This window comes from Shewanella sp. SM20 (genome assembly GCF_025654545.1).
GTDB lineage: Bacteria > Pseudomonadota > Gammaproteobacteria > Enterobacterales > Shewanellaceae > Shewanella > Shewanella oncorhynchi.
The window spans coordinates 1-55,585 of sequence record NZ_JAKKRK010000036.1 but is presented as its reverse complement, the minus strand read 5'-3'; the positions used below and the strand labels follow the sequence as shown (position 1 = coordinate 55,585).

Sequence of the window (55,585 nt, the reverse complement as noted above, 5' to 3'; positions counted from 1 at the left end):
TTTCGACCTAACTCAGTCAAGGTCAGTGTCTTACATTCAATCAGTGCCTTAGAGGCCAGCATCAAGCTGTTTAATCGTTTTAGGTGAAGTTCTGGGCAGTATTGGTGTAAAGAATGTTGTAGGATATTGGCTTCGCGCATCTTGTTGTCCAAGTGTAGTTTTTGGCGAAACCATTTGATCATGCAACAAGATGCGCTTCCACCCTAATTTGATGATTTATTTGTAAATCATCAGGGGATTCTTCAGCGCCGCACTGCCAAAGTCTGGGACCGAAATGGGGACGGCCCGTTTTTTAGATTGTTGGGCGAGCAAAATATCAAAAAAAGGCGTACTGAGATCCGTATCGGTAATGCCAATATGGCGGTAACTTAGGTAATCATCAAAGCTGATGTTTCGCTGCTTTGCCAAGGGATGGGACGAATTCATCAGGCAGATCATTTCATCGCTAAACAAGGTTTCCCACACCAGATCGTCTTGAAGAGGATTAGGTTGACTCAGATCATGGGGTAACAGCACAAAGTCTAATGTACCTTTAAGCAATCCATCAAAACCAATATTGTCTTTGCTGTAAATATCGAGGCGGATATTAGGAGCCAAGCTCAGAATATGGGCGCTGAGCTTGGCGGCCAGCAGTTCAAAGGTGCTTTCGCGCATCGCAAGCGAAAAACGCCCCTCAAAATGTGCAGGGTTAAACGCATCCTGACTCATGATCTGATTCATATCATTGATCATCTGCTGCACGCTTGGCCCTAATCGTCTTGCCAATGGGGTTGCTACCAGTGAGTTGCCGTTACGATAGAACAGTTCATCGTTTAAACTGTCCCTGAGCTGGCTTAAGGTTTTACTGACGGATGAGGGACTTAAACATAAACGTTCGGCACTGGCGGTTACGCTCAAGGTATCGAGCATCACATGCAAAGTGATCAAATGCTTCATACTAATCCGCGAAAGCTTGGCCAAATCCATCGGTGACATCCTATTGATTTATCGTGTATACGCATCTAAAGATACGTTCTTTTAATTATGATAAACAATAACATACAACTAACCCAGCATCTTACTCAGTAATGCGCGTCAGCTCACAGGCTTTCTCACAGCGAGTGTTCTTGAAGGCATCTGGTCTCAACGTCATCTTGCTTAACGCCATTGTCGATAAATTAAAGCTAACAAAAAAGCGAATGCATTTGAGCATTCGCTTTTGGGATGGCTAACTGATGATCAACATTCAATAAGCATAACGTTGATATTCAGGCAGAAAAGCCTAGACGCTAAGCGTCGCAAGCTAATGAGTAACTCAATACAGCTAAGCCTAGCTATGTTTGTTTGCAAACTCATTCATAAACTTGACCAAAGCAACTACACCATCGAGTGGCATTGCATTATAGAGGCTAGCACGCATACCCCCTACGATACGATGACCCTTTAAGGCAACGAGCCCAGCTATTTGGGCTTGCTTTAGGAACTCACTATCGAGCGCTTCGTTGACTAATTGGAAAGTCACGTTCATTTGTGAGCGGTTCGCTGCAACAACCCCATTACGGTAGAAAGCATTACCATCAATGCATTGATATAACATCTGCGCTTTTTGTTGATTAATTTTTGCAATACTCGCAATGCCGCCAATGGACTTAAGCCAAGCAAAGACTTCAGCGGCGAGATACCAAGCAAAGGTTGGCGGTGTATTGAACATAGAATCATGCTCAACGGCTAAACGATAGTCCATGATGGACGACTGCGGTAAACTCGGCAGTTTTAACATGTCATCGCGCACTATCACTATCGACAGACCCGATGGACCTATGTTCTTTTGTGCGCCAGCGTAAATCAAACCGTAGCGGCTGACGTCGATTTCACGTGACATAATGGTTGACGATAAATCGGCAACAATTGGCCAAGGTGAGTCTAATTCATCAAAAATTTCGATACCATCTACTGTCTCATTAGGGCAATAGTGAACATAGCGATAATCGGCATCGATTTTATGTAAATCAGGTAAGACAACCGCATTGAGTCCATTGTGTTTTTCAACAATATTCAAGCTATCAATCTGCGCTTCACCCACGAGCTTTTGTGCTTCGGCTAACGCGGCAGATGACCATTGACCACTGACTAAATACAGGGCTCGGCCATGATTACCTAAAAAATTATTCACAACAGCGGAGAACTGTCCACGACCACCGCCGTGCATAAATAGCACATGGTAATTTGTGGGGATCTGCATCAGTTCACGTAAATCGGACTCGGCTTGTTGTGTAAGCGCGATGAACTCTTTACTTCGGTGGCTGATTTCCATCACGGAAACGCCTTGGCCATTCCAATCAAGTAATTCCTGTTGTGCTTTTTTCATTACCGCTGCGGGTAACATTGCAGGTCCAGCACAGAAATTATAAATCGCGCTCACTGACACTCTCCTTAATCCCAACCATGATGTAGGTATTGATAAATACGAAACCATTCTAAAACGAACAATGCTATCAACATCAATGCCATTAAAAAAACGAGCGTCCAATTGGACGCTCGTTAATATGACACTTAATTACTCTTCGTCTTGCTCATCATCAGCAAGCTCGTCTTCATCTTCGTCCAACTCTTCTTCGTCATCCAGCGCTTCTTCAAGCGCCTCGTCGGCTAATTCGCCTTCGACAATGACAGGAACAATCGGTAAACCGTTTTCATCCAGCTCGACTTCATCTTCTTCAGTTTGGATTTCGTCGATACGTTGTAGGCCGACCACTTTCTCGTCGCCCGCAGTACGGATAATCGTTACACCTTGAGTGTTACGGCCAATGATAGACACGCCGCTCGCAGGTGTACGCACTAAGGTACCTTTATCACTGATGAGCATCAGTTCGTCGTTAAGACCGACTTGAACAGCCCCAACAACAGCGCCGTTACGTTCACTCACCTTGATTGAAACCACACCTTTAGTCGCACGGCTCTTCGCAGGATATTCAGACAGTTGCGTCCGTTTACCGTAGCCGTTTTCAGTCACAGTCAGAATCGCGCCATCGCCTTTGGGTACGATAAGCGACACGACTTTCTGACCTTCTTCTAAACGGATACCACGAACGCCTGTTGCAGTACGGCCCATAGGACGTAAGGACAAGACTTCTTCACCAGTTTCAGGATCGGTTTTCACTTCGCCTGTTTCAGAATCACGAACTTTCTCACCAAAGCGAACCACTTTACCTTCGTTCGAGAACAACATGATTTCGTCATCACCGTTAGTGATATCGACACCGATCAGTTGGTCACCGTCTTTGAGGTTAACGGCGATAATACCGTTTGCACGTGGATTGCTATAAGCAGTTAGTGCGGTTTTCTTCACAGTACCGTGTGAGGTCGCCATGATGATGTACTTGTCCGCCGCGTATTCACGTACTGGCAGAATCGCAGTAATGCGCTCGCCATCGGATAACGGCAACAAGTTAACAATTGGACGACCACGGGCCGTACGGCTCGCTAATGGCAGTTGATACACTTTGAGCCAGTACATCTTACCAAAATCAGAGAAGCACAAAATGGTGTCATGGGTATTGGCAACTAACAGCTTCTCGACGAAATCTTCGTCTTTCACTTTCGTCGCGGCTTTACCTTTACCACCACGGCGCTGGGCTTGGTAATCGGTCAATGGTTGATACTTGGCATAACCTAAGTGCGACAGTGTTACCACAACGTCTTCTTCGTTGATCAAGTCTTCAAGACTCATATCAACTTCGTTGGCATTGATCACTGTACGGCGCGCATCACCATATTCTTCAAGGATTTGAACTAATTCTTCCTTGATCACTTCCATCAAACGCTCAGGACTGCGCAAAATAAACAGCAGACCCGCGATAAATTCGAGCAGTTCTTCGTATTCGGCGATGATCTTATCGTGCTCAAGACCGGTCAAACGGTGTAAACGCAGTTCCAGAATGGCCTGAGCTTGTTGCTCAGTCAGGAAGTATTGACCGTCACGAATACCGTATTGTGGCTCTAACCACTCTGGACGCGCGGCGTCATCGCCCGCTTTTTCCAGCATGCCTTGAACGTGGCCTAATTCCCAACCTTGCTCAACCAATTTCACTTTGGCATCCGCAGGCGTGGGTGAGGCTTTGATCAGTGCAATAATCGGGTCAATGTTAGCCAGTGCAACCGCCAGCGCTTCCAAAATATGGGCACGCTCACGGGCTTTACGCAGTTCAAATACGGTACGACGCGTCACCACTTCACGGCGATGCAGAATAAAGCATTCGAGCATTTCTTTAAGGTTAAACAGTTTAGGCTGACCATTGGTCAGGGCCACCATGTTAATCCCGAAAGAACACTGCATTTGTGTTTGAGCATAAAGGTTATTGAGTACAACCTCGCCCACTTCACCGCGCTTAATTTCAATAACGATACGCATACCGTCTTTATCAGACTCGTCGCGTAGACCGCTGATCCCTTCAAGCTTTTTATCTTTAACCAGCTCGGCAATCTTCTCGATTAAACGGGCTTTGTTCACTTGATACGGGATTTCAGTGACGATAATGCGCTCACGGCCATTATCTTCGGTTTCCACATCTGCCAGAGCACGCATGATCGCGCGGCCCCGGCCAGTTTTATAGGCATCAATAATGCCTTTACGGCCATTGATAATCGCTGCAGTGGGGAAGTCCGGACCTGGAATGTATTCCATCAACTGTTCAATCGACAGTGAAGGTTCTTCAATCAATGCCAAACAGCCTTTCACTACTTCCGTTAGGTTGTGTGGTGGGATGTTGGTTGCCATACCCACGGCAATACCCGATGAACCGTTAATTAACAGGTTAGGTACGCGTGTAGGTAATACAGCTGGGATCTGTTCTGTGCCGTCGTAGTTAGGGACGAAATCCACTGTCTCTTTTTCAAGATCAGCTAGTAATTGGTGAGCTAACTTATCCATACGGATTTCGGTATAACGCATTGCCGCCGCTGAGTCACCGTCGACCGAACCGAAGTTACCTTGGCCGTCTACTAAGGTGTAACGCAGTGAGAATGGCTGGGCCATACGGACGATAGTGTCATAAACAGCAGAATCACCATGGGGGTGATATTTACCGATGACGTCACCGACCACACGGGCAGATTTTTTGTAAGGCTTGTTCCAATCGTTCTTCAATTCACTCATGGCAAACAGAACGCGGCGATGAACCGGCTTTAAGCCGTCGCGCACGTCTGGTAATGCACGTCCCACGATAACGCTCATGGCGTAATCAAGGTACGAATTCTTTAGTTCGTCTTCGATATTAATTGGCGAAATAGATGATGCCAGATCAGTCATAAACTGCTCGTTCCCCTGAAAAATAGCCGACAACGTATAATCCGTATCATTGCCTAGCCCAAAAACGTGATTTGGCATTCTAACACAGTTATTTAATGTCGCCAGACCTATCATTATCGAATTGAGAGTCTGGTGGCTTAATAGATGAAAACACTGTCAATTTGGTCGTTTGTGCGATAAACAAGCGTTGAAATTCACGGCTTACGATGAGGAAAAATCGTCAAAGGGATAAAGTAAAAGGTCGATACGGAGCACAACAATTAACATAAAAGCAGATAACTGCTGAAAATTCACTCAACCACAAGGGCTTAGCTCAGTCGAGCACTTTGTTTATCAAACATAGTCGTTATAATAGCCGCACAATACAGCTTCTTCAGGTAATAGCATGCATCAGAATACCAATGTAGACCCACAGGAAATCGCAAAGTTTGAACGTATGGCCGAAACTTGGTGGGATCTCAACGGCGAATTTAAGCCGCTGCATCTATTAAACCCGCTGCGCTTAAACTATATCGATCAAACCGCTGGCGGTATTTTCGGCAAGAAAGTGCTCGATGTCGGCTGTGGTGGCGGCATTTTGTCTGAAAGCATGGCCCGCATCGGCGCCGAGGTTGATGGCTTAGATATGGGTGATGAGCCCTTAGAAGTCGCCCGCCTACATGCCCTCGAAACGGGCGTGAGCATTAATTATGTAAAAAATACTGCCGAGGCCCACAGCCAAGATCATCAAGCCTATTACGATGTGGTGACCTGCATGGAAATGCTCGAACATGTACCCGATCCACAATCTGTGATTAAAGCATGCTGTGACATGGTCAAACCCGGTGGTCATGTGTTTTTCTCCACCATCAACCGCAACATTAAATCCTACGTGCACACCATTTTAGGTGCGGAATATTTGCTAAAAATGCTGCCAGTTGGCACCCACGAGCATAAAAAATTCATTAAGCCTTCGGAGCTGATTGAGCTAGTAGATAATACCGATCTTATCTGTACCGATGCCTTAGGGGTAAGCTACAACCCATTGACGAGCATTTTTAAGTACACGCCTAAGGTTGATGTGAATTACATGATAGCGACGCGTAAGGTTGATTAATATGAGTCTGGCACAGATCAAAGGCGTACTGTTCGATCTCGACGGCACCTTAGCCGATACCGCGCCGGATCTGGTGCAAGCCCTCAATTTAAGTCTTCAAGATGTCGGCATCGCCGCGCAGCCGTTAGCGGCCATGCGCTACGCCGCATCCCACGGCAGTTTTGCCTTAGTCGATGCCGCGATCCCTGATGCGGCAGAAGATCTTCGGTCTCAAGTTCAGCAAGGGCTACTCGCCCACTATCAGCGTATAAATGGCGATCACTGTGCGCTATTCACAGGCATAGCGGCATTACTCGATTGGCTTGAGTTAACGCAGATGCCGTTTGGGGTGATCACCAACAAGCCAGCCCGGTTTACCCGTCCCTTATTGCGAAAACTGAATTTACACTTGCGTATGCCCGTTATCATCAGTGGCGATTCGACCAAACACCCAAAACCCCACACAGCACCTATGTTGTTAGGTGCACAGCAACTAAACTGCGCACCTGAGCACATTTTGTATCTTGGGGATGCCGAGCGAGATCTGCTCGCGGCCAAGGCTGCTGGCATGTTAGGCGGCGTGGCCCTATGGGGTTATCTGGGCGTGAACGACAAGCCGTTGCAATGGCCAGCGCACGCGTATTTTGCGAGCCCAACTGAGCTACATCAAGCACTAATCGAAGCATTGGCTTAACAACATCAACCAAAAACAGCGCCTACAATGCTCAAGACTAAGGCATCCAATACGTAACTTCACTGACGAACATCAGTGTGTCAGCATACTATTTATGACCCACGGAAAAAGTCAGGCGGATAAAAGATCGGCACTCGTGAGCGATCGCGATCTAAAGAAAAGATCGCCTAAAAATCCCCCATGAGTGTGACACGCTAACCTGAAATTGAGCTTCAAGGTTAGTCGTTACTAACGCAAAATTTTATCCTCACGTTATCCACAAGATGTCCCCTGAATTCAGACTTGCAAATAGGGGCAAACCTCACTATCTTGTATCCCATATAATTTAAAACACCATATCTTGTGTATAGGTAACAATCAGACACACTAGAAGCTCGCCGCTTAATTGACTCGTTTGTAACCAGTCAGCTGTATTTAAGGGACGATTATTGATTGTTTTACAAGGATACGTACGGTGATTTTGCTCACCTAAATACATATAAGAACCAAGGCCTATCTCCAAATGAATAGCACTATGACAGTCACAAAACGCTGTGGCGATCGTGAGAATATCGATCTCGAAAAAATACACCGCGTAATTACTTGGGCAGCCAAGGGATTAAAAAACGTTTCTGTTTCGGAAGTTGAACTTCGCTCGCACCTACAGTTTTTCGATGGCATCCCAACCGAAGCTATCCATGAAACCATTATCAAGGCTGCGGCGGATTTAATTTCTCCAGAATCACCGGACTATCAGTTCCTTGCTGCCCGTTTAGCGGTGTTTCATTTGCGTAAGAAGGCCTTCGGTCAGTTCGAGCCGCCCGCATTGTATGCTCACGTGACTAAATTGGTTGAGCTGGGTAAATACGATCAACACATTTTAAGTGATTACACCCGCGAAGAGCTGGATGTGATGGATACCTATATCGACCATTGGCGCGATATGGATTTTTCCTACGCTGCGGTAAAACAGCTTGAAGGCAAATATTTAGTTCAAAACCGTGTGACCCACGAAATCTATGAGAGCGCGCAGTTCCTTTACATTTTGGTCGCAGCTTGCTTGTTTGCCCGTTATCCAAAAGAGACGCGCCTGAAATACGTTAAAGATTTCTATGACGCGGTATCAACTTTTAAACTGTCGCTGCCAACGCCAATTATGGCCGGTGTGCGCACCCCAACGCGTCAGTTTAGCTCTTGCGTACTGATCGAATGTGGTGACAGCTTAGATTCTATCAACGCGACCGCTTCGTCTATCGTGAAATACGTCAGCCAACGTGCGGGTATCGGTATTAACGCCGGTCGTATTCGTGCCTTAGGTAGCCCAATCCGTGGTGGTGAAGCCTTCCACACAGGTTGTTTACCTTTCTATAAGTATTTCCAAACCGCAGTGAAGTCGTGTTCTCAAGGCGGCGTGCGTGGCGGTGCTGCGACCCTGTTCTACCCTATTTGGCACTTAGAAGTCGAATCTCTGCTGGTATTGAAAAATAACCGCGGCGTCGAAGACAACCGTATCCGTCATTTAGACTACGGTGTGCAGTTGAACAAAGTCATGTATCAACGTCTGATCAAAGGCGAAAACATCAGTTTATTTAGCCCATCTGACGTGCCTGGCTTGTACGATGCTTTCTTTGAAGATCAAAACGAATTCGAACGTTTATATGTGCAATATGAGCAAGACAGCAGCATTCGTAAGAAAACGATAAAAGCAGTTGAGCTGTTTTCACTGATGATGCAAGAGCGCGCCTCAACGGGCCGTATCTACATTCAGAACGTGGATCACTGCAACACTCACAGCCCGTTCGATTCAAAAGTCGCGCCGATCAGACAGTCTAACCTGTGTCTTGAAATCGCCCTGCCGACTAAACCATTGAACAACATCGATGATCCAGAAGGTGAAATCGCGCTTTGTACGCTGTCAGCACTTAACTTAGGTTCTATCAAAGAGTTATCTGATATTGAGCCATTAGCCGACCTCGCCGTACGCGCACTGGATAATTTATTGGATTATCAAGATTACCCTATCAAGGCCGCGCAAATCGCCTCGATGAATCGCCGTACTTTAGGCATAGGCGTGATCAACTTCGCTAACTATTTAGCGAAAAACGGCATGAAGTATTCTGATGGTAGCGCGAACGCTTTAACCCACAGAACCTTCGAAGCGATTCAGTACTATTTACTGAAAGCCTCAATGAACTTAGCCAAAGAGCAAGGTGCGTGTCCGTTATTCCACGAGACCACTTACTCTCAAGGTATTTTGCCAATTGATACCTACAAACGTGACTTGGATAAAATTTGTGCCGAACCATTGCACTTAGACTGGGAATCACTGCGTAGCGATATCAAGCAATATGGCCTGCGTAACTCAACGCTGTCGGCATTAATGCCATCAGAAACCTCGTCGCAAATCTCCAATGCGACCAATGGTATTGAGCCACCACGTGGCCTTATCAGCGTGAAATCGAGCAAAGACGGTCAGCTAAAACAAGTGGTACCAGATTTCGATACACTGAAAGATAGCTATGAATTGCTGTGGAAAATGCCAAGCAACGACGGTTACTTACAGCTAGTGGGTATTATGCAGAAATTCGTTGACCAAGCGATTTCGGCTAACACTAACTACGATCCTTCACGTTTTGAAGGCCGTAAAGTGCCAATGCAAACCCTACTGAAAGATTTGCTCAATGCTTACAAGTTAGGTGTTAAAACGCTTTACTACCATAACACTCGCGATGGTGCGTCGGATTCACACGATGACATCACCAATTTAGAGAAAGAAGATGACGGTTGCGCCGGCGGCGCATGTAAAATCTAGTCTTTAACGTTAACGCGGCTCTTACAAATAAAAAGTATAGGGATCCCTATTTAGTGGATCCCTATCCATTGGAAAAATAGCACCATGGCCTACTCTACCTTCTGTCAAACACCCAACGATGCCACCCGTGAACCTATGTTTTTAGGTCAATCGGTCAACGTGGCGCGCTACGATCAACAAAAATATGAAGTGTTCGAAAAACTGATAGAAAAGCAGTTATCTTTCTTTTGGCGCCCGGAAGAAGTAGACGTCAGTCGCGATAAGATTGACTACGGTGCATTGCCTGATCATGAAAAACACATCTTTATTTCGAATCTGAAATACCAAACCCTACTCGACTCGATTCAAGGCCGCTCGCCCAATGTGGCCTTTTTGCCGCTGGTGTCACTGCCTGAATTAGAAACCTGGATTGAGACTTGGTCTTTCTCTGAGACGATTCACTCGCGCTCATACACCCACATCATTCGTAATATCGTTAACGATCCTTCAGTGATCTTCGACGATATCGTTGTGAACAAAGAAATCTTAAGCCGTGCGACCGATATCGCCGCTTATTACGATCACTTGATCCAACTGACTCAGATATTCCATTTACTCGGTGCAGGAACCCATGTTATCGATGGCAAAGAAGTCATAGTCAACACCCGCACCCTGAAAAAAGCCTTGTACCTGTGCATGATGTCAGTCAACGCCCTAGAAGCCATTCGTTTCTATGTTAGCTTTGCCTGCTCATTTGCCTTTGCTGAACGTAAGCTCATGGAAGGTAACGCGAAAATTATTCGCTTAATCGCCCGTGATGAAGCCTTACACTTAAACAGCACTCAGCATATTTTAAGCATCATGCAAGGCGGTAAAGACGATCCCGAAATGGGTGAAATTGCTGCAGAATGCCAACAGGAAGCTTTCGATTTATTCTTCAAAGCCGCAGAGCAAGAAAAAGAATGGGCAAAATACCTATTCAAAGACGGCTCTATGATAGGTTTGAATGAACAGATCCTGTGCCAATACGTTGAGTTTATTACTAATCAACGCATGAAGTCGGTGAATCTACCGCAACCATACCCAGAAATTACCAATCCATTACCTTGGATGAAAAACTGGTTAGAAAGCGATGCAGTGCAAGTTGCACCACAGGAAGTTGAAGTCTCTTCATACCTTGTCGGCCAAATCGACTCCGCGGTTGATGGTGATGAGTTCCTCGACTTCGATCTATAAGACACTTAAAAGTGACGTTACAAAATGGCATTAAAACAGTGACATCAAAAAAACGGCCACAAAACCTGTTTGCGAAGGCACCAATCGTGCGCCTTCAAGGTCAGCCTGTGTTGCTCTTTACCGAGCAACAAGGCACTTTGCTGCAAGCGCTCGAAGCCAAAAAAGTCAAAATCTTCTCAGAATGTCGCAACGGTTTCTGCGGTGCCTGCAAAACACGGGTCATCAGCGGAAAAGTCAGCTACTTAAACGAACCCTTAGCCGAACTCAAACATGATGAATGTTTGCCCTGCTGCTGTGTGCCTACCGAAGATTTAGAGCTGGACTTGTCACCTGAAGGTGCAGCTGTGGTCACCTATGCGTGTCAATCTCATCAGAATAAAGCCAGTTTGGCTAAGCCAAAGCAAACACAAAATGTAGCAAGTGACACACGCACGCAAAAACAGGCAGTGTTTGAAGACTCATAACGGCAAGACTCGATTGTTCAATAAGCTGCTTTAAACAAGATGTGGCGTTAAAACCCAAAATCGCTTTAAAACAAAAATGAGCTTTTAAACAAAGAGTATCTCTTAAACAAAGAGTAGCTTTAAGACAAACAGACCCTTTCAATACAGCCTTATTCAATCCGCGCCATTAGATACCAAACGTTTTAAAACCCACTATTCTCCCTTCTCTCTATTTTCAATGCATTCACACAAACAAACTAAAACAAAAAAGCCTGAACACAGGTTCAGGCTTTCAGGATCTAACATTGAATACTTAACGCTTAAAACGTAAGGCTTATCGACTTTCTATAAACGCATTGCCAGTTCAGCGCCTTGGCGGATTGCACGCTTAGCATCAAGCTCTGCCGCGACATCTACGCCACCAATCAGATGCACAGGCAGGCCCGTCGCTTTCATCTCATCCACTAACGTGCGATTCGATTCTTGCCCAGCACACAAAACGACGTTATCAACGGCCAGCACTTCAGCGGTTTCACCCACGCGAATATGCAGTCCGGCATCATCAAACTTATCGTAACTCACGCCCGTTTTCATCTTCACATCATGTTGCTTAAGCACAAGACGGTGGATCCAGCCGGTAGTTTTACCTAAGCCCTTGCCCATCTTCGACGTTTTACGTTGCAGTAAAAACACCTTACGATGATCTGTATTGTCGGAATGAGGTTCAGTTAGGCCGCCTGCATGCAGGTAAGTTTTATCTATGCCCCACTGTTGCAGCCATTTATCGGGATTCAAGGTGCTCGACTGGCGCTCACACAAAAAGTGCGCCATATCGAACCCTATACCGCCAGCGCCAATCAAGGCCACCGTATTACCGACAGTCACTTCACCCGAGAGCACTTTTTGATAATCGACCACCCGTGGGTCGTCAAAACCGGGTAAGACTAAATCACGCGGCACAACGCCTGAGGCGATTACCACTTCATCAAACTTTTCCGTCGCCAGCACACTGGCATCGAGGCGAGTGTTTAATCTCAGCTCCACCTTATGCAGCTTAATTTGGTTAATGAAATAACGAATAGTCTCGTTAAACTCTTCTTTCCCAGGGATTTTACGGGCGAGATTAAACTGACCACCCACCTCAGATTTCGCTTCAAACAAGACAACGTGATGGCCTCGCATAGCGGCATAAACAGAAAACGCCATGCCCGCAGGGCCTGCCCCCATCACCGCAATACGCTTTTTATTGGCTGTGGGTAAGAAGTTGATTTCAGTCTCATAACAGGCGCGAGGATTCACTAAGCAAGTTGCGCGCTTGAGGGAAAAAGTATGATCAAGACAAGCTTGGTTACAGCCAATGCAGGTGTTGATAAGCTCCGGCGTGTTCGCCGCAGCCTTATTCACAAACTCAGGATCAGCAAGGAAAGGCCGCGCCATCGACACCATGTCAGCTTGACCAGAGGCGATAATCTGCTCACCAATCTCAGGGGTGTTAATGCGGTTAGTCGCAATTAAGGGAACGGCAACAGATTGTTTGAGCTTTTCTGTCACCCACGCAAAGGCGCCACGGGGCACGCTTGTCGCAATGGTCGGTACTCGCGCTTCATGCCAACCAATGCCCGTATTTAGAATGGACACGCCAGCTTGCTCTAACCACTGCGCCAGTTGCACCACTTCATCCCAAGTCGAACCGTTATCCACCAGATCGAGCATAGATAAACGGAAGATAATGATGAAGTCTTTACCGACTTTTGCCCGTATCGCGTTAACAATCTCAATCGGGAATTGCGCCCGTTTTTCAAACGCACCGCCCCATTCATCGGTGCGAGTGTTGGTGCGCGCACTGACAAACTGATTAATCAAATATCCTTCAGAGCCCATCACCTCTACACCATCGTAACCCGCTTTCTTGGCAAGGGCGGCCGAACTGGCGTAATCCTTAATGGTCGAGCGCACTTGACGACTAGACATAGCAGACGGTGTAAAGGGTGTAATGGGTGACTTAATCTTACTTGGTGCTTGGGAAAAAGGATGATAGCCATAACGTCCCGCATGCAAAATTTGCATACAGATCTTACCGCCAGCCTCATGCACCGCCTGCGTTACTACGCGATGCTTACCCACTTGCCAAGGAAAACTCAGCTGACAGGCATGGGGCGTAAGGCGGCCACGAAGATTAGGGGAAATACCCCCCGTCACAATCAAACCCACACCGCCCAGAGCGCGTTCTTTGTAGAACGCTGCCAGTTTCTCAAATCCGCCCTTTTCTTCTTCCAAACCTGTGTGCATTGAGCCCATAAGCACGCGGTTTTTGAGCTGGGTAAATCCCAGTTCTAAGGGTTCTAATAAATGGGGAAACGACATTCAAACATCCTTTTAAAACAAGTGATTTAAATCAGCATACCTTGTGTCAAATCTAAGCTCAACCGTTGGATCGAGGCCATCAGTCAAAATCCTTTACAATTGTGTTTAGCCTGTAGCGCCATTTTCAGTTAGCATTGGCAGATTGGACTTATAAAGGAGTGGCAGATGTCCGCTAACCCATCGTTTTTCAAGAGAATATGTTTGTTTATTTGGCACACCCTGAACGGGACGCGTAAACTCATCCTCAATCTAATCTTTTTTGGACTCTTAGCCGCGATCATTATCTCCATTGGCAGTAGCGAAGATATCCAAGTTGAAGATAATTCGGCACTGGTGCTTAATTTAGCAGGCTCTATTGTCGATCAGAAACAACAAGTCGATCCCTTAGAAGCCGCATTCAAACAAGGCCAAAATGCCAACGCCGATGGTGAAATCCTACTCGCCGATGTGCTTTATGTCATTGACAGTGCAGCGCAAGATCAACGTATTAGCGTACTAGTGCTCGATCTGGTCGATCTTAAACGTGCTGGGATCAGCAAACTACAATCTATCGGAAATGCACTCAATCGCTTTAAAGAGAGCGGTAAAAAAGTCATCGCCATCGGCAACTACTACGAGCAAAATCAATATTTCCTCGCCAGTTTTGCCGACACCATTTACCTCAATCCCCAAGGCGGTGTCTCGCTTGATGGCCTGAGTATGTACAACCAATATTTCAAATCGGCCTTAGAAAAACTCAAAGTCAAAGCGCATATTTTCCGCGTGGGGACCTTTAAATCTGCAGTTGAACCCTACATACGTGACAATATGTCAGATGCTGCGCGGGAAGCCAGTAGTGCACTGTTAGCCGATGTATGGCAAAGCTACACACAAACTGTCGCAGGCAATCGTAATATCGAACCGAATTCTCTGGTGCCCGACGCAACCACTTATTTGGCAGAGCTCGATAAAGCCAATGGCGATTCAGCCACAATGGCAATCAACATGAAATGGGTTGATAACCTAGCGACCACAGAAGATTTTCGTAAAACCATGCTAGAAACCGTAGGAAAAGCCAGCAGTGGTGACAGTTTCAAGCAAGTCAGTTTTTATGATTACTTAACCTTAGTGACGCCATTACCCAGCTTTGTAGAGCAAGACAGTGTTGGTATTATTGTGGCAAGTGGCACAATTTTGAACGGCACTCAACCTGCGGGCCAAATTGGCGGCGAAAGTACTGCCGAACTGCTACGTAAGGCACGTTTTGATAAGCACATTAAAGCCTTAGTATTACGTGTTGATAGCCCTGGCGGTAGCGCCTTTGCCTCTGAGCAGATTCGTCAAGAATTACTGGCACTTAAAGCAGCGGGTAAACCCGTGGTTGTGAGCATGGGCAGTTTAGCCGCATCCGGTGGTTACTGGATTTCAGCCAGTGCCGACTATATCTTCGCAACGCCAACAACACTCACGGGTTCGATTGGGATCTTTGGTATGATCACTACCTTTGAAGATTCATTGGCCAGTATAGGCGTGCATACCGATGGCGTATCGACCTCAGAATGGGCAGGATTATCTGTTACCCGCACACTTTCCCCCCAGATTGAAGCGATTATCCAACGTCATATTGAACGCGGCTATTCGGACTTTATCTCCCTGGTCGCTAAAGAACGTAAGATGACCATAGAACAAGTCGATAAGATTGCTCAGGGCCGTGTGTGGAGCGGTAAAAAAGCTCTTGAGCTTGGCTTAGTCGATGAACTGGGTGATGTAGATGAAGCCATAGCTAAAGCCGCTAAACTCGCGGATATGACGCTATTTGACACCCGCGTCATCGAACAAGAGCTGACACCCGAACAAAAATTCATGCAGCAGATGTTTGCCTCAGTATCGAGCTACCTGCCCGCCTCACTAAGTCAGTCATCGATGTTAGAGCAAATGCTACAACAGTGGACTAGCAGTTTGAAAACGTTAACCTCTTTTGATGATCCAAATAACGTCTATATCTACTGTGATACTTGCAATATGATGAACTAAATCTGCTAGCGTCTAGGTTGCAGCTCGCAACTTCAAGATGATGACAAAGACAAAGCCCGGATCTCCGGGCTTTTTTATTGGGTTTATGTCAGTAAAATCGTATAATTCGGCCACTTGAAGCTAAGAAAACGACAAGAATGACTAAACGCTCCATTTATGTTGCCTATACTGGCGGCACCATCGGTATGCAAAAGACCGATAACGGCTTTGTCCCCGTCGCGGGATTCCTGACTCAGTGCGTGCAATCTATGCCTGAGTTTTACCATGAAGAAATGCCGACATTCGTCATCCACGAATACTGCCCGCTTATCGACTCTTCCAATATGGCACCAACCGATTGGCAGATGATCGCCGACGATATACAAGCCAATTACGATAAGTACGATGGCTTTGTGATCCTTCACGGCACAGATACCATGGCGTACACGGCTTCGGCACTGTCGTTTATGCTGCAAGGCTTGTCAAAACCTGTGATAGTGACGGGCTCGCAAATTCCCCTCGCCCAGCTACGCTCAGACGGCCAAACCAATTTATTGAATTCACTCTACATAGCGGCGAATTATCCAGTTGCGGAAGTGTGTTTATTCTTCAATAACAAACTCTTTAGGGGCAATCGCTCGACTAAGGCCCATGCCGACGGTTTCGATGCTTTCGCCTCACCCAACTTCCCACTACTGCTTGAGGCGGGGATCAAAATCAATCTGCGCGCAGGCAAAATCACGGTCGCCAACGATACCCCATTAGAAGTCGCTCATATCAGCCCACAACCTGTCGGTGTGGTGACCTTGTATCCTGGGATATCGACACAGATTTTTGAGAACATTCTGCAACAGCCAGTTAAAGCCCTCATACTGCTGACATTTGGTGTGGGTAACGCGCCGCAGGATGCCGCCTTACTCAAAACCTTAAGGCAAGCAGATGAACGTGGCATAGTGCTGGTGAATCTAACCCAATGTTTCCAAGGTAAGGTGAATATGGGCGGCTACGCCACAGGCAATGCATTAGCCAAAGCAGGCGTGATCAGTGGCGCCGATATGACTATAGAAGCAGCCTTAGCAAAACTGCATTATTTGCTATCTAAAAATTTGCAACCAGCTGAGATAAAAGCGGCCATGTTGCAAAACTTAGTCGGTGAATTGAGCATAGATTAAAGATATAGTCTTCTAATCTGTTTGTTGCCCTCAAACGCTAGCAACAAAAAAGCCCATATTTGATGGGCTTTTTTGATTTAAACTCAGACTAGATTTTAGTTCAGACTTAACAGCACTAAATGAGTGTTTATTTTAAGACTTTTGCGGACCAAGATTTGCATTGAAGTTATTTAATATCAAATCAATGTTAGTCTTGATATCACTAACAAAAGATAAAATGCCAATCCCCTTGCCAACCTCAGACTTACGCCTAATTCCTAATAAAGCACACCTTGCAAGCCGATCTGCGCGGCCAGTCAGAAATTATAAATCCTGCGCTTTAAAGCCAGCAATCGGCTCACCGCGGAATTGCTTTTTCAGCTCGGCCTTAGACAGCTCATTAATTTTACCGTCAGATGCAATAGTGAAATGCTCTGTTTGCTCAAGCTTACGCGCTTGATACAACATCACAACCTGCAGAGTCGATTCACGCTGAGTCTCACTCAACACAGTACCATCCTCCCACTTACCCAGCTCTGCAGCACTGCGAAGCCTTTCATAGACTTCAACGGGCATTTGGTCGATCACTTGATTGATATCCGTCATACACTTTTCCGCTTATGTAACACGATTCTGACTCGTGTAATGAGATAACCTACAAAACCAAACACAAAGCATATTCCGGCGATATTCGCACGCATACCTTCGGCGGGTTCCCCACCCCAAAACCAAATCACCACACCAGCAATGAACAAGGTCATAGCAACGAAACTCTGATTCATTAAGCTGCTGGACTTTTGAATATGGCTAATGCGCGATAAGGACTCATTGTCGCCATCGGTTTTTGCTTGGCAATGGGGGCATGAAGTCGCTTTGCTCGACATACGTTTACGACACACCGGACATTCAATTAATGCCATATCAGCCTCGCCCTAACGTAACTTATCAACAACGGCGAGCATGGCAATTAGCGATGCTTCACCTAAATAAATACTGCGTTCTGGCGACCAACCCACAAAAGGATCGGCCAGATTGTTATTGTCTTTAAACGGCATCTCAAGGGTATTTGATAAACACTTGAAGGTCTGGGCAACCCAATTAGACGCTACGGTCAAATTCGCTTGGCCTGGCTCATCTTTATCATAGCCAAACTGAGTTTGAAAATCGGCACTGGCTAAGGTCAATGCTTGGCTAAAGTCCGCTTGCAGCTGCGCGAGTTTATCATTGTAAGCGGGAACGCCTTCACAACCCGCTAGAAACACATAAGGTAAGCCTTCATCACCATGCACATCATAAAACAGGTCAACACCCGTTTGCTGCATCTTGTTGACGACGTGATATACCTCAGGGCTTTTTTCTAAACTCGGTGTTTGCCACTCGCGGTTTAGATTAATCCCAATCGCGTTGGTGCGCAGGTGGCCTCTGACACTGCCATCGGGATTCATGTTGGGGACTATATAGAAATTAGCCTTATCAAGCAGCGCCTTTGCCGTGGGACAGTCATTATCGAGTAAACGATTCACTAGGCCTTCAACTAACCATTCAGCCATCGTTTCACCCGGATGTTGTCTGGCGGTGATCCAAATATTGCGTTTAGAAGGATCGCCATTCCCCACTTTCATCAGAGTAATATCGCGGCCATCTAAGGTCAGGCCTAAATGCTCTAAATTGACATCTGGGTGTAACTGGGCGCCGCTGAGTAAATCTAAATGACGCTCATAGCTGTAGGGTGCAAAGTAAGCGATTTGAATGGCATCGCAATCTAACTCTATGCTAATGCTCAGTTTACCGTCTTGATATTGAGTCGGAATACGGAACCAATGCTGGCGATCATAACTGGCCACCGCCTGATAATCTTCCCATCCCTTGGTATAAGAAGCGGTTCCCGCATTGATAATATTCAAGGTGTAATGGTTACCCACCTCACCTTCAAATCGAAAATTGAACCATTGATAAAACTCACCACCCGCATCAGGGCGGATAGCAAGTTGAATATCGTCTTTATTATCAAGATTGACGACTTGGATATTTCCGCCATCAAAGTTGGCACTGATCCGCATAATGATTCCTAATAGGTTGTTAAAACTAAGGGCAATTTAATGGCGTGCGACAGATAGCACACGGCACATTTTATTATATGGCCGATAGAATAAACCAAAACATCCCAAGGGGAAAACGAAAGCCATTAAATTCAGTCAAGACACTTGCAATCGGCCTTTAATTGACCAGTTAACACGCCTAAAATCCACAAAAAATGAGCCTTTCACTATAAGTTAATGAAGATATTAGACCATAAAACTATAACCTTGGCCTCGTACTGTATTAATCAAGTTACGCGGCAAACTGATGTTAGCTAACTTGCGGCGAGTGTTACTAATGTGCATATCCAGATTACGGTCAAATCGGCCCAAATCTTTCTGTAGCACTGAGCGCTGCAACTCTTGCTTAGTGATGACTTGGCCTTTTCTTTCAAAAAGATATTTAAATAATTTAAACTCGGTTTGGGTCAAATCGACATAGCGGGTGCCAATAGTGATCCTATAACTCATTTCATCGAAGTTAATCACTTTAGCCGCCACAGTCGCCATTTGCGGCGAGTGAGAGTGACCAGCACAGAGACGCCGCTCTAAGGCTCGTAAGCGGACAAAAATCTCTTTTATGCTAAACGGCTTACTCAGAAAATCATCTGCTCCCAATTCATAACCAGTGATGCGATCATCTTCATTATCACGTGCTGAGATCATCAGCACCGGCGTTGAACATTCACGCGCTTTTAGCAACTCAAATCCATTCATCTGTGGCATCACTAAATCAAGCACTATGATGTCTGGAGCAAAACTTTCAATGCATGCCAGACCCTCGATGCCATTAACCGCACACTTAACCTCATGCCCTTGCGTACATAGGGCATCAGCTAACCAAACGCTAAACAATGGATCATCATCGACCAAGAGTATTTTACTCATCCTTAAAGCCCAAACGAGAATCTATATCATTTATATTACCATGCGAATCGAGACGACTCTAGCGCTATTACATTCGTTAAGAAGTGTGATGTTGAAAACTGTGAACAAAATACGATATTAACAACCAATCAACGGATGATTAGCGACTCTAAAATCATCTCATAAACTCCCAATAAAAAAGCGCCCTAAGGCGCTTTTTAGAAACTAAGAGTCTGAACTTAGCTTAGAATTTAACAGTTACACCACCGTAAATGGTACGGCCGATAGTGTCATAAACTTCAGGAACTGTACCAGCATCACTACCGTTAGTAACATAAGAAGGTTTTTCATCAGTGAAGTTTTTAATACCTAAACTGACAGTTGTCATATCATTAACATGATATGTACCCGATATGTTGTGATATAGGACTGAATCTGCTGTGCGTACCGCTCCTGATGGAACATCATTGTCATCGTAAACAGTATAAGTATCGTCCATTGAGGCGATATAACGGTTGAAGTACATTATACTCCAATCATCTAAACCCGCTGAAATACTGAAATTATTACGTATTTTAGAGTAAGCTCCGAAGTTACCGTCAATCGTACCAGTATAATCCTCGTTATCTTGTTCAAAATTCAGTAAATAGGTCATATCATTATTGATTTTCCAATCTAAACCTAAAGCAGCAAAGTTATAGGCTAAGTTAAAATCAATACCACTAGTATCTTGCGAACCTACGTTAGTAAGTGCATTAGTTAAATCTGTCAAATCACCATCAGATGTAATATTAAAGGTTTTACAAGCACTTGCATCACCCTTCTTACATGCATCTAACCCTGTTTGCGTATCTAAACGAGCAATTGCATCAGCCACTTTAAAGCGCCAGTAATCTAATGTCACTGACATACCTTCAAGGTAGCTTGGCGAGTATACTAAGCCTGCTGTATATGATTCAGATTCTTCAGGCTTCAAATCTGGATCAGATGTACGGTTAACTAGAATCTGCCCAGGCTGTTCAGCCGCTGATAGCCATGGGTTAGTCAAATAATCAAAAGAACCTGAGTTACCACCATACAATTCAGCAACACTTGGAGCACGGAAGCCAGTAGCCGCTACACCGCGAACCATCAACTCATCCGTTGCAGCATAAGTTAAACCAATCTTCCAAGTGGTCGCTTTACCAAATGTTGAGTAATCATCTAAACGTAGCGCAAATTCACCTGTTAATTTCTCAGTGAAAGGTACACTTACTTCTTGGAAAATAGAAATAACGTTATAGTTACCATCAGTAGGGTCCTGTTGAGCAGCGGTACTTTCACCCGCAACTACAATTGGATCAGGATTATAAAAACCACTTTCACGGCGATATTCAGCACCGAGTGCAAAACCAACGGCACCTGCGCTTAAGTCAAACAACTCGCCATTTAGCCCTGCCGAAAGTGTTTGCTGCTCATTACCACCATTTGCAGCTTCTGTATAGCCAACAGGATCTTTCATTTCTGACGTTAGAGGATTACCTGCAAACCAAGCATTCGGATCTGCATAAATTGCTTCAGCCATAATATTGGCATTGATGGAGTTTTCTACAGCTGTTTCTGCTTTATTCTTACCAAAAGTGTAATCAATGTTCCAATTCATACCAGTATGAACATCCAAAGAACCAGCTAAACCAGTAGATAATCTCCATGTATCTGTATCTTGAGAATAAATACGTGGTCCAACATCTTTCATACGTCTCTTATAAAGTACTTGACCACGCTTATCAGGATTAATACCTGCTGCAATCATTTCATCGTCAAGAGTTAAACAGTTAGCAGCAGGGTCTTTAAGACCTGGAGCTCCACACACATTCAACTTAATCTGTGCTGGCTGCGCAGCTAATTGCTGGTTTGAGCGACGATTGGTGTAAATCGCATCTGCAGTTAATACCACATCATTGCCTAACTCTTGAGTCATATTGGCAAATAAACTACGACGCTCATTTGGTGTTTGGAAATATACATCTGGTGAGAAATTATAAGATGTACTTTGTTTTACCCAATTACCATTTGCATCTACTACTTTTCCATTCAAAGCACCAGTTGGAATGATTGAACTTGAGTTTTCTGCTGGATCATACCAATCACGATCGCCTTGGATAACACCACGACGGTCAGAAAAAGCAGCACCAAAGGTGTAGTTACCACCATCGGTATTGAAACCGTATAGAGCACTGACATCGCCACTTTCACCATCGCCTTTATCAGTGCCACTGCCGTTGAAATCTAATTGGAAACCTTCGAAATCTTTCTTCGTGATAATGTTCACTACACCAGCAATGGCATCTGAACCGTAAACCGCTGAGGCACCGTCTTTCAGAATTTCAACACGCGCAATCATAGCCACTGGAATCGAGTTCAAATCCACAGAACTATTGGCACCAGAACCTGAGTTCACCATACGACGGCCGTTCAGTAATACAAGCGTACGTTGTGAACCCATGCCACGTAAGTCAACTTGGGCAACACCGTCAGCACCGTTGTTTGTGCTTGAACCCACTGCCGCACCCGCCATGGAAGTCTGCACTTGTAACATTTGGTCAACAGAAGTAAAACCTTCCGCTTTAATCGCAGCAGCATCAATAACGGTCACTGGAGATGCAGTTTCCATGTCTTGGCGTTGAATGCGTGAACCTGTGACTTCAATACGTTCAACTTTTGCTTTTTCTTCAGCAGCAAATGCGCTTGACGTAACAAATGCACCTGTAGTGATAGATGCAACGATAGCTAAGTTAATAGCTGACGCTACTTTTGTTCTTTTGATCATGTATGAATGCTCCCTAGATCTTACTATTATTTTTATGCTTACAGCTTGTACAGTTATTGCTGTACTAGTGTTGCACCTGATACTGAGGATTCACTTTAACTCCGTCAATGCTCAAAATTTTAACCAATCAAAAATTTATGTTAACAAATTTGAGTTAATTTGTTTAATTTTATGATTTTTATTTTCGATAAGACTTAATATATATAATCATACAGAGGTTAAGCCTTGATTATGATGATTTGCCAGTAATTAACACTGTTAACAAATTACTTTTGCGAAACATATTCAATACCAAAAAGTGTGATATGTATCACACTTATTCGATACAGCGAGAGCCTTGAATTGGAATGAAGTATTGATTAACTACCACTTAAACTGCATATCTATAGGCGTGAGCAATTTGAAATAGCCATAATTATTAAGATAATCTCGCTAAATCAGCACATAACAAAAGATACAATCAGCATCAATTGTGTTATTTATGCATAAAAACAAAGCCATCGATAAAAACAAAACAATATCATTACAAGTTATTCCGTATGAAAACCTAAGAAAGGGTAACTGTAGCGACTATTTGTTTTGAGAATTTAATGGCCTAAATCCAATTTGTTGAATTAAATTAATCTCAGAGAAAAATCAACCTTAATAGTGAAGAACTCAGATCTTAGCTCAATAAACACACCACGCTGATACACTTTTCAATTAATACAGGGCATTAGTAGATAACTGTAAATATATAGATTTCTATATGAAAGTTATTATTAATGTCTAAATAACGAGCTGAAAACTGCCATAATACTTTGGAGTTTTGATACAATTTAATAATGAGAAATTAATACCTATCAACTCATAAAAGCTCATTATTCCCTCCAATTACCGCCCCTTAATTTGTTTAAATATCGCTTTTACTTCGCCCAAATTGTATGCACAGGTAAATTTTTCCCATAAAAAAGGCGACTCTCAGGTCGCCTCTTAATCATATAAATCATCAAGCTGATGATTACTCGGGTTTGATCAACTCAAAATGTTGATATGCTCGTGCGGTTGCAATACGGCCGCGGGGCGTGCGTTGGATAAAACCTTGCTGGATCAAAAAGGGCTCTAGCACATCTTCAATGGTTTCGCGTTCTTCGCCTATGGCTGCGGCTAAGTTATCGAGTCCAACTGGGCCACCCATAAACTTATCGATAATGGCGAGTAGTAACTTGCGGTCCATGTAATCAAAACCTTCATTATCGACATCCAGCAAGTCTAGTGCATGATCGGCAACAAACTTAGTGACAGCGCCATCATGCTTCACCTGCGCGTAATCCCGCACGCGGCGAAGCAGTCGGTTAGCTATCCGCGGTGTACCACGTGAACGGCGTGCGATTTCAAATGCACCTTCAGCATCAATATCCAGTTCCATCACCTGCGCCGAACGCGTGACTATGGTGCTTAAATCTTTGATATTATAGAATTCAAGCCGTAGCGGGATCCCAAAACGCGCCCGAAGTGGTGAAGTCAAAGCCCCTGCCCGTGTTGTCGCACCCACTAGAGTAAACGGCGGTAAATCAAGCTTGATAGAGCGCGCTGCCGGCCCTTCACCTATCATGATATCCAGCTGGTAATCTTCCATCGCTGGATACAAAATCTCCTCCACCACAGGGCTTAATCGGTGGATTTCATCGATGAATAACACATCACCGGATTCGAGATTGGTCAAAAGTGCGGCGAGATCGCCCGCTTTTTCCAGCACAGGCCCAGAGGTGGATTTAATGTTCACCCCCATCTCGTTCGCAACAATCATGGCTAAGGTGGTTTTACCCAATCCCGGCGGACCGTAAATCAACATATGATCTAAGGCTTCATTACGATTCTTTGCCGCTTGAATAAACACCTTAAGCTGTGCCCGAGTGTCATCTTGACCCGTGTATTCATCGAGCATTTTAGGGCGCATCGCCCTGTCGATGGATTCATCTTGAGCTTGGATCTGCGGCTGGATGAGTCTGTCTGCCTCAATCATTATTATTCCTTATCGCAGCTTTCATCTTAATTATCATCATTGTTCAATTAAAGCATCGATTTAAGGGCGGCTTTGATCAGAGTTTCTGAATCCATGCCCTCTTTGTAGGCTGCAGAAACCGATTTGCTCGCCTGCGGTGGTTTATAACCCAGCGAAATTAAAGCTGAAATAGCATCTTCTTCGGCGCTATTGACTGTCGGTGCGGGTGAGTAATTGGATTGCAGCACGAACTCACGCTCTGAGCCTGCTGAGGCTTCCATCAAGCTCTTGAGCTTATCGCGCATTTCTACCAGTAACCGCTCGGCGGTCTTCTTACCAACACCAGGTAATTTCACTAAGGTCACTATGTCATCGCGCTCAACGCAGCCCACAAATTCTCCGGCTGTCATGCCTGATAAAATGGTCAGTGCGAGCTTGGGGCCAACACCATTGGTCTTGATCAGTAAGCGAAATAACGCCCTTTCCTGCTTAGTGATAAAACCATAGAGAAGCTGTGCATCTTCACGCACCACAAAGTGGGTGTAGACCATAGTTTCATGATTAACTTCAGGCAGCTCATAAAAGCTAGTAAGCGGCATCTGCAACTCGTAACCCACACCGTTAACATCGATCAAAATTTCTGGTGCTTGTTTCTCAACGAGCACGCCCCGTAAACGACCTATCATCTGTACCGTCCGTATGTTCTTGCCGTTGCCCGGCCACTCAATGCAATTAAACTCTGGCTGGTGTTATAATGACACACAGCAACACCGAGTGCATCTGCGGCGTCAGCTTGTGGGGCTGCGGGTAATTTAAGTAGTTGTTGGATCATGTGTTGTACTTGGGCTTTCTGCGCTCGCCCCGTACCCACGACGGCACTCTTAATTTGAGTAGCACTGTATTCGGCCACAGGTAAATTGGCGACTGTGGCAGCAACAATGGCCGCGCCGCGTGCTTGGCCTAACTTGAGCGCAGAATCGGCATTTTTTGCCATAAATACGCGCTCAATCGCAAATTCGTCCGGTTGATACTGACGAATAATCTCAGTGATCCCATCAAATATTTGCTTGAGCCTGCCAGGCAGTTCTTCAGACGAAGTGCGAATACAACCACTGCCGAGGTAAATCTGATGCCGTCCCTGACATTGGATCACGCCGTAGCCTGTGATCCGTGAACCTGGGTCAACACCTAAAATAATTGCCATTAAATACCTTATAGGGGATCTACATTTGCGTCCCTGTTCCTACGTTAGCGTTTGCGAGCTAAAATTGGCATCAATTGACGCCCTAATTCAGCTCACAGTCAATCTAGCCTAGGCTTGCCATCACATCATCGGAGATTTCCGCATTATGATACACCTCTTGCACATCATCGTGATCTTCAAGGGTGTCGATAAGGCGCATAAATTTTTCGGCGGTTTCTAGATCAAGCTCAGCTTTCGTCGAGGCTATCATCGCGATTTCGGCATTATCCGCCACAAAATGGGCTTTATCGAGCGCCTCTTTCACCATATAGAAATCAACGGGTTCGGTAAACACATCCACAGCACCATCATCATAGCTGACAATATCTTCCGCGCCCGCTTCAAGCGCCGCTTCCATTAATGCATCTTCATCGGTTCCCGGCGCATAGGATAACACTCCACGCTTAGTGAACAGATAAGACACAGAACCATCCGTGCCTAAGTTACCGCCCGATTTACTAAACGCATTACGTACACCACTCACAGTACGATTACGATTGTCCGTCATGGTTTCAACCATCACAGCGGTGCCGCCTGGGCCATAACCTTCATAGAGAATGGTTTCGAGTTGCTGGCCTTCTAATTCACCGGCGCCGCGTTTAATCGCACGCTCAACCGTGTCTCGGGTCATATTACCACCGAGGGCTTTATCGATGGCGACACGTAATCGTGGATTGGAGTCGGGATCTGAGCCACCTTCACGGGCTGCAACGGTTAACTCGCGAATGAATTTAGTAAAGAGTTTACCGCGTTTAGCATCTTGGGCCGCTTTACGATGCTTAATGTTGGCCCATTTACTGTGACCTGCCATGGGAAGTCTCCTCTACTTAGGTATCATCTAGGTGCCATCGCAAAGCTTATCAAGAGCCGAAGGTGGAATGAGACTAAATAACGGCTATTTACTTAAAGGATTGAACTAACAGATATTGATAAGCGTGGAATGACGGTTCACTAAAACAAACCGAGGCTCATGCCTCGGTTTTCGGTACGACTCAAAATAACTGACAAGGGTTAACCCAAATCGACTTACACAAAAACGAGTTACACTAAAACAATTTATATAATGTCGATTTGAATAAGGTCGATTTACAAAAGTCGCCTTACAAAGCCCTTTTACAAAAGATCAGTCTTCCGCTTTAACAGCTTTCTCAACCACGGCAATACCAAGTTCAGCTAATTGCTGCGGATTGGCAAAACCAGGCGCGTTAGTCAGCGGACAAGCGGCAGTGGTGGTTTTAGGGAACGCCATCACATCGCGGATTGAGCTTGCGCCCGTCATCAGCATGATGATGCGGTCTAAACCAAACGCTAAACCTGCATGTGGCGGTGTGCCGTAACGCAGCGCTTCTAACAGGAAGCCGAATTTCTCTTTAGCTTCATCGTCAGTAATACCCAGAATACGGAATACCGCAGACTGCATTTCTTGGTTGTGGATACGCACTGAACCACCGCCTAATTCGCAGCCGTTTAATACCATATCGTAAGCATCAGAAACGCGATTTGCTGGGTTAGCTTCAAGTTCAGCTGCCGTTACGCCGCGCGGTGCGGTGAACGGATGGTGAACCGCGTGGAAGTTGCCGTTGATTTTCTCAAACATTGGGAAGTCAACTACCCACAGTGGACGCCATTCACCTTGCAATAAGCTGAAATCTTCGCCCGCTTTAAGACGCAGTGCGCCCATAGATTCGGCAACCACAGTCGCCTGATCTGCACCAAACAGGATAATGTCACCAGTTTGCACGCCAGTGCGGCTCACGATTTCATTGACTATGCTTTCGTTTAAGAATTTCAGCACAGGTGATTGAATGCCTTCTAAGCCAAGGCTTAGGTCATTAATCTTCATCCACGCTAAGCCTTTGGCGCCATAGATGCCAACAAACTTAGTGTAATCATCGATTTGCTTACGAGACAGTGCAGCGCCGCCCGGAATACGCAGTGCAGCAACACGACCTTCTTCATCGTTCGCAGGACCAGAGAATACCGCAAATTCCACTTCTTTGAGTAAATCGGCAATGTCCACCAGCTCTAATGGGTTACGTAAATCTGGCTTATCTGAACCAAAACGACGCATCGCTTCGTTGTAGGTCATGCGCGGGAACTCGCCGAGATCGACGTTCAGCATTTCAAGGAACAGACCACGCATCATCTCTTCGGTTTTCGCCATCACTTGCTCAGAGCTCATGAAAGACGTTTCGATATCGATTTGGGTGAATTCTGGCTGACGGTCGGCACGTAAGTCTTCATCACGGAAGCATTTTACGATTTGGTAGTAACGATCAAAGCCTGACATCATCAGTAACTGTTTAAACAGCTGTGGCGATTGTGGCAAGGCAAAGAACTGACCTTTATAAGTACGGCTTGGTACTAAATAATCGCGGGCTCCTTCTGGGGTTGCCTTGGTCAGGATCGGTGTTTCTATGTCTAAGAAACCGTTTGAATCGAGGAAACGACGCACAGAACTGGTCACTTTAGCGCGGAAAATTAATCGCTGCGCCATTTCTGGACGACGTAAATCTAAGTAACGATACTTAAGACGTTGCTCTTCGCTGTTGTTCTGGTAGTTATCCATGCTCAATGGCAGTGGATCGGCAGCATTGATAATCGTCAAGGCTTGACCTAAGACTTCAATCTCACCCGTCTTCATTTGACCATTGACTTGGCTATCAGGACGGGCACGAACTAAGCCTTTGACCTGAACGCAAAATTCGGCGCGCAGCGTGCTAGCGACATTGAACACCTCAGGTAAGTCTGGATCATAGACCACTTGGATGAGACCTTCTCTGTCTCTTAAATCTAAAAAGACAACGCCACCCAAATCACGGCTACGATTAACCCAACCTACCAAGGTAACTTCTTGTCCAACGTGAGACTTATTGACGTCTCCACAATAATGACTGCGCATCTAACTCTATCCTTTATCCGGAAACCGGTGCTTTGGAAATAATCAAAACGAGATAAAAGCGGCATTATAGTAAAATAATGCCGATTACCAAAGTACTTCACACTTAGGCGGTGAAGTATCAAACAGTTTTACGCCCTTGACTAGAGGCGAACGCACTATCTGAGCATGAGCGTTCAAAAAAACATCAAGCTGAGCGATAACAACGCCCGCCGCTACTTTTTGCTTGGTACATCAGCTGATCGGCTTTTTTCAACAAACCTATCGCGGTGTCACCATCGCGGGGGTAAATCACCACGCCGATACTAACGGCTATGCTGACATTGACGCCTTGAATAAGCAAAGGGCTCGACAGTGCCTGTAGAATATTATCAGCAACTTGGGTTGCTGCATCGAGATCTTGCACACGATTTAGCAGGATAACAAACTCATCGCCGCCAAATCGCGCAACGGTATCTGATCCACGGATAACCTTGGTTAACTTTTGGGCGACCAGTACCAGTAATTCATCGCCAATGGGATGACCGTGTTGGTCATTGATTTGTTTAAAACCATCGAGATCGATGAATAACAAAGCGAAATGTGCCTGTTCTCTGCGATGAGATAGCAAAGCTTGGGTTAGTCTGTCATCAAGTAAGGCACGATTGGGCAACTGAGTTAAAGCATCATGATTAGCCACATGCAGCAAACGTTTTTCTGCCACCAATCGCTGGGTGATCTCACGATTTAAGCGACGATTCACTAACAAAACAGCCACCATCACTAAGCACAAGATTATCACGCCAAACACGATATAACGCAGCCATTGCAGATATTTAGCACTCTCTGTCGCCACAGAAAATGACACCCAGCGCGTATATATTTTTTGCTGATGTTGAGCATCAACCAAAGCCAAAGCTTTGTTAATTAGCGGCACCAGCGGCGCAAATTGAGGATAAACACCAATATGACTGTGTTGATCGGCGAGATCACTGAGCAGCGACATTTTTAGTGTCGGATAGTGGCTGGTTTTAAGCTCAGAAGCTAAAGTCACCACTTTATCGATAAACACATCCGCATTGCCATTCGTCACGGCCGCTAATCCGGCCTGCGTATTTGGCACTATGACTAACTTGAGCGAAGGCTCCAGACTCATCAATTGCGCCACTAAATGATATCCCTCAACCACAGCCACCCTTTGACCTGCGAGCTGAGCAATATTAAAAACCGAGACTTGTTCCAGTTGCGACACTAAGGCCCACGGCGATGGCCAATAGGCTTCACTAAACGCTAAACGCTGCTGGCGCTCCGCCGTTTGCGCGACACTGCCGGCTAAACTCACCTCGCCCTTTTTCAACGCCTCGATTAACGAATGCCAATCATCAAAGGCAACGGGCGTGAGCTTAAGTTTGAGTTGTTCCTTGAGCAATTTGACGATATCGCTATTGATCCCCGCAAACTCACCCTGTTCATCCATAAACTCCATCGGTGGCCATTGCTTTAAATAACCGACTTTGAGTTCGCCTACACTTTCCACATATGCCTGTTCTGCGGGGCTTAGGCTGACATGGCGCTCAGCTTGGGTAAAAACATGATCTTTAGGATTGAGCATCCATTTATGTTCAATCTCAGCAAATTCTTGATTACTAATACTGTTAAACCCATTGGCTATCCTCTGTGTAAGGCCAGCATCATCGCTACGGGTCAGCACATAAATGTTGGTGCTAAATTCGAGATCAGGATACTGGCTAAAGTCAGACCAGCCTTTATTGAGCAGTAAATAATGGGATGTCCATGCACCCGCGGCGATAAAACCGACAACTTCTCCAGACCTCGCCCCCGCCACCATGGCATCCATACTGTCGTAATAACGCAGTGACACTTGGGGTAATGCTTTACGCAAATCCACCAAATAAGGCGCTGTCGGCACCACACCAATACGCTTACCTTTTAAGCAGTCTAAATCGGTTAACTGTTGCTGATAGAGAAAGAGTCGACTCTTCACTGTATATAAATGCCAAGCCTGAGTAAGGCCCGTTTTAACATCATCACTTTCAGGATAACCTATATGGGCATCGGCGAGACCACGACGAACATCGTCCACGCTGGAGTTCATATCACCAGAAATAAAATCAACGGCAATACCCGTTTTCTCAGACCACAGTTGCCACATGTCCACATACAAACCATGGGGTAAACCATCGACCCCTAAGTCCACAAAAGGCTCGGCGCCCAGTTGCATCGAAATAACAATCCCAGCTTGTTGACGTTGATAGCCAAGCCAACGTCGCTCCGTTTGCTGAATAAAGTGCACATCGAGCGCAGTGAAACCTTTATTGATCTTATCGACTAATGCAAGATTGCCCTTTTGAACTGCGGGTACAAACTGCATCGCCTTAATTTGAAGGCGGGCAGTATTGGGAAAGTTTGCGGCAATCTCTTGGGATGAGTCGGGATCTTTCAAATAGCCTTCTAACCCCGCAAAGACTACGATCTCGCCCGCGGCGACCCCTGCCAATAATTTCTCACGACTTTCGTAGCGTTTAAACACAAGCTGCGGTTCGATACGGTGTAATTCCGCTTCATGGGATGAAGCCGCTACCACACCAATTTGAAAGGGGATCAGTTCTTTGATGGATTTTTTGCCCTGCAGGGATTTATGCAAATACAAAAAAGTGCCCACATCCGCAATGGGCACTGCAAAATCAAATTCTTGCTCTCGCTCTGGGGTTTTCCCCATGCCGATATGCACTTGCGCCTTACCTTGCCGCAGTTGATCAAGGGACTCGTGCCAGTGACGCGCCACAAAAACCACTTGGGTATGGCTGTGTTTAGCCCACTCTTTCCATAAATCAACCAGTAATCCAGTCGGCTCGCCATCGTTGTCGACATATTGATAGGGAAAGCTATCCTCACCCATAACGATGATTAATGGCTCAGAGGACAACGGACTTGCCTGCCCCGTTATACTCAAAAAACAGCTGCACAAGATCACAATTAAGTGGATCACAAACTTCAAGTTGAGCCCTTAGTACTTGATGTACATGTAACGATTTTGTTATCTATTAAGTATTAGACAAAAATTTATCGCAAATTACTAGCATGAGACTTGCTGCTAATCGCTCTGATTCGTTAAAATGCACAGTTGAATTCCCATGAAAAATCTCAGATGAACGTTTCTCAAGACACTATCTACGCTCAAGCGAGCGAGCATATTAGCGATTTCCAGTTTGATAACCGTGTAGCAGGCGTATTCAGTGACATGATCCGCCGCTCAGTGCCTGGATATGCGCAAATTATCAATACCATAGGCGATTTTGCAGATCGTTTCGTCATGCCAAATACTCAAATTTACGATTTGGGTTGCTCACTCGGTGCCGCGACCTTAAGTATTCGTCGCCAAATCCAAGGCCGCCAATGTCGCATTATTGCTGTAGATAACAGTGAATCTATGGTCGCACGCTGCCAAGAGAACCTGAATGCCTATGTCAGCGATACGGATGTCGATCTGGTTTGCGGTGATATTCGCGATATCGATATTCAAAATGCGTCATTGGTGGTACTCAACTTTACCTTGCAATTTTTACCGCCAGAAGACAGAGAAACCCTGATAGCGAAGATTTATCAAGGTCTGAATCCCGGCGGGATGTTAGTACTATCAGAAAAAATTCGCTTCGAAGATGCCCCGATCCAAACCCTATTGGAAGAGCAACATTTAGACTTTAAACGCGCTAATGGTTACAGTGAACTTGAGATCAGCCAAAAACGCAGTGCGCTGGAAAATGTCATGAAGCCCGACACCTTAACCACGCATCAACAACGACTCACCAGCCAAGGCTTTAGTCACTTTAGTCTCTGGTTCCAATGCTTTAACTTTGCTTCTATGGTGGCCATCAAGTGATCAGCTTTAGCTCGTTTTACCAACAAATCGCCGATTCGAATCTACAGCACTGGCTCGAAACCCTGCCGAGCATTTTAGGCAAGTGGCAACGAGATCATAAACACGGCAACCTGCCAAAGTGGGAAAAAGTGCTCAACAAGCTGCACTATCCAGCACCCGACCAAGTGGATTTTGTTGATAGCGTGACCGTCGGTAGCGGCGAGCAACTTAGCCCAGGCGAAAAAGAGAAGCTTGAAAACCTGCTGCGTTTGTTTATGCCATGGCGTAAAGGCCCCTTCCACATTCATGGCATCCACATCGATACCGAATGGCGCAGTGACTGGAAATGGGACCGCGTTAAGCAACATATTTCGCCGCTGAAAAACCGCACTGTGCTCGATGTCGGTTGCGGCAGTGGTTATCACATGTGGCGCATGTTGGGCTCAGGTGCTAAACGTGTCGTCGGTATCGACCCTTCGCCGTTGTTTTTATGTCAGTTTGAAGCAGTCAAACGTTTAGCGGGCATACATCATCCTGTGCACTTGTTACCTCTTGGCATTGAAGAGCTGCCACCGCTCGATGCCTTCGACACAGTTTTCTCCATGGGTGTTTTGTATCACAGACGTTCGCCTATCGATCACTTGTTACAGCTGCGTGATCAATTGCGCACCGGTGGTGAGCTCGTGCTAGAAACCTTGGTGATAGATGGCGACGAAAATGCCGTACTCGTGCCTCAAGATAGATATGGCAAAATGAATAATGTATGGTTCATTCCATCCGTTGCCGCGCTCATGCTCTGGTTAAAGAAGTGTGATTTCACTGATATCCGTTGTGTCGATACCGATGTCACAGCCCTTGCCGAGCAACGCCGTACCGACTGGATGCCCAACGAATCACTGGTTGAATACCTAGATCCTAACGACATCACCAAAACGGTTGAAGGTTATCCTGCGCCCAAACGCGCCACGATTATCGCGGTGAAAAATCAGCCTAATCAGGATTTAAACTAACCTTTTCAGTCTGAAGTAAGCGAATATCAGTCATTGCGTCCTCAAGGTTTGAGTTGGTAATGGCTGATATCAAAAGCCGAAAGATCACCATTCATCTAGTTAATCTGGAATATGTAAGTGTTCAGCAGCTTAGTGTAACTCCTTCCTTGAATAGCAATACATTTGCGACTCCCCCCCTTATCGTTGACATCCAGAACAGAACAGGGTTTCATGCATAACAATGACTTGAAGCTAACTCAATTGGATACTAAGTCAAAGTTAACTCATTCCATCACAGATGCAGAACACATAACCCATGTTAAAACCCACTTTACTGGTTAGCCTGTTTGGCTTGAGCCTTTATGTTACGAATGCCGCCTATGCGGCGCCAAGCCCTGTTCCCCTTTTAGTTGAACAATGCCTGCGTTTGCCAAGTATTGATCTTGCGACTGTGTTCGCCAATGCGCGTTTAACTGCGTCTGAATTAGCCTTGGCCCAGCGCGCGCTTATTTTTGAGCAACAGATGTTAGGGCTTAATAATATCAACGACAGGCTCAACTATTACCGTGGGTTTAACTTACCAAGTGAGGAACGCGAGGGTCTACTGCAATGCCAGCTACACCTCGCCGACACCCTGTCGCAACTTCTCAGCCAAACTGAATTGAGCCAACTCGCCTACGCCTTAGCCCAAGGCAATGCAGAACAAATACTGCTGAGCCAACAGCTTAAACAATTGCTACAACAACATTGGCGCGCCGAGGAGAAAGCGAAATTACATACAGCGCAAGCCAGCATAGGCCAAGGGTTAGGCAGTCAACAATTTAGTCTTGCCTTCAATGACAGCCAATGCCAACCTGAAGTGACTCAGCAACATCATCTGCATAAAAAAGAGGATAAAAGTGACGAGCCGAAGCCCGACAGTTCAAAGCAGAGCGACTTTTCTGGCACTATCGCCAGTTACTTACTGACGCAAGAAAACGCCGTATGTCGCAAAAATGTATGGCAGGCCTACCAAGCCAGAGCCAGTGAAACCAATCAAACGGCATTAGAGCGAATTGCTGAGCAGCGCCAACAAGCTTCCACTGCTGCAGGCTTTACCGATTACAGCGCATTAGTGCTTAGTTCGCAGCAGTTATCATCCCCTGAATTAGTCAAAGCCTTTCTCGATAGCCAAACCCAAGATCTGCAAGTGGCTCCCTGGGATATTGGGCGAACCCTGTCACAACAAGCATCAGCCAAGGGGCCGACATGGCAAACCTCTGACGTCTTGAGTCGCAGCTTTACTTATCTGCAAGAGTTTGGTTTGCAGTTTGAGACCATAGCAACCGCCAACGCCGAGAAAACACCAACCGTTCCTAATCGGCCGCATATCGTCAGGGTCTACCACCAGCAAAGATTGTTGGGTGAAATCTATGTGGCTTACAACCATAATCCACAGCAAGGTAGTCAACAGCAGACATTGCGTCAAAGTGTACTCGGCCAGCAATTTGGACAACAAGCTTTAGATCTCAAGCCACAGCTGAGTAACTACAAAGACATTGAGCAATTAACCGAGTCTATCGCAGAGGCTGTCACTTCCCTTGCTAAAGCGAGCCATTTCTACCTCAACAATGCCATGGGACAGAGTCAAGATAGCTATTTTGTGGCGAGTCTTTGGTTAGCAGAAGTACTGCGCCATCAACTCTTTCCGCAGTTTGAGCACACCTATTTACAGGAGCGTGAAACACTGGCTAAAGCTTATTCGAAGCAGCTTAAAGTCTTTCGCGCTAAGGTTGCAGTCAACTTTTACCAAAACTCAAGTGCACAAGTCTACCCCGATCTCGGTGCGGAGTTTAATGCCAGCTTTGGCCAAGACTGGCCACAAACACAGGATTATCCTTATAGCTTCAATGCTATCGCCAACGAAGGACCGCTCTACTACCAATCACTCTGGCAAGCATCGCTAGCCAGGCTGATAGCTCAATCCACATTCAACTGCCAAGACAAACTAAAATTATTCAATGTATTAGTCATCAATGAAGACGCTTTAAGCTTCAGTGACCAATTAAAAGCGGTCATTGGCGCCCCCGTTGATAGTGCTGCGCTGATCCAAAGGATCTCAAATAGCGCCGCTTCAGAACATGCTGACAGCTCCAACACCCAAGCTTTCGACGCAATAGGTTCTTGTGCGTTTTAAGTGTAAATGCTTAGGATGTGTTTGTGACTCGCTCGGGCGCAAACACTGAAAATCGTCATGATTAACCTCTCTATCCCCTCAATAACTTAGCGCGACATAACTATCTATATGTCGTGGGAATGACTGACGCTATGATATTTAATTGAAAAAGTCGTAAGAAGTGGCCACTATAAGCCTCAATCTATCGTTTTTTTGAGATTATAATGACTCGAGCTAAATCTACCTTAGAACAATGGCGTATTTTGCAAGCGGTGGTCGATTTTGGCGGCTATGCCCAAGCGGCCGAAAAACTCAACAAGAGTCAATCGTCACTTAACCATGCCGTTGCCAAATTACAGCATCAATTAGGTATCGAGCTACTCGAAGTCAAAGGCCGTAAAGCCTATCTCACCCCGCAGGGCGAAGTACTGCTGCGCCGCTCACGGCATGTCACCCAAGCCGTCCACGAGTTAGAACAACTTGCGAGTAATCTTGAACAAGGGTGGGAGCCGACACTCACTATTGCCCGTGAAATTATCTATCCGATGGAAAGCTTAGTGTGTGCCCTCAATGCGTTTCTGCCCCACAGTCGTGGCACTCGAATCATCATGCTGGACTCAGTGATCACCGGTACTCAAGAGCTCATTCTGCAGAGTAAAGTCGATATTGCTATCTGTGCAGGGGTGCCGCCTAAAGGGTATTTATCCGAACCCTTATGTGAACAAGAACTCTACCTCGTCTGTCATCCAAATCATCCACTCGCTGATTTAGGCACAATTGAAGACGATAAACTACTGGCACAATATTTACAGTTAGTGATTAAAGATACTGGAGTGCAATCCAACATTGATATCGGCTGGCTCAAAGCTGAGCAGCGCTGGACAGTCTCTAACTTCCATGAAGCTAAAGTCATTTTAAATCAAGGTATTGGTTTCTGTTGGATCCCCTCTTTCTTAGTCCAAGAAGAATTGGCTTCGGGTAATCTAGTACGTTTACATCTTGAGGGTAGCCAAAAACGTCGCATCATGTTGAGCTTAGTTATCCCTAATAGGGATCAACAAGGGCCTGCATCAAAACTGCTTGCTTCCTTGATTTTAAAACAGCATGGAATTGAAACGACGAATAGTCATTAACAGCAAGATACCAAACGAGTTATCAATTCGAGTGAGCAAAACGATAAGTGCTAACTGCTGATTAAATGGTTAGTTCTTAGTGGTACTGAGAAGTTGTTTCGAAAAAGATGATGAACAGCGAATCATGGGAATAGTTAAAGCCTAATCTTACACACTAAAGTCGACATAGCGCGCTTGTTGATCACCCAAATATTGCGGCTGAATAAATCCCGTCTCCTGTAAAAGGTCATCCTTCACATATAACTCGCTCTGCAAAGACACATTCATATTCGCGCTAGCACTGATATTTGAAGACTGCTCATTTACATCTTTTGCGGACAAAACATCCGTAGATTGCAAATTGCTAGGGAGCTCATTTGAAGATGCCAGATAAGAAGGCTGAATATTGGCTTGCGACGTCATATCGACACGAGCTGAAGGTCCGGCACTAGCTTGTGCAACCGCGGCATAATAACGGCTTGCAACACTATCGGATCTTGAGATAAAACCCGTCGCTAAATCCGCTGAAGTTGAAGCTTCTCCAAATGCTAAAGTTGCGGTCGGTGGCTCAATCGTTTCCACTGTGGTCGATGTAGTGACTGAGTCACTGATATCAGAAGAGGTTTTCGAACCCGTATCAATGACTCTCGTGTTGACCGTTTGCGCTTCGATCGCTTGTTTTAGCTTATCAAGCGCAGTAGAGGCTGGGGTGAATACAGCCTCTTGGGGCTGAACAATATTACCTGACTCATCAACATCTCCCGTCACCACAGGTGTATGTTTTTCTAACGGTGGCAACTCTTTGATTTGAGCATCCGCGTCTATTAATGTTTGAGCCGTTTGCAAGTCAACAATTTGTTTTTGTCGCTCCTCTGCCAGCATCACCTTAGCTTCATTCATTTTTTGCAAGGCTTCCGCGGCAACACGGATATCCGCTGATGACGGGTCAACAGGAGCCATTGCTGCGGCATAAACTTGCTTCATTTTGTTTATCGTTGCAAGCGGGTCGCCTCCCACAGGAGAGACATCAATCTGCACTTCGCCATCGGTGGCGTAACGTTGGCCATCAGCACCCTTTTCATACTTAAAACTCGGGCTCTGAGCGTATTGTCCTCCGACGGTTGCGTGGGCATGCTCATGGGCTTTAACCTCTGAATCTCGAGTTTTAAGTTCATCGACTTGCTGTTGCTGTTGAGCCTGTACATTTTCTTGGGCTTGTATCTCTTGTTCCTGAGCCTGCTGAACCAGTGATTGCTGCTTTGCCTCTTCCGCTGCTGCTATTTGCTGTTTCCGCGATTCTTCTTCCTGTACTTGCTTTTCAAGCTGATTATCATTTGGGGCAAAGACAGCAGCTAAGACTTGTTGACTATCATCTGGATTAGACGCTGTCGCAGGAGCATCTACAGGACCAGCTTGAGCCTGAGCTTCACCGAAAACTTGAGTAAATTGCTCTAACACAGTCGGTTGAGCAACATCATTGCTAGCTGATTGATCTACGGCTTGCGCAGGGTTTGACTGACCAACAGGACCTGCACTCGTTGCTATACTCTTATTTACAGCACTGTTGATTACAGAATCGGACGCAGTGGGATCAAGTAACGCAGATCCAGTAAAGACAGTTTGTGGTCCAAACACTGCAGCTAAATCAGGCATTATTGGAGAAACATCACCCGTGCTAGATGGATTGAAAGCAGGAATATCAGTACCAGTAGTGCCAATTGATGGACTCAGAGGCGTAAAAATATCAACGGGAATATTGCTCGTTACACTGAGATTTGGACTTATTGTAGCCAAGGAATTTACCCCAAGTCCGCTATTACTCGTACCCGCGACTGGCGAAAATACCTGAGTAGAAATAGGTGCCGCAATCTGTCCCCCGCGTACACCAGAAATGGATCTTGGTCCTGTTAACAAACTAAAACTCGCATCGGCATGTAAGCTAGCTCGATCATTTAACGTATTTACCTGAGGATTGCTCCTTGGCGTTGGTACGGAAAAAGGATCGATCTTGGGTGCTTGGCTTGCACCATTCAGTACAGGAAGTACAGATGCAGCAGTTGATGAAACAGCACTAGAAGCAGCAAAAGACACATTCGGTGATGAGTGGAGATATTGGGAAACGTTAGCAGCTAATGAAGTAATAGGCGTGGCTTGAACTGGAGCAAATGAAGTTCCAGTTACCTGTAGTTCATGGACACCACTCGCTTCAATTTTTGCGGAGCCTGCAGTGTGAGCGCTGGCTCCTTGATAAGTGCTATTAGCTTGACTCTGGCTTAGATTCGAGCTTAGCATCTTATCATGTGCCGAAAATGAAGAGGATGGCGCTCCAACCTTAGGTGATAGCGCCACAACCGACATGATATTTACACCTTAATATTAATGATCGAACCTATCGTTTCAGAATCAGTTTCAATCACTTCTGTTGACGCTTCCCCTTGTCTTAATGACTCATTAGCGGTAAGTAACGCCGAGGTTTTATCAGGCTGCGCAACATCTCTTGTAGATTCAGCCGGAGCCGCACTTTGAGTCGGTGTAGGTTTAGCCACATCTATTGTTGCTTGAGTGAGCCCAGATTGAGCACTTTGCAAGCCTTGCAGACCGGATGAATAAGCAGATTGGATTTGCATAACGGTATTCCTGCACGCTGTGATTAATGGGTCAATTATTGACCAATCACCTGCAAAAGTACAGGTTTTATCCGCATTCTCACCATTTATTTACGGTCTTATTTATCCCGTGATCCAATTGGCTTCCCAATCCTTAAATACGGGATTAAAACCCTGCCTTTGCATCTGTTCGATGACTTGCTCGACGCTGCGATCATCGCTTATCTCAAATTGATCGAGTTGACTGTCGGGTGCTTGATAGCCCCCTGGTTGTGTCGAACTACCCGCACTGATTTGAGTAATTCCAAGTGGCAAAAGATTATCCCTCAGCTCAGGGCTTTCCCTTGTCGACATACTGATATCAAGCTGATGATTAAAAAGTCTAAATGCACAAATCATTTGTACTAAACCTAAATCCGATAGCATAACTTTTGGGGTGATCCCGCCAGTACAAGGCCTTAACCTTGGCAGCGAAATACTAAAGCGAGTGCGCCAATAGCGACGCTCTAAATAGTCAATATGATATCCCATCATTAACGCATCTAAACGCCAATCATCCAGCCCCAGTAACACCCCAAGACCAATTTTATCGACCCCCGCCGCCGCAACTCTGTCAGGTGTTGCTAAACGATAGGCAAAATCCATTTTTTTACCTCGGGAATGGTGACGAGCATAAGTCTCGGGCTGATAGGTCTCCTGATAAATCATCACAGCATCTAAACCTAGCGCGACTAACTGGCGATAATGGTCCTCACTCATGGGTTGGACCTCCATCGCCACATGGCTAAATTGCTGCTTTACCAATGGCAACATTTGCTTAAAATAATCGATACCGACCTTAGTTTCATGCTCACCCGACACCAGTAAAATAGAATCGAACCCCCTATCTTTGATAATGACCATCTCGGCCATCAACTCCTGCTCATTCAAGGTCTTGCGCTTGAGTTTGTTACTCATGCTAAAACCACAGTAATCACATTCATTAGCGCACAGATTTGAGACGTATAGCGGTAAATACATGCCCAGATTCGCGCCAAATCTCTGCCGCGTAAGCGCCGCTGAATGTTGTGCCATGGTTTCGATATAAGGTTCAGCCGCAGGTGATAACAAGGCCAGTAAGCAACGTAAATCCCCTGCTGGACTCACTAACGCCCGCTCGACATCTTGGGCTGTGCAAGAATACAAATCGAGTAACAGTTTATCCCGTGGGATGTTGGTAAATTCCGCTACAAAACTCATTGATTTAAAAATCCCGTCAGAGGACTGGTCTGTACCGCGCCCGTTTGTACTCGGCCAAGCCCTGCTTCAAAGGCCCGTCTGCCGCATTGCACCGCCTCCTTAAAGCACTCGGCCATCACTTTCGGCGACGCGCTGCTGGCGATGGCCGTGTTGACGAGCACCGCATCGGCGCCCAGCTCCATTGCCCGCGCAGCCTGCGAAGGTGCGCCAATGCCGGCATCGATCACCACTGGCACCCGCGCCTGCTCTATGATGATTTTTAAAAAGCTTTCAGTGACTAAACCTTGATTACTGCCAATCGGACTCGCCAGTGGCATAACCGCAGCGCAGCCCACCTCTTCCAAGCGGCGACAGAGCACAGGATCGGCATGCACATAGGGCATCACGATAAAGCCTTTCTCACAGAGGATTCTGGCCGCATCTAAGGTTTCAATCGCATCGGGCATTAGGTACTTAGGGTCTGGATGGATTTCGAGCTTAATCCAATGAGTTCCCAGCATTTCACGGGCAAGCTCAGCCGCAAACACCGCTTCCTTGGCGTTTCTCGCCCCCGAAGTGTTAGGCAATAGCTGTACACCCGCTTGACGTAACGGCATGAGCAAATCATCAAGCCCCATTTTAAAATCAATTCTTTTCATCGCGACTGTCACTAACTGCGATTTTGAAGCCGTTATCGCCTCAAGCATCACTTGGCTATTGCTGAATTTTCCCGTTCCGGTAAATAACCGTGATTCAAACTCCACATCGGCAATCGTTAACATATTAGCCTCCCGCCACTGCTGAAAAAAGTTCTAATTTATCTTCATGTTGGCAGAGAATAGATTGCCAGCGATTGCGCGGAACGACCTCAGCATTCAATACGATAGCAACCGAATCGAGGGCAATATTTTGTGCGAGGATCACAGCCTCGAGTGACGTTGGTTCAGATAACGACTGCGGGATATTGTTTATGTGAATTAAAATCATATCAAACCTCAAGACTATCTTTATTTGATGATAGATAAGCCCCTTTGGGACAACACACGTCACAATGGGGATCCCGCGTTAATGCAGCCGCTGTCCATGAAAGCGATTTAGCGTCAAAGCGCCAAAAACGCCCCAACAAGGCATTTTTCGGTTCATCACCACCGCTATTCACACTCAGCAAGAGTTGCATGGCCACCAAAGATTGCATTGACGCCATCACGCCCACGCTCGGCCCGAGTACGCCTTGGGTACTACAGCTCTGCGACACTCTCGTCTGTGCGGGGAAAATACAGTGATAACAACCACCAGAGGGGAACCGCATTTGGTCGACTGCAAACAATTGACCGCTAAATGCTGCTATTGATGCACTGACTAAAGGTAAAGCAGCTTCGATACAGCAGCGATTAATGGATTGGCGAGTCGCAAAATTATCTGTGCAGTCAAGCACAAGTACTCTTTTACCCTGTTGTTTTAATTGTAAAACCTCAGCGAAGTGATGAGCTGATGTCTCAGCACTAAATACTGTTTCATAGGCAGTAACAGTGCACTGCGGCGCTAAATGATTAAGTTTTTTCTTGGCAACTCGCGCCTTATTAAGTCCAATATCAGCATCGTTGAATAGCAATTGTCTTGGTAGATTCGAAACTTCAACCTTATCCATGTCGATTAAGGTCAAGTTGCCAATGCCAGCACAAGCCAGATACTGCGCCGCCAATTGCCCTAAGCCGCCAAGCCCTACAATAACAACGCTGGCGTCGACCAATTGCAATTGCCCTGCCTCACCGACCTCTGGCAATAAGACTTGCCGAGAATAACGGATGAAATTGGCATCACTGAGTGTATGAGCGCTTTGTGTTCCGTCGCAAAGAACCTCTGCGTGAGAAAGCGGTGGTTTTTCACTCATGCTTTGCATCCAACTCATGCTTTACAGCCAGTTCATCAGACAAGCTACATTGCTCCCAAGCTTGGCTCAGCTCTGCGAACGCTGCTAACGGATCCTTAGCTTTCGTTATTGCGCGCACCACAGCAATATTGACTACCCCAGTAGCTTTCACCTTTGCCAGATTATCTAAGTCGATGCCGCCAATGGCGACCAAGGGATAATGGTCTTGGAGTAACGCCACATAGTGCTTAAGTTTTGCGAGCCCTTGGGGCGCCGAAGGCATTTGCTTCGTCGTGGTTGGGAATATATGCCCAAGCGCTATGTAGGATGGCGAGTATTGATGCGCCAATAGCAACTCGAAATAACTGTGGCTGGATAGACCTAACGCGAGTCCAGCGGCTTGAATGGCCGCTAAGTCGGTAACGGCGAGATCTTCTTGGCCTAAATGTACCCCAAAGGCATGGTATTTTATCGCTAACTGCCAGTGATCATTGATAAAAAGCTGCGCATTAAAATGCTTGCCTAAGGCAATAGCCGTTTGAATTTTTGCCTCTAATTCAGAGCCAATTAACTCAGGTTCGCCTGACTTAGATTTGCCTGACTCACATCTACCTAGCGCTGACTTACCTGAATCAGATTCGGCTAACACTGCAGCAGTTGACTCGCTTGAATCGGTTTTTATCCGTAACTGCACGGTTTTAACGCCGGCAACTAACAAACTCTCCAACATGGTTAAATCACTCACCACGGGATAAACACCAAGATCGGCATCGAGCACTTTAAAACCGTGGGATAAAATATTTTGAGCTGGCGTCGAGGTTGTATTCACCAGAACCGCTTCGGGTAAGTCATGACCAGCATGGCTGTCTTGGTCAATGTCAATACCATCACACAGCCTTATCTTTGCATAGCGGGACAAGTCATTGGGCCACCCCGTGCGGGCCAACGGCCCTGGACCTTGCCCTAAACCAATCGCCGAGCTTAAGCCTTGACTCACATAGGCTTTTGCAACAACCACCGCATCTTGCAATACAAAACCCTGCGCTAACACGGCGGCAATGGCCGATGACAAAGTACAGCCGCTACCATGGTTATGACGAGTATTAACCCGCGGGCTTGCCAACCAGAAACGCCCATTTTGATGCAGCTCAGAGCTAGCGCGTACTTGATGGCAAACCAGATAATCCTCAGCAAGCCCATGATCCCAGCCGTTGCTATCGAGAGTGCTAACATTAACGTTAGCCTGAGTTTGAGCATGAGTGTTATCGTGAGTTTTAGCATGAGTATCATCAAGAATATCAGTGCTACCACTCACATCGCCCCCTTTAGCGAGCACACTGCAATCTAAACTCTGGGATAAAGCCTGTGCTGCAGCAGCGAATTGTGCTTTCGTTGAAACATCACTGTGAGTTAACCGCCCAAGTTCAAGCACATTGGGCGTGATAAGTTCGATTAAGCCTTTGAAAGGATTAAAATCTAAGGCTGATTTGGCCGTATTTTTTATATCCTGACAGTTATCTACTGCTAATGCATCGCCACAACTGGCGACCATCACAGGATCGACAATCACAGGCACGGTTGGATAGTGGCTTTTAAAACTCGCCAGCCAATCTGCCAATAATGCGACTTGAGATTGATCCGCCAGTAAACCGATTTTAATCGCTTTGGGCGGCAAATCGGAAAGTAAAGTCGTCAGCTGCGCCATTAACATCGCCGCCGATACGGGTTCGACTAAAGTGACCGCCACTGAGCTTTGCGCCGTCACTGTGGTGATCACGCTGCAACCGTGACACCCTAAATCTTGAATTGTCGCTAAGTCCGCCTGAATACCGGCACCACCGCCACTGTCTGAACCGGCTATAGTCCAAACAATCGCGGGGCGAGCGGTATTCATGGACGCATTATCCCCATGAATACCCAGCATAATTAGGCTTCCTCAGCTTCGGCGACAAGCTTGTCTTTTACCTGCTTGTCTATCACCTGATAAAGCTCGGCGCCCGAGGCGGTAAATTCTGCCGATTTTAGCGCCATTGCCGCTTCCAACTCCTGCGGCGTCTTGATTGTGACTTGCATGGCTTGGGCAGCCGCTTCAACTTGCTCCGCTTTCGCTTGTGCCGCCTCTAAGCCAGCGGCATAGGCACGTACATCTTGGGTGATTTTCATCGAACAAAATTTAGGGCCGCACATAGAGCAAAAATGCGCGACTTTAGCGGATTCCTGCGGTAAAGATTCATCGTGATAAGCACGCGCGGTTTCAGGATCGAGTCCTAAATTATATTGATCTTCCCAGCGGAATTCGAACCGCGCCTTTGCCAGCGCATTGTCACGAATTTGCGCACTCGGATGACCTTTGGCCACATCGGCGGCGTGGGCAGCAATCTTATAAGCAATCAAACCTTGCTTAACATCTTGTTTATTCGGTAATCCTAAGTGTTCTTTTGGCGTGACATAACACAACATAGCGCAGCCGTACCAAGCGATCATGGCCGCGCCTATGCCGGAGGTGAAATGATCATACCCAGGGGCGATATCGGTGATTTGCGGGCCAAGCGTGTAAAACGGCGCTTCATCGCAGTGAGCTAACTGCTTGTCCATGTTCTCTTTAATGAGCTGCATCGGGATATGTCCCGGCCCTTCGATAATGGTTTGTACGTCGTATTCCCATGCGATTTTGACTAGCTCACCTAAGGTTTCAAGCTCTGCAAACTGGGCGGCATCATTGGCGTCGGCAATTGAGCCTGGACGCATACCATCACCTAAAGACAGGGATACATCGTAGGCAACGCAAAGCTCACAGATCTCACGAAAATGGCTGTAGAGGAAGTTTTCCTTATGATGGCTCAAGCACCATTTGGCCATGATTGAACCGCCGCGGGAAACGATCCCAGTAACGCGTTTAGCCGTCATCGGCACATAACGTAGCAGTACACCAGCATGAATCGTAAAGTAATCAACACCTTGCTCAGATTGTTCAATCAAGGTATCGCGGAACACTTCCCAGGTTAAATCCTCTGCCACGCCGTTCACTTTCTCCAGCGCTTGATAAATCGGCACAGTGCCGATGGGCACCGGTGAGTTACGGATGATCCACTCACGGGTCTCGTGAATATAACGACCCGTGGATAAATCCATGACAGTATCTGCGCCCCAACGGGTAGACCAAACGAGCTTTTCCACTTCTTCCTCGATGGAAGAGGTCACCGCAGAATTACCAATATTGGCATTCACTTTCACCAGAAAGTTACGCCCGATGATCATAGGTTCGGCTTCGGGATGGTTAATATTCAGCGGAATTATCGCGCGGCCACGGGCAACTTCGGCGCGGACAAATTCGGCGGTAATCGGTTCACCAACTAAGGCACCAAAGGCTTCGCCCTTGGCTTTACGATTGAGGATTTCATCCTGTACTTGCGCAAGTGCCATATTCTCACGGATCGCCACATATTCCATTTCGGGAGTGATAATCCCTTGACGGGCATAGTGTAATTGACTGACGCGTTTGCCCTGCAGCGCTCTGCGTGGGCGGACAATCGCACTCGAACCTGCCTCAAAACGCAGATGGTCTAAACCGTCATCGGCGAGCCTTTGTTGGGTAAAATCCGATGTAGCGCAGGGTAATTGCTCTGTATCGTTGCGGGCTAGGATCCAGTTTTGTCTTAATTTACCAAGGCCGAGGCGCACATTGATGTCGGCCTCAGGATCGGAATAAGGTCCGGCGCAATCATACACGCGGATTGGCGGATTTTTTTCCATGATAGGCGCATCATCTGTACCGCCCACCAGCGTATCCGTCTGCATAATTTGTCGCATGCCAACGCGAATATCGGCACTAGAGCCTTCGAGGTAAATCTTTTGTGAATTAGGATGTTGCAGTGGCGCTAACGTATCAATAAAGGCTTGGGCCTGCGCACGGGTTTCGCGGCGACTCGGCGCCTTAGGCACGATTGATTGACTAGACTCAGCCGATTTATTAGCCACTGTCGATTTATTAGGGATTGTCGATTCTGGCGCTGTGATTTCTATAGCATTGGCAGCTACAGCTGGGTTTGAACTGGACATAAGCAATCTCACGTTAAAAAATGGAGTTGCTTGTCTGGAGAATTGAGTTGTTGATAGCTGGGCATGGCAATCAATTTTTGTGGCCAACACTGGCTTCAAAAATTGAGTTACCCTGCTCAATAACAATTAAATCTCAACATTAAGGCTTAAAACACTGCTGAGTTAACAGGTGTTCAAGCCGTCTATTTTGGCGATTTAATATGTGTTATTACGCTTGTTTCCTTCGCAGGTTTTAACCTGATCAGGTTCAACGGATCCCGAATAAACGGTCTCAGCCAAGAGGCACTCCGACAAGATGAGTGCGCAGTATAGACAGAAGCGGCAGCAACAAACAAGGAAAAAAGCAATTAAAAACCTTAACTACCAATCCAAAATAAAGATTCATAATTCATTGTTTTTAATTGATTAAATTAAATAAAACTAAAAAGTTATAACTAGCATGAAAATAGATCATAAAAGAAAGTCACTATTTATGGGGTTTGAGCATCATTTTATTTAATTGAGATTGAATGGCATCATCAATAGCTTGATTGATTTTTTTGCCACTGCAGTCAAATGAGAAGCCTAAATTTTCGGCGTAAGGATTAACTTGAGTGCCGACTTGTACCACGCGATAACAAGTATCCCCTTTACGCACAATACGATTTGGGTCTAAGGGTAAATCTAGACTCGTTGTGCCACCGAAATCATCAGCATTAGGGACAAATAGCACCTCCATCTCTGGGCTCATTTCACTCATATTCGATTTCCGGGTGAACTTATCGGCCTGTTCAATGACGAGATCATCGAGCGCTTGCTCGCGCTGACGTTCAAAATATTGCTGCGTGAATAAACTCATGCTTGAGCTTGTCGCTATTGTGCTCTCACCTTCTGCTGCAGGCGAGCTCTTAGCGCCAAGCTGCGGCTTTAATTCTGAGGTATCCAACGTATTCGTTGGTTTTGTTGCCATCGTTTCAGTGGGTTGTTCATCACTTGGGGCAATTGATTGAGTTTTCTTTGATTGAGATTGGCTCGATTGAGTGATGTTCGGTTTAACCGTATCTGGGTTCACTTTTTCCGACTCTACTTTTTCAGAGACGGCCTTTTCGGGTGCTATTGTTTCAGGCATGACCTTTTCAAGTATTGGCAGAGGCTTCACTTGAGTTTGAGGTGTGGGAACAATTGTAGGCGTAACAGAACTTGTCGCTTCAGTCTTATCCTCGGCCTTGATCTCAGTTTTGGACTCCGAGGTTTCGGCTTTCTCTACCGCGGGAGCATAAATAAAGTAAGCCTTGATCGCTGTCACTTTAGGACCACGGCTTTCTATTTCCTTCAATCCAAAGGGATTTAACTGCGGGCGCCACAACATGCAGATAAGTAAAAATAAACACGCATGCACTAAGAACACAAAAAATAACAGACTTAATTCTTTGATATACGGCTGACGAGCACGCAAAACTGATCCCGTACCCAATCCCTGAGCACTAGTTTGTATCGTCCTAGACAGTTCAGGTTTGGATTCAGATTCAGATTCAGATTCAGAAACCAATTTATCTTGATCTTGATTTTCAGCACGGATTTCTTGCAGTACCAAATCTTGGGCTTGCTCTTGGTCTATAGCTTGGGTGTCATGCTCAGTGACTAAAAAGCCTGCACCGCTATTGAACGCTAATGGCTCCGCATTAGTGGTAAAAACAGGCGTTTGAGCAGCATCCAGTTCACCGAGCTGATGATCAAAGGCGATAAAAGTCTCACCTTCTGGCGATGTGACCGAAATCAGCAAAGCACTATCGACATCATCTCCAATCGCTATCGCTGTAGGAGATGCTGTCAATAAATGCGCGGCCTTGGGTTGATGTTGAAAAGGCAAAATCCATCCTTAGGTTTTGTATAGTATCCATTGATTTCAATGATGCTTAACGTGGAACGATTACACTCAAATCCAATATCAATCCAATATCGAGTTGCTGAATATTGAAAGCAAATTATCCAATGATTGCATTTACTTGCGAGTGCCCAACGCAGATTAGAGGAGGCAAACAGGGTAAAGTTCAACGCGAATACAACACGCGACAAGCGCAGTGCTTACGCCAATGCTTGATAAGACACTTGTCAATTGAGACAAATAAGGCTGGGAATTGAGATCACAATCGCGCTAAATTGAATGTTAAATCTCACGTCTTGAAGCGAGTAGCATCATCAATGCGATGCACTGATGGGAGTGCAAGACGGCGTTAAAAATCTAAAAGATGAAAAATAGAAGCCAACCATAAATTTAAGCTTACAAGTGTACGCTTAAATATGGTGATTTATTTTTCTAACTGATAGACTCAGTCATTATCGTTTACGAGTGTGTATCTACCATGTCGAGTCAAAGTGTTACCGAACAGCCAAACACAGTTAAAAACCTGGTAAAATCTGGACCATATAGTATCAAAGAAGAGATCGCTAACAGTGTATCCCATGGCCTAGGTGTCATTGCGGGGATTGTGGCATTGGTCCTCATGCTGCTTAAAGGTCAAGATCACCTAACGCCAATTCAACTTACGGGCGTAACCATTTATGGTGCGAGCATCATAGTGCTTTTCCTATGCTCGACGTTATATCACAGCGTTAGCCATTCAGGCTGGAAACATAAACTGAAGATCGCCGATCACTGCGCTATTTACTGTTTAATTGCAGGGACTTACACACCTTTGATGCTGATAAGCTTACAAGGCACGCAGTCGATAGTGATTTTAACGGCCATTTGGTCGCTTGCAATTGGTGGGATCCTATTTAAGACACTGTTTATTCACAAATTCAAAAAGTTAAGCTTAGTCTTGTATCTCGCTATGGGTTGGCTATGTGTCACTGTGATGGGCGATTTAACGGCGGCGATGTCAGAGGTAGGCTTTAATCTATTAATCTTAGGCGGGTTATTTTACACCTTAGGAGTGGTGTTCTACGTCGGTAAACGCATTCCATTCAACCATGCCATTTGGCATTTATTTGTGCTCGGCGGTGCCATGAGCCACTTTCTGTGTATATATCTGACTGTTATTTAAATGATTATGATTTAACTGATGGTGATTTAACTGGCTCTGATTTAAATGACTATGACTTAACAGATGGTGATTTATCTATGGGTCAAAGCTAAAAGTCGTTAATTATCTATTCATGCACTTCCTCAAACGTTCTCTCGAACATCGCAATCAAGTACGGCTATTCAATTCAGTAAACAGCGACGCTAATACCGTCGCTTGTTCTGCTCTGCCACAGTGCCGCCAAAGCGCAATAATACATTCTGCGGTACACAAGCCCCCTTCTTGCTGATTACGCCGCAATATAAAGGCGGATTCAGGCATAAGTGGCGGCAAACTGACTCGTGCAGCCGTTTTAAGATAGGGGCTCTGGCGCAGCATCTTACGCGCCTCCTGCCAAGTCGCATCTAAAATCACCACTTGGTTCGGCATTCGTTGTGCTGCTATGACTGTAGATTGCGCAGGCACTAACAAGGCTTGTGCGTTCGAGAGCGCTGGCTCAGCTAAATTCGTCTCTAAGGGGTTAATATCAGTGGGCATAGCAAACTCAGTATCACTTGCAGGAAACAACAGCTTGGCTTGCTGGGATGCGAGCATTGCCACTAAATCGTTATCAGGTGCCGTTCTCGACCAGATGATGCTTTTCACCTCTTCAGGGAATGCGGCTAACGCAAGTTGGCCAGTATTCGTTTTGCGAGTTAACTCACGTTCGTGGGTCAATAAAATAATCTGCATTGTCTTCCTTGCTGCGGCAAAAGAATGAGAAATTGTCTTAAACATCCACTGAGTCAGGCACAGACTCGAAGCACATCCACTTAAAAAATCAGGTTAAAATAACGGCGTTCAATCGCCAATAAACCAAGAAAACTAAGTTTGACATGAAATAAAATCATAGTTTAAAGTTATGATTTAAAATGATAAAACTTAAAAAAATTCCAACACTATCTTTTTTAGCAAAAAAGTTTCACGCTCTATTGATTGGCCTTTATGGGGATGATTACGCTGAATATCTTCATTATGGGCGATTGCTTGATGAATATTGAGCCATTGAGGTCGCATGCCATTTTTAATCTCGTGGGCTTCTAATCGAGTCTCACCTAAACCACGCTCGCCCAAGGTGGTGTCGATACGGCACACATAACAGAATGACTCCATGTGCACCGCGTTCGCCCCCTCACGGTACCAAGGTCGAAACTCTTCATAGCGACCAAAGGGCGCTAACACTTGAATGTCTAAGGCACCGGTTTCTTCCTGTAGCTCGCGGATCAGTCCATCTTCAAGACTCTCGCCATCGTCAATTCCGCCGCCGGGTAAGCTATAGTCGCGGTATTTTTGGGTATAAAGTAGCAAAATATCTTCACCCGATAACACTATCGCGCGGGCAGCTCTGCGATAAAAAACGCGGGCCGTCTGTAGGTTAACCGCAGGATCTTGGGTGGTTCTCAATAAACGCATCGTCGTAGCCATTTGCCGAAAAGGAGTCGCAGCATAAACGAAAATGCACCAAATGCAGATCAAAAACTGCCACAGAGGCAATAATCACACTCAGTCCAGTCCGAGTGATTAATAGATTTTAACGATTACAAGATTGATTGTTAACGGTTTATGCTAAAATCGTTTTGCCCATAATATTAACAACGAGATCGCGATGCATCATCTCTTTCGCCTGATCCTCATCTTTGGTTCTCATCTTAGTTCTCAGCGTAATCCCCAAGCGGCAAAAATGCTCAAGAACATTCAAGCTCACTCATACTCACTCAAGAGCTGGGCCAATTGCTGCTGATAGGCGTGAATAATTTCAGGAGTTTGCTTGTGCGCCGGCATGCGTTGGTAATGGCCAATCAGCTGCGACAGGTAGCGTTGTGCTCGCGGCAGGTTTGCTTCATCTAATGTCTGCCACATTAACGACCCCGTAGCAGTGATAGATAGACCATTTGGAGCAGCGATTGTACTGACATGGAGGATTTCGTAGAAACGTTGATTCTCTTCCAATAAGTGTTCCGACTTAAGCCCTAGCCCTAAGGCCGAAAGTGATTGCCTGACATAGTAATTATGATGCACGGGACACAAAATAAATTCGAGGGGCCGCAGTGGGTGTTTGGCTAGAATTGCCCGCACTAATTCCACCAGCAATTCACCACCCACGCCAGCGATGATAATCAACTGTTTATCATTGTCACTGGTTTGCGCGAGCGGTAAAGTCGCGACATCAAGGCAATGCACTTGCCACTGACTATGACGACTTAAATTGGGGTCTATGTCTGGGTTTAAGTTTGGATCTAAGTGTGGATTAAGGCCTGATATGTCAGCGGGAAAGAAACGTTGTAAACGCAGTTCAAGCGCCTGCATTAGCGAAGGGACACAATCAACAAAATGTACGTGGCGGGCAGCGCTCCTTTCTAGCAACAGCATACCAAGCAAACCATGATCGCAGCAGCAATCCCAAATATGATCGTAATAACCTGTGATCATGCTGTTTATCTGTTGTAAACGTTGGCTAATTTTCACGGTTTGACCTTACTACTGCGGCTCCAAATACTGTAAATCCCACTGTAAATCCCACGCTAAATTGCATTTTTAAGCAAAAAGAAAGCGCGCAGTTTACCCGAGTCAAAAGCAAACCACATCTTTTGTTCGTGCCCTCGCAATGCTTCTCGTCACGTCTGTCACGCCACGCCTTAATGTGGTGAATACGTATGCAGGCCGTTGCGGTTAAAAAGCCATCGCCACTAGTATGCTGTGAGTCACATTCATTATAAAAACAAGGATCAAGGAATGTTCATCAAGACCAACCCTATTCAGTTCACTCGCAGCGACTTAACTGCCCGTCACGTAACAGACTGCCACTTAACAAACAGCCACACTCGCCAGTGCTCATCGCGACAAAAGCTATCGCAAGCGCTATTAAGCCCTACAGCTATCGCCCTTGCGGTCACGAGTCTTTTTAGTGCCAACGTATTTGCCAAAACCGTTATCGTCAGCTCACCCAACCAACAAATTCAAATCAGCTTGAGTGATGATACTGGCCGCCCCGAATATAAAATCGATTTTCACGGCAAGACAGTCATAGAACCGAGCCGCTTAGGCTTAGTTTTTCAATCCCTTGGCGAACTCGGTCAAGGATTACAGATAAAAAGCAGCGATAAACAAAGTGCCGATGAAAAGTGGCAACAACCTTGGGGCGAACAGGAATGGATCCGCGATCAACACAATCAACTGACTGCTGTATTAAGTAATGGCAAGGTGCAACTCGAAATCGAATTTAAAGCCTTTGACGATGGGATTGGCTTTCGCTATCACTTAGCCCAACAAGCAGCCCTGCCCGCCAATTCGCCGCTATCCATCACTGACGAGTTAACCGAGTTCAATGTCGGCAAGAGCGATAAAGCCACAGCATGGTGGATCCCTGCCCGCGGCTGGAATCGCTACGAATATTTATATCGCACCACAGCGCTTAAAGACGTCGATAGAGCCCATACCCCATTCACCTTTAAACTCGCAGACGGTACGCACTTAAGTATCCACGAAGCCGCCTTGGTGGACTTTGCCGCCATGACCTTAGATCAACAGCGCGATGGCAAACTTAAGGCCGATCTCACGCCTTGGTCCGACGGTATTCGCGTCAAAACCCAAGTGGGTTTTTATACGCCGTGGCGCACCATTCAAATTGCCGACAAAGCAACTGGGTTGCTCAATTCGCACCTCATCCTAAACCTCAATGAACCCAATAAACTCGGCGATGTTACTTGGGTAAAACCAGGGAAATACGTCGGTATTTGGTGGGGAATGCACTTAAACGAAAATACCTGGGGCTCGGGCCCAACCCACGGCGCCACCACCAGTGAAACAAAGCGTTATATGGATTTTGCCGCTAAATATCAGTTTGATGGCGTACTGGTAGAAGGTTGGAATGAAGGTTGGGATGGCGACTGGTTCCACAACGGCGACCAATTTAGCTTTACTAAGGCCTATGCTGATTTCGATCTGCCCGCCATCACAGCATACGGAGCAAAACAAAATGTACGTTTAATCGGCCACCATGAAACAGCGGGTTCAGTCACGCATTATCGCGAGCAAATGGCAGATGCCTTCGCCCTGTATGAGCAGCACGGTGTTACTCAAGTCAAGACAGGCTATGTCGCCGATGGTGGCCAAATCAAGCGCATCGATGACAAAGGCATTACCCGTCACGAGTGGCACGACGGCCAGTTTATGGTCGGTGAGTATTTGCACAATGTCACTGAAGCAGCGAAACACCATATCAGTATCAATACCCACGAGCCGATTAAAGACACAGGCCTGCGCCGAACCTATCCGAACTGGATCTCCCGCGAAGGTGCCCGCGGCCAAGAGTATAATGCTTGGGGTAGCCCACCAAACAGCCCTGAACACACGGCCATGTTACCCTTTACCCGCATGCTTGCGGGTCCAATGGACTTTACCCCGGGAATTTTTGACTTAGCGCCCAAGGGGTTGGATGCTGAAAATCGTGTGCAAACCACATTGACCAAACAGCTCGCCTTGTACGTTGTGCTCTATAGCCCAATCCAAATGGCAGCGGATCTGCCGCGCAATTATGAAAAGCACTTAGATGCCTTCCAATTTATCCGCGATGTGCCCACAGATTGGTATCAAAGTGTCGCGCTGGCCGGTGAAGTCGGTGACTATGTGGTCTTTGCTCGCCAAGCGAAGGATCAAGGTGATTGGTACTTAGGCGCACTCACGGATGAAACCGCACGCAAGGTCACGGTCAAACTGGATTTCCTCTCCCCGAATAAACGTTATCAAGCACAAATTTACCGCGATGGCGCAAAAGCCGATTGGAAAACCAACCCCTATGATTATGTGATAGAAACAAAAGAGGTGAGTGCTAAAGATAGCCTAAACCTCGCACTCGCCAGCAGTGGCGGCACGGCAATAAGGTTCAAAGTGCTTTAGGTTTAGTACTTTAAATTCAGAATTTTAGGTTTAACTCTTTAAATTCAGCATGTTAACGTTAGCGCGTTAACTGAGTGTTTGAGCGAGTGTAAAAATACAGAGTAAACAACAGAAAGTCACCAAGGATGTACCTTGTCCTTGGTGACTTTTTATTGCCAGATAGGACCTATTTATCCCAATACAAAACGTAAAAGTTAATCCTCCTCGAAGCATCTTAACTGATGTTGGCGTAAATTCAGTTCGTGCCTAGGCCGACAAATCAGCATGAACCGAATACACAGGCTTTAAATACCCTCGCAAACTAGCCAACACCACAGACTGTTCAATCCAGCCCAAGGCAAATGCGTACAACCAACACAGGTGCAAAAATGCCTCCGTTAGATTAATCTGACCTTCCTTTACTTGCTTATGGTGCTCAGCTTGCGATATCGGGCAAATTTATTAGAAATGCGCAGCTTTAAACGTTTCGAAACTGAACTCGCGCACTTAGGCTTTAGCCATTTCCAACCCTTAGCGCCACTTCGCCCTTGGGTGCTTCATTTGCGCGTTGCGATTAATTTACCGCAGAGCATTGAACAGACATTTTATCCAGACGGCGGCACTAGCCTGCATTTCTATTTCCCAACTCAAACACTCAGTGCTGAAGGATCCCCTCATAAATCAGCCATAGCATAGCCATATTTGAGCAACTGATTGGCGAATAATACCCAGGCCGCCAGCAATTCTTTCTCCGTGATTTGATAATCAGGCCGCCTGAGTACCTCCAATCCCAAGCGAATCGTTGAGAGTACCGTTCGATGCCCAATGGTATTGGCCTGAAAATGCTTATCCCAGCCCTGTTGCTGTGCGTGTAAACCAACTAGCCACAACAGGCATTGAACCATC

Annotated in this window: 38 protein-coding genes, 5 pseudogenes and 1 riboswitch; of the genes and pseudogenes, 14 read left to right on the top strand and 29 right to left on the bottom strand. The window is 46.0% G+C overall.

Annotated elements, in window-relative coordinates:
- The 4 genes and pseudogenes from L5M18_RS15355 to gyrA all read right to left on the bottom strand — a co-directional run.
- Positions 1-140: pseudogene (locus L5M18_RS15355) on the bottom strand (IS4 family transposase); the annotation flags it as partial.
- 103 nt (positions 141-243) lie between these two features.
- A pseudogene (locus L5M18_RS15350) lies at positions 244-966 on the bottom strand (LysR family transcriptional regulator); the annotation flags it as partial.
- A 343-nt stretch (positions 967-1,309) separates the two neighbouring features.
- Positions 1,310-2,401, bottom strand: a complete 1,092-nt coding sequence (gene serC / locus L5M18_RS15345; RefSeq protein WP_131524063.1) for a 3-phosphoserine/phosphohydroxythreonine transaminase — start codon at positions 2,399-2,401, stop codon at positions 1,310-1,312.
- 135 nt (positions 2,402-2,536) lie between these two features.
- On the bottom strand, positions 2,537-5,287 hold the full coding sequence (gene gyrA, locus L5M18_RS15340; RefSeq protein WP_105253124.1) for a DNA gyrase subunit A: 2,751 nt from the start codon (positions 5,285-5,287) through the stop codon (positions 2,537-2,539).
- Positions 5,288-5,672: 385 nt separating this feature from the next.
- On the opposite strand from gyrA, the gene ubiG reads away from it, so the two are divergent.
- The 5 genes from ubiG (at position 5,673) to yfaE (ending at position 11,526) form a co-directional block, all read left to right on the top strand.
- Positions 5,673-6,383 carry a bifunctional 2-polyprenyl-6-hydroxyphenol methylase/3-demethylubiquinol 3-O-methyltransferase UbiG gene (gene ubiG, locus L5M18_RS15335; RefSeq protein ID WP_263197616.1) on the top strand — a complete coding sequence of 237 codons (711 nt, stop codon included), beginning with the start codon at positions 5,673-5,675 and terminating at the stop codon, positions 6,381-6,383.
- A 1-nt stretch (position 6,384) separates the two neighbouring features.
- On the top strand, positions 6,385-7,056 hold the full coding sequence (locus L5M18_RS15330) for an HAD family hydrolase (protein ID WP_263197615.1): 672 nt from the start codon (positions 6,385-6,387) through the stop codon (positions 7,054-7,056).
- Positions 7,057-7,558: 502 nt separating this feature from the next.
- Entirely contained in the window at positions 7,559-9,847 is a 2,289-nt protein-coding gene (nrdA, locus tag L5M18_RS15325; protein ID WP_263197613.1) for a class 1a ribonucleoside-diphosphate reductase subunit alpha, read from the top strand.
- 84 nt (positions 9,848-9,931) lie between these two features.
- Positions 9,932-11,062: a class Ia ribonucleoside-diphosphate reductase subunit beta gene (gene nrdB, locus L5M18_RS15320; protein ID WP_028759863.1), complete on the top strand. Its 1,131-nt coding sequence runs from the start codon at positions 9,932-9,934 to the stop codon at positions 11,060-11,062.
- A 38-nt stretch (positions 11,063-11,100) separates the two neighbouring features.
- Positions 11,101-11,526: a class I ribonucleotide reductase maintenance protein YfaE gene (gene yfaE, locus L5M18_RS15315; RefSeq protein WP_028759862.1), complete on the top strand. Its 426-nt coding sequence runs from the start codon at positions 11,101-11,103 to the stop codon at positions 11,524-11,526.
- Between the two features lie 324 nt (positions 11,527-11,850).
- On the opposite strand, the gene L5M18_RS15310 is transcribed toward yfaE, so the two are convergent.
- On the bottom strand, positions 11,851-13,869 hold the full coding sequence (locus L5M18_RS15310) for an NADPH-dependent 2,4-dienoyl-CoA reductase (protein ID WP_263197611.1): 2,019 nt from the start codon (positions 13,867-13,869) through the stop codon (positions 11,851-11,853).
- Positions 13,870-14,034: 165 nt separating this feature from the next.
- Between L5M18_RS15310 and sppA the strand changes: the two genes are divergently transcribed.
- Together sppA and ansA are read left to right on the top strand one after the other, a co-directional pair.
- A complete protein-coding gene (gene sppA / locus L5M18_RS15305) occupies positions 14,035-15,882 on the top strand; it encodes a signal peptide peptidase SppA (protein ID WP_263197608.1) in 1,848 nt (615 codons plus the stop codon).
- 137 nt (positions 15,883-16,019) lie between these two features.
- The gene (gene ansA / locus L5M18_RS15300) at positions 16,020-17,033 is read left to right on the top strand and encodes an asparaginase (RefSeq protein ID WP_006086774.1); all 1,014 of its coding nucleotides are present in this window, start codon (positions 16,020-16,022) and stop codon (positions 17,031-17,033) included.
- A gap of 303 nt (positions 17,034-17,336) precedes the next feature.
- Here ansA and L5M18_RS15295 read toward each other — a convergent pair whose 3' ends face one another.
- The 11 genes from L5M18_RS15295 to L5M18_RS15245 all read right to left on the bottom strand — a co-directional run bounded on the left by L5M18_RS15295 (position 17,337) and on the right by L5M18_RS15245 (position 31,890).
- Positions 17,337-17,618 (bottom strand): YeaC family protein, encoded by a 282-nt coding sequence (locus L5M18_RS15295; RefSeq protein ID WP_113940384.1) that lies wholly within the window; start codon positions 17,616-17,618, stop codon positions 17,337-17,339.
- Positions 17,615-17,932 carry a zinc ribbon domain-containing protein gene (locus L5M18_RS15290; protein WP_263197606.1) on the bottom strand — a complete coding sequence of 106 codons (318 nt, stop codon included), beginning with the start codon at positions 17,930-17,932 and terminating at the stop codon, positions 17,615-17,617. The genes L5M18_RS15295 and L5M18_RS15290 overlap by 4 nt, the downstream gene beginning before the upstream one ends.
- A 12-nt stretch (positions 17,933-17,944) precedes the next feature.
- A complete protein-coding gene (locus L5M18_RS15285) occupies positions 17,945-19,072 on the bottom strand; it encodes a M14-type cytosolic carboxypeptidase (RefSeq protein ID WP_028759857.1) in 1,128 nt (375 codons plus the stop codon).
- 225 nt (positions 19,073-19,297) lie between these two features.
- The gene (locus L5M18_RS15280; protein WP_028759856.1) at positions 19,298-19,978 is read right to left on the bottom strand and encodes a response regulator transcription factor; all 681 of its coding nucleotides are present in this window, start codon (positions 19,976-19,978) and stop codon (positions 19,298-19,300) included.
- A 223-nt stretch (positions 19,979-20,201) separates the two neighbouring features.
- Positions 20,202-22,766 (bottom strand): TonB-dependent receptor plug domain-containing protein, encoded by a 2,565-nt coding sequence (locus L5M18_RS15275; protein WP_113940382.1) that lies wholly within the window; start codon positions 22,764-22,766, stop codon positions 20,202-20,204.
- 1,000 nt (positions 22,767-23,766) lie between these two features.
- Positions 23,767-24,771, bottom strand: a complete 1,005-nt coding sequence (gene ruvB, locus L5M18_RS15270) for a Holliday junction branch migration DNA helicase RuvB (protein ID WP_028759854.1) — start codon at positions 24,769-24,771, stop codon at positions 23,767-23,769.
- Positions 24,772-24,818: 47 nt separating this feature from the next.
- On the bottom strand, positions 24,819-25,436 hold the full coding sequence (gene ruvA / locus L5M18_RS15265) for a Holliday junction branch migration protein RuvA (RefSeq protein ID WP_006081742.1): 618 nt from the start codon (positions 25,434-25,436) through the stop codon (positions 24,819-24,821).
- Entirely contained in the window at positions 25,433-25,954 is a 522-nt protein-coding gene (ruvC, locus tag L5M18_RS15260; protein ID WP_263197605.1) for a crossover junction endodeoxyribonuclease RuvC, read from the bottom strand. Before ruvC ends, ruvA begins: the two co-directional genes overlap by 4 nt.
- 103 nt (positions 25,955-26,057) lie before the next feature.
- Positions 26,058-26,804, bottom strand: a complete 747-nt coding sequence (locus L5M18_RS15255) for a YebC/PmpR family DNA-binding transcriptional regulator (RefSeq protein ID WP_263197603.1) — start codon at positions 26,802-26,804, stop codon at positions 26,058-26,060.
- 312 nt (positions 26,805-27,116) lie between these two features.
- A complete protein-coding gene (gene aspS, locus L5M18_RS15250; RefSeq protein WP_219250844.1) occupies positions 27,117-28,895 on the bottom strand; it encodes an aspartate--tRNA ligase in 1,779 nt (592 codons plus the stop codon).
- Positions 28,896-29,079: 184 nt separating this feature from the next.
- A complete protein-coding gene (locus L5M18_RS15245; RefSeq protein ID WP_263197600.1) occupies positions 29,080-31,890 on the bottom strand; it encodes a transporter substrate-binding domain-containing protein in 2,811 nt (936 codons plus the stop codon).
- Between the two features lie 150 nt (positions 31,891-32,040).
- On the opposite strand from L5M18_RS15245, the gene cmoA reads away from it, so the two are divergent.
- The 4 genes from cmoA (at position 32,041) to L5M18_RS15225 (ending at position 37,028) form a co-directional block, all read left to right on the top strand.
- Positions 32,041-32,772, top strand: a complete 732-nt coding sequence (gene cmoA / locus L5M18_RS15240; protein WP_263161336.1) for a carboxy-S-adenosyl-L-methionine synthase CmoA — start codon at positions 32,041-32,043, stop codon at positions 32,770-32,772.
- On the top strand, positions 32,769-33,761 hold the full coding sequence (gene cmoB / locus L5M18_RS15235) for a tRNA 5-methoxyuridine(34)/uridine 5-oxyacetic acid(34) synthase CmoB (protein ID WP_263197598.1): 993 nt from the start codon (positions 32,769-32,771) through the stop codon (positions 33,759-33,761). The genes cmoA and cmoB overlap by 4 nt, the downstream gene beginning before the upstream one ends.
- A 295-nt stretch (positions 33,762-34,056) precedes the next feature.
- On the top strand, positions 34,057-35,916 hold the full coding sequence (locus L5M18_RS15230; protein ID WP_263197597.1) for a M3 family metallopeptidase: 1,860 nt from the start codon (positions 34,057-34,059) through the stop codon (positions 35,914-35,916).
- Positions 35,917-36,119: 203 nt separating this feature from the next.
- Positions 36,120-37,028 carry a LysR family transcriptional regulator gene (locus L5M18_RS15225; protein WP_263197596.1) on the top strand — a complete coding sequence of 303 codons (909 nt, stop codon included), beginning with the start codon at positions 36,120-36,122 and terminating at the stop codon, positions 37,026-37,028.
- 147 nt (positions 37,029-37,175) lie between these two features.
- Here L5M18_RS15225 and L5M18_RS15220 read toward each other — a convergent pair whose 3' ends face one another.
- The 9 genes from L5M18_RS15220 to L5M18_RS15180 all read right to left on the bottom strand — a co-directional run bounded on the left by L5M18_RS15220 (position 37,176) and on the right by L5M18_RS15180 (position 48,609).
- Positions 37,176-39,365, bottom strand: a complete 2,190-nt coding sequence (locus L5M18_RS15220) for a putative metalloprotease CJM1_0395 family protein (protein ID WP_263197594.1) — start codon at positions 39,363-39,365, stop codon at positions 37,176-37,178.
- A 5-nt stretch (positions 39,366-39,370) separates the two neighbouring features.
- Entirely contained in the window at positions 39,371-39,634 is a 264-nt protein-coding gene (locus L5M18_RS15215; RefSeq protein WP_105252574.1) for a chemotaxis protein, read from the bottom strand.
- A 102-nt stretch (positions 39,635-39,736) separates the two neighbouring features.
- The gene (thiH, locus tag L5M18_RS15210) at positions 39,737-40,852 is read right to left on the bottom strand and encodes a 2-iminoacetate synthase ThiH (protein WP_263197593.1); all 1,116 of its coding nucleotides are present in this window, start codon (positions 40,850-40,852) and stop codon (positions 39,737-39,739) included.
- Positions 40,849-41,613: a thiazole synthase gene (locus tag L5M18_RS15205; RefSeq protein ID WP_263197592.1), complete on the bottom strand. Its 765-nt coding sequence runs from the start codon at positions 41,611-41,613 to the stop codon at positions 40,849-40,851. The genes thiH and L5M18_RS15205 overlap by 4 nt, the downstream gene beginning before the upstream one ends.
- A gap of 1 nt (position 41,614) precedes the next feature.
- Positions 41,615-41,818, bottom strand: a complete 204-nt coding sequence (thiS, locus tag L5M18_RS15200) for a sulfur carrier protein ThiS (protein WP_014610604.1) — start codon at positions 41,816-41,818, stop codon at positions 41,615-41,617.
- Between the two features lies 1 nt (position 41,819).
- Positions 41,820-42,722, bottom strand: a complete 903-nt coding sequence (locus tag L5M18_RS15195) for a HesA/MoeB/ThiF family protein (protein WP_263197590.1) — start codon at positions 42,720-42,722, stop codon at positions 41,820-41,822.
- On the bottom strand, positions 42,715-44,625 hold the full coding sequence (locus tag L5M18_RS15190; RefSeq protein WP_263197588.1) for a bifunctional hydroxymethylpyrimidine kinase/phosphomethylpyrimidine kinase: 1,911 nt from the start codon (positions 44,623-44,625) through the stop codon (positions 42,715-42,717). Before L5M18_RS15190 ends, L5M18_RS15195 begins: the two co-directional genes overlap by 8 nt.
- A 2-nt stretch (positions 44,626-44,627) precedes the next feature.
- Positions 44,628-46,760, bottom strand: coding sequence for a phosphomethylpyrimidine synthase ThiC (gene thiC / locus L5M18_RS15185; RefSeq protein ID WP_263197587.1), 2,133 nt, complete (start codon positions 46,758-46,760; stop codon positions 44,628-44,630).
- Between the two features lie 201 nt (positions 46,761-46,961).
- Positions 46,962-47,060, bottom strand: a riboswitch (TPP riboswitch).
- Positions 47,061-47,226: 166 nt separating this feature from the next.
- Complete coding sequence (locus L5M18_RS15180) at positions 47,227-48,609, bottom strand: hypothetical protein (protein ID WP_263197586.1); 1,383 nt, start codon at positions 48,607-48,609, stop codon at positions 47,227-47,229.
- A gap of 493 nt (positions 48,610-49,102) precedes the next feature.
- On the opposite strand from L5M18_RS15180, the gene trhA reads away from it, so the two are divergent.
- Positions 49,103-49,786, top strand: coding sequence for a PAQR family membrane homeostasis protein TrhA (gene trhA, locus L5M18_RS15175; protein WP_131524085.1), 684 nt, complete (start codon positions 49,103-49,105; stop codon positions 49,784-49,786).
- 147 nt (positions 49,787-49,933) lie between these two features.
- Here trhA and L5M18_RS15170 read toward each other — a convergent pair whose 3' ends face one another.
- From L5M18_RS15170 to L5M18_RS15160, 3 genes and pseudogenes are all read right to left on the bottom strand, one after another.
- A complete protein-coding gene (locus L5M18_RS15170; protein ID WP_263197585.1) occupies positions 49,934-50,542 on the bottom strand; it encodes a tRNA-uridine aminocarboxypropyltransferase in 609 nt (202 codons plus the stop codon).
- 144 nt (positions 50,543-50,686) lie between these two features.
- The gene (locus L5M18_RS15165; RefSeq protein ID WP_263197583.1) at positions 50,687-51,217 is read right to left on the bottom strand and encodes an NUDIX hydrolase; all 531 of its coding nucleotides are present in this window, start codon (positions 51,215-51,217) and stop codon (positions 50,687-50,689) included.
- Positions 51,218-51,489: 272 nt separating this feature from the next.
- Positions 51,490-52,270: pseudogene (locus L5M18_RS15160) on the bottom strand (tRNA (adenine(22)-N(1))-methyltransferase).
- Between the two features lie 267 nt (positions 52,271-52,537).
- On the opposite strand from L5M18_RS15160, the gene L5M18_RS15155 reads away from it, so the two are divergent.
- Both L5M18_RS15155 and L5M18_RS15150 read left to right on the top strand, forming a co-directional pair.
- Positions 52,538-54,700: a glycoside hydrolase family 97 protein gene (locus L5M18_RS15155; RefSeq protein WP_263197581.1), complete on the top strand. Its 2,163-nt coding sequence runs from the start codon at positions 52,538-52,540 to the stop codon at positions 54,698-54,700.
- A gap of 408 nt (positions 54,701-55,108) precedes the next feature.
- Positions 55,109-55,339 (top strand): annotated as a pseudogene (locus L5M18_RS15150) (AraC family transcriptional regulator); the annotation flags it as partial.
- A 14-nt stretch (positions 55,340-55,353) separates the two neighbouring features.
- Here the strand turns inward: L5M18_RS15150 and L5M18_RS15145 are convergent.
- A pseudogene (locus L5M18_RS15145) lies at positions 55,354-55,585 on the bottom strand (IS4 family transposase); the annotation flags it as partial.

Coding starts and splice junctions, on each gene's coding strand:
- L5M18_RS15155 (WP_263197581.1), top strand. CDS start 52,538: ATGTTCATCAAGACCAACCCTATTCAGTTCACTCGCAGCGACTTAACT.
- L5M18_RS15215 (WP_105252574.1), bottom strand. CDS start 39,634: ATGCAAATCCAATCTGCTTATTCATCCGGTCTGCAAGGCTTGCAAAGT.
- L5M18_RS15255 (WP_263197603.1), bottom strand. CDS start 26,804: ATGGCAGGTCACAGTAAATGGGCCAACATTAAGCATCGTAAAGCGGCC.
- thiC (WP_263197587.1), bottom strand. CDS start 46,760: ATGTCCAGTTCAAACCCAGCTGTAGCTGCCAATGCTATAGAAATCACA.
- ansA (WP_006086774.1), top strand. CDS start 16,020: ATGACTAAACGCTCCATTTATGTTGCCTATACTGGCGGCACCATCGGT.
- L5M18_RS15290 (WP_263197606.1), bottom strand. CDS start 17,932: ATGGCATTAATTGAATGTCCGGTGTGTCGTAAACGTATGTCGAGCAAA.
- L5M18_RS15295 (WP_113940384.1), bottom strand. CDS start 17,618: ATGACGGATATCAATCAAGTGATCGACCAAATGCCCGTTGAAGTCTAT.
- L5M18_RS15225 (WP_263197596.1), top strand. CDS start 36,120: ATGACTCGAGCTAAATCTACCTTAGAACAATGGCGTATTTTGCAAGCG.
- L5M18_RS15190 (WP_263197588.1), bottom strand. CDS start 44,625: ATGCTGGGTATTCATGGGGATAATGCGTCCATGAATACCGCTCGCCCC.
- L5M18_RS15220 (WP_263197594.1), bottom strand. CDS start 39,365: ATGTCGGTTGTGGCGCTATCACCTAAGGTTGGAGCGCCATCCTCTTCA.
- trhA (WP_131524085.1), top strand. CDS start 49,103: ATGTCGAGTCAAAGTGTTACCGAACAGCCAAACACAGTTAAAAACCTG.
- sppA (WP_263197608.1), top strand. CDS start 14,035: ATGTCCGCTAACCCATCGTTTTTCAAGAGAATATGTTTGTTTATTTGG.
- L5M18_RS15310 (WP_263197611.1), bottom strand. CDS start 13,869: ATGTCGTTTCCCCATTTATTAGAACCCTTAGAACTGGGATTTACCCAG.
- thiS (WP_014610604.1), bottom strand. CDS start 41,818: ATGATTTTAATTCACATAAACAATATCCCGCAGTCGTTATCTGAACCA.
- L5M18_RS15170 (WP_263197585.1), bottom strand. CDS start 50,542: ATGTTTAAGACAATTTCTCATTCTTTTGCCGCAGCAAGGAAGACAATG.
- L5M18_RS15205 (WP_263197592.1), bottom strand. CDS start 41,613: ATGTTAACGATTGCCGATGTGGAGTTTGAATCACGGTTATTTACCGGA.
- gyrA (WP_105253124.1), bottom strand. CDS start 5,287: ATGACTGATCTGGCATCATCTATTTCGCCAATTAATATCGAAGACGAA.
- L5M18_RS15280 (WP_028759856.1), bottom strand. CDS start 19,978: ATGAGTAAAATACTCTTGGTCGATGATGATCCATTGTTTAGCGTTTGG.
- L5M18_RS15275 (WP_113940382.1), bottom strand. CDS start 22,766: ATGATCAAAAGAACAAAAGTAGCGTCAGCTATTAACTTAGCTATCGTT.
- ubiG (WP_263197616.1), top strand. CDS start 5,673: ATGCATCAGAATACCAATGTAGACCCACAGGAAATCGCAAAGTTTGAA.
- ruvA (WP_006081742.1), bottom strand. CDS start 25,436: ATGATAGGTCGTTTACGGGGCGTGCTCGTTGAGAAACAAGCACCAGAA.
- cmoA (WP_263161336.1), top strand. CDS start 32,041: ATGAACGTTTCTCAAGACACTATCTACGCTCAAGCGAGCGAGCATATT.
- L5M18_RS15230 (WP_263197597.1), top strand. CDS start 34,057: ATGTTAAAACCCACTTTACTGGTTAGCCTGTTTGGCTTGAGCCTTTAT.
- ruvC (WP_263197605.1), bottom strand. CDS start 25,954: ATGGCAATTATTTTAGGTGTTGACCCAGGTTCACGGATCACAGGCTAC.
- L5M18_RS15195 (WP_263197590.1), bottom strand. CDS start 42,722: ATGAGTGAAAAACCACCGCTTTCTCACGCAGAGGTTCTTTGCGACGGA.
- nrdA (WP_263197613.1), top strand. CDS start 7,559: ATGAATAGCACTATGACAGTCACAAAACGCTGTGGCGATCGTGAGAAT.
- L5M18_RS15330 (WP_263197615.1), top strand. CDS start 6,385: ATGAGTCTGGCACAGATCAAAGGCGTACTGTTCGATCTCGACGGCACC.
- ruvB (WP_028759854.1), bottom strand. CDS start 24,771: ATGATTGAGGCAGACAGACTCATCCAGCCGCAGATCCAAGCTCAAGAT.
- nrdB (WP_028759863.1), top strand. CDS start 9,932: ATGGCCTACTCTACCTTCTGTCAAACACCCAACGATGCCACCCGTGAA.
- L5M18_RS15285 (WP_028759857.1), bottom strand. CDS start 19,072: ATGCGGATCAGTGCCAACTTTGATGGCGGAAATATCCAAGTCGTCAAT.
- thiH (WP_263197593.1), bottom strand. CDS start 40,852: ATGAGTTTTGTAGCGGAATTTACCAACATCCCACGGGATAAACTGTTA.
- L5M18_RS15165 (WP_263197583.1), bottom strand. CDS start 51,217: ATGCGTTTATTGAGAACCACCCAAGATCCTGCGGTTAACCTACAGACG.
- aspS (WP_219250844.1), bottom strand. CDS start 28,895: ATGCGCAGTCATTATTGTGGAGACGTCAATAAGTCTCACGTTGGACAA.